Source organism: Kineococcus sp. GCM10028916 (assembly GCF_042674865.1).
Classification (GTDB): domain Bacteria; phylum Actinomycetota; class Actinomycetes; order Actinomycetales; family Kineococcaceae; genus Kineococcus.
Genome location: NZ_JBHTFM010000003.1, coordinates 1 through 56,458, shown reverse-complemented (window position 1 = coordinate 56,458; position 56,458 = coordinate 1). Strand labels below are relative to the sequence as shown.

The following is a 56,458-nucleotide window of genomic DNA, read 5'->3' as shown; positions in this document are numbered from 1 at the left end:
GAGACCTGCTCGAAGTCCTGGGTGCGGTAGTCGATCACGGTCTCGGCACCGAGGTCTCGGACGAAGTCGGCGTTGGAGCCGCTGGCGGTGGTGGCCACGTGGGCGCCGAGGTGCTTGGCGAGCTGGATCGCGATGCTCCCGACCCCGCCGGCTCCGGCGTGGACGAGGACCTTCTGCCCGGCCTGCAGGCCCCCCCCTCTCCACCAGCGCCTGCCAGGCGGTGAGGGCCACCAGGGGCAGGGAACCGGCCTCGGTCATGGTGATCGATCGCGGGCGCAGGGCGACGTCGGCCTCCGGGATCGCGATGCGCTCGCTGAAGGTCCCGATGCGGTCCTTGCCGGGACGGGCGTAGACCTCGTCCCCGGGACTGAAGGCGCGCACCCCGGCTCCGACCTGCAGGACGGTTCCGGCCACGTCGTGACCCAGGACGAGCGGGAGGTCGTAGGGGAGGATCGTCTTGAACTCCCCCGTCCTGATCTTCTCGTCCAGTGAGTTCAGACCGGCGGCCTCCACCCGCACCAGCACGTCGTGCTCACCCACGACGGGTTCGGGGATCTCGATGGCGTGCAGGGGGCCTCGGTACGCGTCGATGGCGAACGCCTTCATGACGGTTGCTCTCTCTCGTGCTCTGGTGGGCGGGGGACGGACGGATGGGCGTCAGCGGTGGAAGAACTCGTGGGTGTGCTCCACTCGAGGGCTCGACGCAACCGAACCAACTCAACTATGAGTACGCTCAGTATTGCTGTCAAGCAGTGGAGCCGGCCAGACGGGGCACCCAGGACGCACCTGGGGCGGTGGACCGAGGGAGGTGTTCGACGACCCCGACCGGGCGTCCTCGTCTTCCGGGGCGAGCAGGGGCACGTGCCGTGGATGGACGTGGAGGCGTCCCGCACCTTCCGCGAACGGCACGTCGTCGAGGTCTGTGAGCGCTGACCCGGCGCCGCTGAGACGTGGGGGCTCGGAGACGGCGTCTCGACCGACCGCGCGCACCGCGGGAGGAACGTCGACCCTTCAGCGGTGAACGCGTTCCGACCCTCGATCGGCGAGCAGGACCCCCGCCGACAGCACGGACCGATCACCTTCCACCAGGACGTCCGAGGTGGGCGCTAGCGTCTCCAACTCACCTGTTCGCAACCGGAGGCCGCAGCCGATGACCCCGCTGCTCGACGCGCTCACCGCCCGCGCCGTCCAGGCCTACGAGGGCGAGGACGCCTCGGTCCTGCCCGGACTCCGTTCGCTGGGGGCGGCGCTGGCCCTGCACGGCATCTCCGAGAACGGCGGCCTGGTCGGCGGAGGCATCGAGAACACCTTCTTCAGCGAGGACGTGCGTTCGGTCGACGACGCTGTCGCGGGCTTCCAGTGGCTCGGTCTGACTGACGTCGCCGCGCTCGTCGCCCGCGCCCGCGACGAGTACCTGCGCTTTCGGCCCACCGGCTGGGAGGAGCTCTCCGACGAGGACGAACGGGTGTGGAACCAGCTCGACGCGTCGTTCTTCGAGATCGCTCCCCAGGGTCGCCTGGAGGCGGCGGTGGCCGCCCGCCTGCACGAGATCGCCCCGGACCTGCTGCCGTCCTGACCGCGACGGTTCCGGCGGGGGTGGACCACCATGGTCGGGGGCGACCTGAGACAGCGGCGGTGCTGGGCCCGGTCCTGCGCGACTGGGACAGCAGCGGGATCAGCTACCAGGTGCAGGAGGACTGGTGCCGCCTCGTCACCACCCGCACACCCCGCCCCGGGCGGAGACGGTGGCGGTGGTGTGGACTCCGGACGGCTCCGGTACCGGCATCCCGATCGGGGCGCCCGGGGCGCCGGTGACGGCGGACGAACTGCTCGCCGCCGCGGACGCCCTGCAGGACGCTGTCGTCGAGGACCGCCTGCTGGGGAGGACGACCTGGCCGCCGCGCCCGCTGCACCCGGGCACTCATCCCCTCGTCGCGTTCCGCGGCGTGACCGCCTGATCGTTCGCGAGCGCCCGGGCGGCTCCGCCAGCGTCGTCTCGTGATCCGACGTGGAGACGGTGAGCCGAGGGTGTCGCCGCTGGTGACGTTGACGGTGATCCGCTGGGCGGCAGCGGTGGCGGGAGTCCTCCTCGTCGGGTTAGGCGCCGGCTCGTGCGTGCAGGGTGAGTGGGGGCAGGGGCTGCTCCCACCGGTGGTCGGGATCGTCCTGCTGTCCCTGCCGTTGAAGCGTCGTCGGGTGCTGGCTTCTCTGCAGGCCGCGCAGCAGTGGTCGCCGCAGCGGGTCTCCGAAGCCCTCGCTGCGGCCGGTGCGGGCAGCGCTCCGCGGGTGGAGCAGGTGCGCGCGCTGCGCCGGGCCGACCCGCGGTGGGGGCTGGCCGACGCCGTGGGTCTGGTCGAGCGGGGCGCGCAGGTGAACGGGGCGGAGCGGTGAGGGTCGCGGCGGGAACCAGCGACGTCCGCACTGAGCCGGGGAACGTCGGGGCGAGCCCGGAACCTTCAGCGCCGCTCCCGCACCCCGGTGGGAGCCGCGTCGGGCGGGTCGAGGTACCTGAGCTCCCGCGCCACCTTCGTCTGCTCGGCCGGCCTGGTGCGCGCCGGACGCAGCGCCCGGACGAGCCGCGCGGCCCCGTCGGGCAACCACCGGGCGAACCCGCTCACCGCCACCACCGTCCGTCCACGAGCGACACGGTGCTCTCCTCAGCGGCGCGCCGCACGCCCCGACCTCGCCGCCGGCGTCGGTGTGGATCATCCTGGGGGTTCACCGTTCGTCCCCTCGGCTCACAGGAGAGTCCTTCGTGAAGATCGCTGTCATCGGCACCGGCCAGTTCGCCCGGAGCTTCATCGCTCTGTGGCAGCTGCACCCCGACGTCGAAGAGGTGTGGGTCACCGACGTCGTGCCCGAGCGTGCGCAGCAGCACGTCGAGACCCACGGCCTCGCCGGGTCCTTCGAGAGCTTCGAGGACGCCCTGGCCTCCGACGTGGACGCCGTCGCCATCATGACGCAGCGCTGGTCGCACGGTCCCCTGGTCCGCCAGGCGCTGGCCGCCGGCAAGCACGTCTACTCCGCGGTGCCGATGGCGACGACCGTCGACGACGTCGAGGCCATCGTGGCCGCGGTCCGCGAGACGGGGCTCGTCTACATGATGGGCGAGACCAGCTACTACAACCCCGCCACCGTCTGGGCCCGCGAGCACATCGCGGCCGGTGAGTTCGGCCGGGTGTTCTACGGCGAGGGCGACTACGTCCACGACATGGACAACGGCTTCTACGCCGCCTACCAGTACAGCGGCGGGGAGGACTGGAAGGAGACGGCCAGCTACCCGCCCATGCTCTACCCGACCCACGCCATCGGCGGCGTGCTGGGCGCCTGGCCGACCCACGCCGTCAGCGTCAGCTGCACCGGCATCAGCGACACCCGCGACGACGGCGTCTTCGACAAGGCGGTCTCGCGCTGGGACAACGACTTCTCCAACATGTCGGCGCTCTTCACCCTCGCCGACGGCGGGGTCATGCGGACCAACGAGTTCCGCCGCGTCGGGTACTGGAACGGTCCGGAGTCGCGGTTCCGCTTCTACGGCACCGAACAGGTCATGGAGCAGTCCGTCACCAGCACCGTCGTCACCGTGAAGTCCGACGGCGAGGACTACCACAAGGGCAGCACCATCGACATCAGCGACGAGCTGCGGGCCGGTGAGCACTCCGACGTCCCCGAGGACATGAGCGACATCGACCCGGCGCTGCTCAGCAGCTTCCGGTCCGGCACGGCGAAGGTACACGACCGCAGCCGGCTGCCGAAGGAGTTCGAAGGGGCCCCCAACGGGCACGAGGGAGCCCACCACTTCCTGGCCGACGACTTCGTCGTGGCCGTCCGCGACCGCGTCCACCCGCCGGTCAACGCGTGGGTCGCGGCCCGGTTCACCCTCCCGGGGATCGTCGCCAACGAGTCGGCGAAGCAGGACGGCGCGCGCCTGCCCGTCCCGGACTTCGGCGACCCGGTCTGAGCGGTGCCACCTCCCACCCGGGCGCGTGCGTCCGGGTGGGAGGTGGCCGCTCGACGCGTCAGGACGTCCCGAGCGCCTGTTCCAGCGCTCGCCGCGGGTCCCCGCTGTCCCCGGCGTCCACGGTGAGGGCGTTGAGGGTGAGGGTGAAGCGGGCGCCACCCCCGGCGGCGGGCTGGTAGGTGAGGTTCCCGCCGTTGGCGTTGGCCAGGGCGCGGGCGATGTAGAGGCCCAGCCCCGTGCCCTTCTTGTCCACCGCGGCCCCGGTCGTGGCGCGGGCGAAGCGGTCGAAGAGGTGCGGCACGAAGGACTCGGGCACCCCCGGACCGGCGTCGACGACGTCGAGGGCGACGAGCTCGCCGCGGCGGCGGGCGACCAGGCGCACCGGCGTCGCGCCGTACTTGACGGCGTTGGAGACCAGGTTGGTCAGCACCTGCTCGAGGTGACCGCGGTCGGCGAGGACGGTGAGGTCCTGGACGCCGGTGCTGTCCACCGTCGACCCGTCGTGGCCCGAGCGGTCGAGGACGTCGGCGACGAGGGTCGGGACGTGGACGCGGGTGGTGCGGGGGGTGGGTGCCCCGGCGTCCAGCTGCGCCATCGTGAGGATGTCCTCGAGCAGGTCGTTGGCCCACCGTCCGGCCTTCTGGATGCGGGTGAGGTAGTGCCGCTTGTCGGCCTCGGGCAGCTCCTGCCAGTCGTCCAGCAGCAGTTCCGCGAACCCGATGGTCGTCGACAGCGGCTGGCGGAGGTCGTGGCTGAGGGTCGCCACGAGGTCGTCCTTGAGGCGGTTGGCCTCCTGCAGCTGCTCGTTGGAGGCGGCCAGGGCGCTCTGGGCGCGCAGGCGCTCGGAGAGGTCGCGCACCAGGGTCAGGGTGGCGTGCCCGCCCGCGTCGGGCAGCGGCACGGTCGTGACCTCCACGGGCACGACGGTCCCGTCGCCGCGGCGCAGGGCGGTGACCAGCGGCGTGGACGGACCGAGCTGCCCGAGGGTGGAGGCGCGGCGCGCGGTCCACGCGTCCTGCTCCGCCTCCGGCACCAGCAGCAGGGACGTCGGCAGGGCCAGCAGACCCGGGGTGCGGCGACCGGTCAGGCGGGCCATGGCGTCGTTGACGTAGGTGATCTGCTCGCCGTGCTCGACCAGGACGCCTTCACCGAGGTCGCTCAGCGCCCGCAGCAGACGGGTGGAGACGTCGCGCTGACGACGCACGCTCTCCTCGGCCGCCGCCCGGTCGCTGACGTCGAGGAGCTGGCTGGCCAGGTACGCCGGCTGCCCCGCGGCGTCGCGCACCACGACGGTCGAGGCCTGGGTGTGGACGGTGCGCCCGTCGCGGTGCAGGTAGCGGACCTCACCGTCGACGGTGGCGGCGGGGATCGACGCGACGTCGCCACCCCCGGCCGCGGTGTCGGCGGCGCGGCGGGCGGTGTCGGCGATGAGGTCGCGCACGACCCCCCGGCGCACCTCGCGGTCCTCGGGGTGCAGGTGGGGACTCCAGTCCTGCCCCACCAGCTCCGCGGGGGTGCGACCGACCAGGGCGGCGGCGGCGGGGTTGACGCGCAGCACGGTGCCGTCGAGGGCGAGGTGGAGGTTGCCCACCATCGACGCTTCGAAGGCGGCCTGCAGCAGCGTGGCCTGCTCGTCGGCCTGGCGGTGGGCGGCTTCCAGCTCGCGGCGCAGGGCGCGGTCGGCGCTGACGTCGGTCATGGCCACCACCGCCCCCAGGGCGCTGCCGTCGGCGCGGTGCATGCGCCGCCCCGAGCAGGTCACGGTGATCGCCGGGCGGTCGGTGGGCGCGATGACGATCTCGGCCGCCCGCACGCCGCCGGTGCGCAGGACCTCGGCGAGGGGGACGTCCTCCGTCGCCAGGGGCGTGGTGCCGTCGCCGGTGAAGAGGTCGTAGCGCCCGGCGTGCTCGGCGGGGTCCAGGCCGGCGTCGGCGTCCAGGCCGTGCCAGGTCTGCGCGGCGCGGTTGAGCATCGTGAGGTGCCCGTCGGCGTCGGCGACGACGATGCCCACCTCGACGGACTCCAGGACGGCCTGGGCCAGTTCCCCGCGGGCCTCGGCCTCGGCGGTGGCGCGCTCCGCCTCACGGCGGGCCTCCTCGGCCAGGGCACGCGCCTCCTCGGCCAGCGCGCGCTGGGCGGCGGCCTCGGCGGCCAGCTCCCGGCTGGCGGCGGTGGAGAGGGTCATCCGTGCGAGCAGGACGTCCCGCTCGTCGCGGCCCATGGCCAGCGACAACCCCAGGACGGCCAGCATCACCACGTAGAGCTGCACCACGACGGCCCGGGTGGCGTCGTCGGCGATCATGGCGAACGGGCCGTTGCCGGCCAGGGTGAGGACGACCGCCACCACCCCCATGGCCAGGTCGTGGACCACGACGATGGTGGTGTCGAAGCGCAAGGCCACCCAGGCCGAGAGGGCCACCAGCGGGAAGGCGATGGGCAGGCCGTCGTAGCGGCCGAAGATCAGCGCGTAGGCCACCGCCGAGCACACCAGGGCGGCGCTCAGCTCCACCAGCTGCCACCCCCGCGGCCAGCGCACCTCGACCACGACGCGCGGGGCGTCGTCCCGGGCGTCCCGGGCGTCGCGGCGGGCGGTGAGCACGCAGCCGACGCGGAAGGCGACGGCCGTGACGAGCAGGACGCTGGCGGTGTTGCGGGTCATCCAGACCAGGGCCGTCAGCCACGACCAGTTCCCCGTCAGCAGCCACACCGACGTGGGGCCCAGCAGGGCTCCGGCCCCGGTGGCCAGCACCGCGGCGGCGAGCATGCGCATCAGCTGCGCGACGCCGGTGAGCGGCTCACGGCCCCCCGCGCCCCAGGCCTGCGGGCACCAGCGGGTGAACAGGCCGCCGAAGGTGAGGACCTGGGCGAGGTTCGCGGCGACGAAGCACGCCGCGAGCACCGGCGGGGCGCCGGTGAGGGTGTTCAGCACGAACGTCGCCACGGACAGCAGCGCGACGTCCAGCCCGCGGGTCCCGGCGTGCCGTTGGGCGCAGAACCACACCGCGGCCACGCCCGCGGCGGGCCACACCAGGCTCAGGCTGGTGCCGTCCATGAGGGTGAGGCGCCCCAGGAACACCGAGAGGCTGAACGCGACCGCGAACGCGACGCTGCGCAGGACCGTCCCCGTCGTCAGCGGGACCCCGCTCGCGGCAGCTGCGCCCGAGCGGCGCGGTGCGGTGCGAGGGGTGGACACGGGGCCTCCTGGGCTGAGCACGCCACGCGGCCGGGATGCCGGTGGCCCTCACCAGATCGACGCCGCCGCCACTGGGCTGAAGGGGTGTCGGCCGTCCGGTTCGGTGTGGACGGAGAGCGGTCCCGCTCCGGCCCCTACGACGTCGCGACGGCTCCCGCGGTGTGCACGACGGTGACGTTCCGCCCGTCCTGCTTGCCCCGGTAGAGCGCCTCGTCGGCGTGGGCGATGACGTCCTCGGCCAGCAGCCCGGGCTGCCACTGCGCGACGCCGACGGTGCAGGTCTGGCGTCGCGGGACCGCGGCGCGGATGCGGTCGGCCACCACCACCGCGGCCTCCGCCGTGCAGCCGGGCAGGGCGACGACGAACTCCTCCCCGCCCCACCGGGCCAGCGTGTCGACCTCGCGCAGGCAGTCGCCGGCGGCGGCGGCGAACTCGCGCAGCAGGGCGTCCCCGCCGAGGTGGCCGTGGGTGTCGTTGTAGTCCTTGAAGTGGTCCAGGTCGATCAGCACCAGGCTCAACGGTTCACCGCTGCGGGCCGCGCGGGCGACCTCGGCGGTGATCGCCTCGTCCCAGCGGCGGCGGTTGGCCAGCCCCGTGAGGCTGTCGCGTTCCGCGGCCGAGGCCAGGCGCTGCACGAGGTCCGCGCGCTCCAGCGCGTGGGCCAGCTCCCCGGACAGGGTCTGCAGCACCGGCAGCTCGTGCTCGGGCAGGTCCGCCAGCGGGGTCCGCCAGAACACCCCGAGGACACCCACGGTCCGCTGCCCGGACAGCACCACCGGGTACCAGAGCCCGGACACGACCCCGGTGGAGGCGACGACGCGCAGGGAGGTCCGGGGGTCGTCCACGACGTCGGCGACGAAGACCTGGGTGGCGGTGGCGAAGCAGGTCGCGGCCAGGGAGGACTCGGTGTCGCGGTAGAAGACACCGCCGGCGCCCACCCCCGCGCCGAGGGGCGAGCTGAGGTCGGAGGCGAAGCCCGAGGTGACGACGGCACGCAACCCCGCGATCCCGTCCCGGGTGTCCGGGCGCAGCAGGTAGGCCGCGTCGGCGCCGGTGAGTTCCTGCAGCGACCGGCAGACGGACTCCTGCGGGTCCGCGGCGACGGCCAGGGCGCGGGAGGCGTCCGCGAGGGCCTGCACCCGTCGGCTGTGCCGGGCCAGCGCGGCGTGGGCCTCCTCGATGGTCGTGTGCGCGGCCGCCATGTCCGCGTGGGCCGCGGCCAGGGCCTGCTCCCGTTCCCGGGCGAGGGTGACGTCGTTGACGGCGACCACCGCTCCCAGCAGGGTCCCGTCCATGCGGCGCATCGCCCGTCCCGAGCACACCAGGGTGCGGCGCGGCTGCCCCGGCGCGGTCAGGACGATCTCGGCGCCCTCGACCGCACCCTCGTGCAGGGCCCGCAGCCACGGCAGCTCCTGCGCGTTCAGGGGGGTGGTCCCGTCGGTGGCGAGGAAGGTCGCAGGAGCTTCGGAGGGGGTCGCGGGCCTGCCCTGCCACTGGCGCATGGCCCGGTTCAGGAAGCTGACCTGCCCGTCGGCGTCGACGACGACGAGGCCGACCTCGATGGTCTCGGCGACGACCTCGCTGAGTTCCCAGCGCGCCTCGGACTCGTTCATCGCCAGCATCGCCAGCTCGCGGGCCTCGGCGGCCTGCTCGCGCTGCTCGAAGGCCTGCCGGCGTTCCTCCACGGCGCGCCGGGCCTGGCGGCGACGCTCGAAGAGGGCGACGAGGACCCCGGCGAGGTCGCGCAGGACGCCGAGCTGCTGCTCGCTGAGCCGGCCGGTGACGGTGTCGAAGACGCAGAGCGAGCCCAGGGCGTGACCGGTGGGGCTGACCAGCGGGGCGGAGGCGTAGAGGCGCACGTGCGCCATCCGCCCGTCCACCCACGGGTTGCGCGCGAACCGGGGGTCGCGGGAGGCGTCGGGGACGTGGACGACCTTGCCGGCCTCGAAGTGCAGCGCGCACATGGAGTCCGCGCGGGCGGAGTCCGTGCCGTCGAAGCCGACGGTGGTCAGCTGGCACTGGCGGTTCTCGTCGATGAGGTTGAGCGTGGCGTGCGGGACCCCGGCCACCATCGCCGCCGCCCGGACCACGGCGGAGAGTTCGTCGTCGGCGGGGGCGTCGAGCAGGCCGTACTCGTGCAGGGCCGCCAGCCGCGCCGCCTCCGGCGCCGGGAGCGGACCCGTCGAAGCGGTCGTGAGGACGGGTCGGGGCAGGGCCGGGACGGCGTCGGAGCGGGCGACGTCCTCCTGCACGCTCGCCTGCGCCAGGGCCAGCCAGTCTTCCCGGTTCACCCCCGACTCATCGGCCCCGGGCGGTCCCACCTTGATCCCGCCCGGCGGGAGCCGGTCAGGCCGTGGGGTGCCGAGCCAGGACGACCACGGGTCCACCGCACGGGCCGCAGTCGTGGTCAACGCCAGGAGACCCGCGGACCCAGTATGGATAGTGCTACTATCCGATAGTGCGAATATCTGTTCTGGCCGACCGAGCCGGTGTCCCGCTCTCCGCCGTCAAGTACTACCAACGCGAAGGGCTGCTGCCCGCGGGCGTCCGGACCGCGCCGAACCAGGTGTCCTACGACGACTCCCACGTGCAGCGCGTCCGACTGATCCGCGCGCTGCTCGAGACCGGCAACCTCTCCGTCGCCGCCACGAAGGACGTCATCACCGCCCTGGACACCGACTCCGCCCCCCTCGCCGAGACCTTCGGCGTCGCGCAGCACGCCATGAGCGGCCCCCGCACCCAGGACTCCGCCCCCAGCGACGACGCCCGGCGCACCGTCGAAGCCGTCGTCGCCGCCCGCGGCTGGGCCGTCAGCGCCGACAACCCCGGCTACGACGCGGCCGCGCGCGCCCTCGACGGACTGCGCGCCATCGACTTCGACGCGCCCGACACCTACCTGCACGCCTACGCCGACGCCGCGGCCACCGCGGCCGAGGCCGACCTGCGGGCCCTGGCGCACCGCGAGGGCCGCGACGCCGTCGCCGAGCTCATGGTCGTCGGGACCGTCCTCGGCGACCCGCTCCTCGCCGGCCTGCGCCGGCTCGCGCAGGAGAACGCCACCCACCACCTCTTCCCGGTCGCCGCACCAGGACCGGTCTCCTCCGAGCCCGACCCCCTCACGGAACGAGCCACGCCATGACCGCAGCAACCCACGTCGTCCTCGGCGGCAACGGCGTCGTCGGCCGCGAGACCCTCCGGGCCCTCGTCGCCGCCGGCCACACCCCGACGTCCGTCGGCCGGCACCCCACCCGCGTGGACGGGGTCGTCCCGCTCGTCGCGGACCTCCTCGACCACGACGACGTCCACCGGGCCCTGCGCGGCGCCGACGTCGCCTACCTCGTCGCGGGACTGCCCTACTCCTCCCGGGTCTGGGCCCGGCAGTGGCCCGTGATCCTGGACAACGTCGCCGCCGTCGCCGCCGAGCAGGGCACCCACCTCGTCTACCTCGACAACGTCTACGCCTACGGCCCCGTCGACGGCCCCATGACCGAGGACACCCCCGTCCGACCCGGCAGCAGGAAGGGCCGGGTGCGCGCCGCCGCGCTGGACCTGCTCGCCCGGGCCGCCGCCCGCGGCGTCGACGTCACCATCGGCCGCAGCGCCGACTTCTACGGCCCCGGCGCCACGACGAGCGTCTTCAACGGCTTCGTCCTCGACAAGGTCGCCGCCGGCCGCAGGAGCACCTGGCTCTACGACGCCGACCAGCCCCACTCCCTGACCTACACCCCCGACATCGGCCGGGCCCTCACCGTCCTCGGCACCGACGACCGGGCCCGGGGACGCACCTGGCACCTGCCCACCGCCCCCGCCCTCACCGGCCGGCAGTACGTCCGGACGGCCGTCGACGTCGCAGCGGGCACGACCGCGCCGGCCGACGTCCCCCTGGGGGTCATGAGCTCGACCACGATGCGGATCGGGGCCCTCTTCAGCACCGCCGCCCGGGAGACCCTGGAGCTCAGCTACCAGTACCGCGCCCCCTACGTCTTCGACTCGACCGCCTACGAGACGACGTTCGGCGTCTCCCCCACCCCCGTCGTGGACGGCATCACCGCGAGCCTCACCGCCGCCCGCCCCCGGACGGCGTCGCTGTCGTGACCGTCGGTGTCGTGAGCCTCGCCGCCTGGCGCCGCGCCCACGCGTGGCATCCCCCGTTGATGACCGTCGCCGCCCTCATGGGCGTCTGCGCGCTCGTCAGCGCGGTCGGACTCGTCGTCGACCCGCGCGAGATCCTCGGCGCCCCGGCCTGGGCGAAACCGTTGAAGTTCTCGCTCTCGATCCTGCTCTACACGGTCACCTGGGCCTGGCTCATCGCCCACCTGCCCCGGTGGCGCTCACTGACCCGTGCCCTCGGCACGGTCATCGCCGTCACCCTCGTCGTCGAGCAGGTGCTGATCGTCTGGGCCGCCGCGACCGGCACCACCAGCCACTTCAACGTCAGCAACGGCCTGCACGCCACCGTCTGGGCGGTGATGGCCGTCTCGATCACCGTCATGTACCTCGCCACGTTCGTGACCTCCGCGGCCGTCTTCCTCGTCCGCTTCGAGGACCCGGCCCTGACCCTCGCGCTGCGGGCCGGGGTGCTCGTCGCGCTCGTCGGCATCGGGGTCGCCTTCCTCATGACCGCCCCGACGTCGGCGCAGCTCAGCGCCCCGACCGGGATCATCGGGGCGCACGCCGTCGGTGTGCCTGACGGCGGACCCGGCCTCCCGCTGCTGGGGTGGAGCACGAACGGCGGCGACTTCCGGGTCGCCCACTTCGTCGGGATCCACGCCCTGCAGGTCCTCCCACTGCTCGCCCTCCTGACCCGCGCCGCGGGCCGGCGCCTGACCGGGCCGGACTCGCCCACCACGCGGTGGCACCTGAGCCTCACCGCTGCCGTGGTCCACGCCGCCACCACGGTCCTCCTCACCGTCCAGGCGTGGCGGGGGCAGTCCGTCGTCCACCCCGCGGGGGTGGTCCTGGTCCTCGGGTGCGGACTCGCCCTGGCCGCGGTCGTCACCACGACCGTCCTCGTGGTCCGCCGGCCCCACCCCGCCCTCCTCCCCGCGACCCGGCCCGCGCGGCCTGCGGCCACCCCGGGGCCGACGTGATCGCGCCGGGGACCGGAACCCCTGCGGGATCGGTCCCCGGCGACACCGCACCGACCCGTCCGTGCCGCCCCGGCGTCACGTTCGTGGAGTGCACGGTCGTCCCGCGGTGCGCGGAGAGTCAGGTGGCCAACGCCTCGGTCACGGGATGAACTGATGGCCGGCCCGCGCCTCGCCCCCCTCGGGTGTGGGCCAGGGGCTGGTCGTGACGTGTCGACCCCGACACGACCAGCCCTCCCTGACGCCGGTGTTCGCCGGTCCCAGACGTTGCGCCGCCCCGCACCTGCGGCCGGGGCACCACGCGCGACCGACAGCCGCAACGCCCGGACAGTTCCGCGGCGACCCATCGAAACGCGCGGACCGAGGGTTCCGCGCAGCCCCGGATTCTCTGGCGGCGTGCTAACTTAATTTTGTTAGCGCCAATGAACTCGCGATCCACCCGGAGAACAGGACTGACGTGGCTTCCACGACGATCTCGAACGTTCGCGTCTTCGACGGCGAACACACCCTCGAGAACCAGACGGTGACGATCGAAGGGACCAGGATCGCCTCGATCCGTCCCTCGTCCACGGACGACGAGGCGCACACCGCGACCGGTGTGCCGATCGACGGGACCGGCAAGACCCTGCTGCCGGGACTCATCGATGCCCACACGCACTCGTCCCGGGACGCGCTCCGCCTCGCCCTGCAGTTCGGTGTCACCACCGAACTGGAGATGGGTGGCGTCCTCACGGCTCCGGGACGAGCCGACATCGAAACCGACGACGAACTCGCTGACGTCCGGTCCTCGGGTTTCGGGCTCACCCCTCCCGGCGGACACCCGTTCGAGATCATCCCGGAAGGTGCGTTCCCCGGCGAGGGGGAACCAGGGTTCGGCGACGTCGTGATGCCGCTCTCCACCACGCCCGAGCAGGCCGTGTCCTTCATCCCAAAACTGATCGCGTCCGGATCGGACTACATCAAGTTCCTCATCGAGGACGGGTCCACGGCGAACGCTCCCGGGCTTCCGATGCTCGACCAGGCCACGCTGAACGCCGGCGCCGCCGAAGCTCGGCGCCTCGGCATGATGACGCTGGCCCACACGCTCACCGTCGGCGCGACGCGGATGGCCCTCGAGGCGGGGATCGACGGTCTGGCGCACCTGTTCGTCGACGAGGCGCCGACGCCGGAGATCATCGATCTCATCGCGGCCGCAGGGGTCTTCGTCGTTCCGTGCATCGTCCTGAACTCCTCGATCACCGGTACCACCGGAGGCGACTTCGCCACCGACACCCGCGTCAGCTCACGACTCGACCCGCAGTGGCTCACGACCCTCCGGAGCTCGTTCAACCACTACCCCGCCGGCAGGATCGATGACGTCCTGGCGACGGTTCGAGCCCTCCACGACGCCGGTGTGCCGATCCTCGTGGGCACCGACGCATCCGCGCCGGACCCCTCGCTCGGCGGGCTCGCCCACGGCGCCAGCGTCCACCACGAACTGCAGATGCTCGTGCGTGCCGGCCTCAGCCCTGCGGACGCGCTGGCCGCCGCGACGTCGGTGCCCGCCGAGCACTTCGGTCTCACCGACCGAGGCCGGATCGCCCAGGGCCTCCGCGCGGACCTGCTGCTGGTCGACGGCGACCCGACGTCCACCATCTCGGACACCCTGAACATCGCGGCGGTCTGGCGCCGAGGCGCCGAGGTTCGCGTGTGAGCGAGGCGTGCTCCAGCGCCGAACTCACCGGTTCTCCCCCGAACTCCGACGCAACGACGACGGGAACGGTTCGACGCCCGTCGAGGCGAACAGCACCGAGGGGTTTCCCACGGATCGAACTGCTCCGGCGGCGGACCTCCGAGGCACGGCGACGACCGCCGCCGGGTGCGTCTCGAGACGTCCTTCGCGCGACGTGGGACGAGGCGCGACCACGGTTCGGACGGGCAGCAGGCGCAACCTGCGCCCGCTGCCTACTCTGCGAGGCGGTCGAGCCAATCACCCAGGAGCGCGCGCTCGTTCGCGGTCAGGGCTGTCGTCTCGGCGATCTGGTGCCTGAGCTGCATGGCGGCTCCTGAGCGGTCGTCGTTCGCGTCAGGAGCAATGAGGATCGTGCGGAGGGCCGACTCGCGGCCGCGCACCGACAGACGCAGGTCGCGGTGTTCTTCCGGCATGGCGAGAAGGGTGAACACCACCCCCACGCCCACGGCCCGCAACATGTGCACGGCATCGTCGACGGGGACGGCGAGCAGGCCCTCCTTGGCCGCCTCCCGGATCTGCACCCGCAGGATCTCGTCGATCGCGGACGCGGCCGACGTCGACGTGCCCGGGTGCGGTTCGCCGTAGGCGATCGAGTAGACGTGCGGGTTCAGCAGTCCCCACTCGATGTGCATGTCCCAGCCCTGACGGATCGACTCGACCGGGTCGGAACCCGGTTTCCACCCGGTCCAGCTGGCGAGGTGGTTGGAGAACCCGTGCAGGGCCACCGCATCGAGCAGACCCTGCTTGTCCCCGAAGATCCGGTAGATCGTCGGGGCTTGGATGTGCAGCGCCGAGGTGATGGCGCGCGTCGTGACCGCGTCACGACCGCCGTCGGTGAGGAGCGCGAACGCGGTGTCGAGGATGCGGACTCGCATCTCGTCAGAACGGGTCAACGCGCTTCCTCTTCCGCCGGTGACGACATGACAGCCGGTGAGACGACGGCCTCCACCATCATCCCACCGCTGACGTCCAGCCGGCGCAGCCGCTCCTCGATCACGAGCGAACGCGCCGGAGCACCGGAAGGGCTCAGTTCTGCTCGATCGCCCGACCGACGCGGAACAGCACGGCCTCGTCGAAGTGGCGTCCGATGATCTGGAGGCCCACCGGGAGTCCGTCCAGCGTGCCGCACGGCACGCTGAGGGCAGGGTGGTGGGTGATGTTGAACGGGGTGGTGTTCGCCGACATCTCGATCGACGCCCCGATGGCCGCGCCGGCACCGTGCGCCGGGTCCGGCAGCGGGCGTGCGGTCTGAGGGGTGGTAGGGGTGATCAGGACGTCGAAGCGCTCCAGCGCCTGGTCGTACGCCGCGCGGAGGGTCCGGGCCCGGTTGACGGCCTTGGCGTAGTTCAGGCGACCCTGCTGCTGGTCGACGTAGCGGCCGACGAGGGTGAACAACTGCACGTTCGCGGGGTGCTCCGCGGCGGCCGCACGGTGGTCGAAGAGGTGCTGCATCATGTCGACGGGGTAGTGGTCGGGACGACCGAACCCGAAACCCTGGTTGCGCAGGACCGTCTCGGCCATGCCCTCGATGGCGATGGCCGTCCAGAGCGCGGGGGCCAGCGCGTGCAGCGGCACCGACACCTCGTCCACGATCGCACCGCGCTCGCGCAACGCTTCCGCCGCTGCGACGACGATCTCGTCGACGCCGGCTTCGGCGTGGTCGCCGCCGAACCCTTCCGTGAGGATGCCGATCCGGAGTCCTCGGACTCCTGCGTCGAGGGCGGTGAGGTAGTCACCGACGGAGATGTCGCGCTGGCGCGGGTCGATGCCGTCGGAGCCGGCCAGGACGGTGAGGAAGCGTGCGTTGTCCTCGACCGTGCGGGTCATGGGGCCGACGTGGTCGAAGTAGCCGTCGAGCGTCGCGATGCCGGTGTAGGGGACGAGTCCGTAGGTCGGTTTCAGGCCGACGACACCGGACCAGGACGCCGGCATCCGGATGGAACCGGCCTGGTCGGCGCCGAGGGTCATGTCGGCGTCGCCGGTGACGAGCGCGACGGCGCTGCCGCTGGAGGAGCCACCCGAGGAGAAACCCCTCCGGTGCGGGTTGTGCACCACGCCGGTTGCTGCGGTGTGGCTGCCCCCGGACATGCAGAAGTACTCGTTGGTGGTCTTCCCCACCACCTCCGCGCCGGCGGCGAGGGCTCGGGTGACGACCGTGGCGTCGGCGTTCGGGACGAAACCCTCGAGTTCCTTCGAACCGTTCCGCATCGGGAGACCAGCCACGAGGATGCTGTCCTTGACCCCCAGGCGAACTCCGGCGAGGAGACCCCCCGCGGCTCCGCGGATCGACGCACGGACCTCCCACGCGTGGTGGGGGTCCTCCTCCGCGGAGGGGACCGTGTGCTCGACCGCGTCGCGGCCGGCCAGCACCTGCGGATCCGGGAACGCGTCGAGGGCGTCGTACACCCCGAGCATGCCCGAGATCATCCCGGTGTACTCCTCCGGTGCTGCGGCGATCGAGGAGTAGCCGATCTCGGCGGCGAGGGCGGCGATCTGCGCGGGCGAGGGCTTCTGGATCGGCACGGGTGCTCCTGGGGTCGTGGATGAACGTCTGACTTGAACGCTAACAGAAAAATGTTAACGAGTGAGGTCAGGCGGTCGAGGCCGAGCCGAACGGGTGGTCACGGCGTCGCACGGGTTCGGACCCGAACCACCACCACCACTCCGGTCGTCGTCGTCGTCGAGAACCGGGCACGGTGGCTGCACCGCAACGTGAGGGTTTCGCCGCCAGCGCTGAACGTGGCTGAACCCCGTCAGCGTGCAGGTTTCGAACTGTCACCGGCCTCTCGCTCGCAGCGCGTCGGTCGCGGCCAGGTGGTGGCTGCCTCCGCCTGACGTCCGGCCGTTCCGTCGTCCCGGGACCAGCACGGTCGAAGCCGCCCAGAACTCCCGCTGGCGGGCCTTCGCCGTCACCTCGACAGTCGTGACATGGACCAGACGGCATCAGACCTTCCCGGTGCGGCAGACCGCCCCGACGAACCCGAACACGAGGTGGAAGACGCGTTCGACCGCCTCGTCGAAGAAGGCGAGGACCGTCTGCGCCGCCCGCTGCTGCCGCTGCTCAGCGTCGGCCTCCTCGGAGGCATCGACATCGGAACGGGTCTGCTGGCCTACCTCGTCGTCAAGCACGAGACCGGCAACGACCTGCTCGCCGGCCTCGCCTTCTCGGTGGGCTTCGTCGCACTCCTGCTGGCCCGCAGCGAACTGTTCACCGAGAACTTCCTCGTACCGGTGATCGCCGTCGTCGCCCGCCGGGGCACCCTCGCCCAGCTCGCCCGGCTGTGGGGCACGACCCTGCTGACGAACCTCCTCGCCGGATGGGTCATCACCTGGATCATCATGACCGCCCTCCCCGAGCTCGCGAGCACGGCGGTGGACTCCGCCCGCCACTTCATCGACCTCGGCGTCGGCAAGGAGTCCTTCGCCCTGGCCGTCCTGGCCGGTGCCGTCATCACCCTCATGACCCGCATGCAGCACGCCACCGAGGCCGTCGGCGTGAAACTCGTCCCCGCCATCCTCTTCGGTGCACTCCTGGCGGGGACGCAACTGCTCCACAGCGTCCTGGACTCCCTGCTGATGTTCGCCGCCCTCCACGTCGGAGCACCGTTCGGCTACGCGGACTGGGCCAGGACAGCCGCGTGGGCGGTGCTGGGCAACGTCGTCGGCGGCCTCGTCCTCGTCACCGCCGTCCGCCTGCTCCGTGTTCCCCACCGCGTCGCGGAAGAACGAGACAAGGCGAAGTAGGAGCCGAGCACTGGCGAGACGGCGTCAGTGTCGAGCGGCGACCGACGTGCCTGACGGGGCGCTCACAGGCCAGGGGATCTGTCCCGGTTCGATCGTTCCCGACGATCGGCGTCGATGAGGAGGATCGGTTCGACGGCCCTCGACGGGTCGACATCGGACGTCTACGTCAACGGTGAGCTGTACGGGCAGGCCAGCAGCGAAGGGCCGAGCACCCTGGACGAGGAGGGAAACCTCGAAGGGGGCACCTACCTCAGCGGTCCCGGATGCCCTCGAGAGTCACCCTTCGACTGAACCCTCCGCGGTCCACGACGACGAACTGGCCCCTGAACTGCGATCTCGCGATCCGGGCGGTCTCGACTGCACTCGCAACGTCGCGGTCTTGACGAAGACCGCACTGTCGCGCTCATGTCCGGGCGTTCAGCCCTGGCCGTCGCACCCACCGCTGTCACCACATGAGGTCACCCGTGGGTGAACCGAAACGGTCACCCGGGCGACCAGATCGGCGCACCCACGTCTTCCCCCACGACGGGGGTCGCCCCGCCGCACCGACGTCACGGTCATCCCGCGGTGAGGGTCGATCTCCGCACCGCTCAGAGGGCCAGGTGCAGCCGCAAGGCGTCGTCCAGGGCGTCCAACGCCGCGAACGGCAACCGCCCCAGAGCCGACCCCAGACGATCCACCGACACGGCGCGGACCTGCTCGGCCTCAGCCTCGGAGTCGACGTGCAGTCCAGTGTCCTGGGCGGCGAGCAGGACCTGGAAGGGAAACACCCTGGCCGTGTTGCTGGTCACCGGGACCAGGGTGACCACACCCCGGCCGAGGCGCTCCGCGACCGCGTTGGCCTGGTCGTTGCCGACCACGACCGCGGGCCGACGCTCGTTCGCCTCACTGCCCTGGACCGGATCGAAGTCGACGAGGCGGACTTCTCCCCGTCGCATCAGCGCAGGCCGTCGGCCGTGACGCCTTCCCACACCTCGCGGTCCCCGGAGTCGTCCCAGTCCTTCCAGGCGGCGGCGTAGTCCTGCTCCAACTGCTGGTGGGTCAGTGCCCGGACGGCTTGTTGGACCGCTGCGGAGCGAGACGGCAGACCGGCCGCGCGGACGTGTTCGTCGAGGGCGGCGACGTCGGCTTCGGAGAGACTGATGCTGGTGCGCGGCGCGGCCGGGGAGCTGCTGCCCCAGTTCATCCCTGCGGGGACCTCCCTGCTGACCTTCGGGGTCCTCGTGGCCTGCGAGCACATCGCGCTCGGCGTGGTGCGGGGTCCGAGCGTTCGACGGGTGGTGGATCGGGTGATCGCCGGGACCGGGGTCGAGCTCGCCGTGAGCAGCCGCTGACCTCGCTGGGACCGTGGTGAGGTCTCGCGTTCGGTGCGCGGTCTGAGCTGCAGGCGGCGCGTGGACAGGTCGAGGAGCTGCTCGCGGGTGCTGACCGTCGGCGTCGGCACCACGAGCTCGTCGAACGCAGCCGGGATGCGGAGCCTGCGACGGTGTGTTTTCCTGCTGGCCCGGGTGCAGCAGTCGCCCGTCGTACCAGTCCCGAAAGCTGCCCCCTTGAGCGACCTCACGTGAACATCGTCGAAGACTTCCGCGCCGCCTGGATCTTCGAAGCCGCTCACCACGACCTGGACCTGCTGCCCACCGTCCTGGCCCGAGCCATCACCCAGGTCCTCCCCGTGGACGCCGCCGGCATCAGCTTCTTCGGGAAGGAACAGCGCGTCCCCCTCGGCGCCAGCGCTGCGGAGGCCGTCGCCGCCGAACGCTGGCAGTTCACCCTCGGAGAAGGACCCTGCTTCACCGCCTACGACACCGATCAGCTGGTGATCGCCGACGAAGCCACCCTGCGCCGACGCTGGCCCGCCCTGCACGACCTGCTGCGCGAGCACAGCCCCTTCCGCTCCATCGTCGTCCTCCCCCTGGGCCACGGCGCCCGCCTCAGCGGCGCCCTCGACCTGTACTCCACCCGGCCCCACCCCGACGCCGGGCTGGACCTGCAGTCCGCGCAGACGGTCGCCGCCCTCGCCCACCACGCGCTGACGTACCTCTGGTCAGCCTCCGACCTCGATCCCGGCTCCGCCCTCGATCTCGGCTCCGCCGTCGAGGTCGAACCGGGCCAGGTGGCGTCGTCCACCGCCCGTGCGAGCCGGTTCGTGGACCCGGTCCACCCGCGGGCGTGGCTGAACAGCGCCACCGTCCGCGCCCGCCAGGAAGTGTGGATCGCCGTCGGCATCTGCAACGTCGTCCTGCACCTGGACACCTCCGACGCCTTCGCCCTGCTGCGCGCTCACGCCTACACCCAGGACAAGACGCTGGAGGAGGCCGCCGCCGACGTCGTCAGCGGCCGTACCCCGGTGCAGTCCCTGACCGGGACGGACGACAGCTGACCCCGCTCGTTCGACCCGTTCCGCCCGTGTTGGGCGGTACGCTCCCCGCCTGCGTCATCGAGACCTCTCGGGTGTCTCGTCACTGGTCGAAGCCACAGCCGGTGCAGGACGGAAGGCACCACCATGACCCACGGCTCTCCCACCGCACCCGGCGACCGACCCGACCCGCCCGAGACCACCTCACCGAGCCTGAGCTCGTCGCCGTCGGTCCCTCCGGCCTCGAGGCCGCTGATGCAGCCCGGTGAGGCGTTCACCGAACTGGGTCAGCTCGTCATCGGCTCCCAGCCCCTGACCCAGGTCCTGAGCCGCGTCGCCGAACTGGCCAAGGCCTGCGTCCCCGGCGCCGAGGAAGTCTCGGTGACCCTCCTGGAAGGCGACAGCGGAGCCCGCAGCGCCGCGTTCACCGGCGACCTCGCCGTCCACCTGGACGAACGGCAGTACGAGAGCGGTTTCGGTCCCTGCCTCGACGCCGCCGAAACCGGGCAGACCGTCCGCATCGACGACACCGCCCACGAGAGCGTCTACCCCGACTTCGCCGCCGTCGCCGCCCGCCGAGGCGTGCGCAGCACCGTCTCCGTCGGCATGCCCGTGCCGCAGCGGATCCTGGGCGGGTTGAACGTCTACCGCTTCGACGGCCAGGTCATGGACTCCGACTCGGTCCACCTGCTGGAGGTGTTCGCCGGCTACGCCGCCGTCGCGGTCGCCAACCACTCCCTCCACGCCTCCTCCGTCGCCCTCAGCGCGCACCTGCAGACCGCGATGCAGTCCCGGGCGGTCATCGAGCAGGCCAAGGGCGTCGTGATGGCCGAACTGCACTGCACCGCCGAGGAAGCCTTCCAGCACATGGCCCTGCGCTCTCAGCGCACCCATCGCAAGCTCCGCGACATAGCCCAGGACGTCGTCGACCAGCTCTGAACTCCCGCAGCCGACCTGCGCCCGCAGGGTGACCGGCGGTGCGGCGCTGGTTCGCAATCCGTGACGCTCCGGAGGTCCCTGGGAAGAACCCGACGGTTCCCTGGAACCTTCGTGCGTGGTTCCGGTGGCCCCCGAACGGGACCGGTGAGGAAACTCCCGACCACACCCCGCGAACGCCGGCGGATCACTAGTGTGTGCCTGGACGAACGGAGTGGGGGAACCGGTGGATCGCGACGTGGTGGGTCGACAGGGACGGGTCACCGTCCGCATCCGCGGCGCCGGCCGGCCGGGAGAGGTGACCGTCGAGGTCCGCGGCGCCAGTGAGAGTTTCATCGCCTACTGCGACGGCGAGGTCCGGCTCGGTGAGGCCGTCCTGGTGGCCGCCAGCCGGGGCGACCGCGCCGTCGAGGTCTACCCCGTCAACCACCTACGAGTGCCGCCGCGCAACCCGCCGGCCGAGGAGATCTGAACGATGTTCGGGTACCGCATCCCGCAGCCGGACGAGGCGCTGCTGATCTCCGGCCGCCGCGCCCGCGACGGTGGAGAAACCCCCTTCCGGATCGTCACCGGCCACGGTGTCTTCGTGGTTCCCGTCCTGCGTCGGGCCAGCACGCTGACCCTGGCGATGCAGGAGGCGGAGGTCGACGAGGACTGCTACACGACCCAGGGTCTGGCCGTCCACGTCCGCGCGGTGATCGCGTTCAAGGTCGGCGACGACCCGGAGAGCATCACCAAGTCCGCGCGGCGTTTCCGCCGCGACCAGCGGCAGATGCCGGCCCTGGTCGGGCGGATCTTCTCCGGGCACCTGCGTTCCATCGTCGGGAGCATGACGGTGGAGAGCATCATCCGCGACCAGCAGGCGCTGGCGGAGAACATCATGAGCGCCTCCAAACCCGAACTGGCCCGGATCGGCCTGATCGTCGACTCGCTGCAGATCAGCCAGATCGACGACAAGGACGCCGGGTACATCGCCGCGCTGGCGAAACCCCACCAGGCGGAGGTCAACAAGGCCGCGGCCGTCGCCGCGGCCCGGGCCGCGCAAGAAGCGGCTGCGGCGGAGCAGGAGAGCGCGCGCAACCAGGCCGAGTACGCCCGCCAGACCGCGATCGTGCGCGCCCAGTACCAGGCCGAGGTCGACGCCGAGCAGCGGAAGGCCGCCGCCGCCGGTCCGCTCGCCGACGCCACGGCCCAGCAGGCGGTCATCGAGGCCCAGCAGGAGGTCGCCCGCCGCAACGGTGAACTCCGGCGGGAACAGTTGACGGCCGAGGTCGTCCGGCCCGCCGAGGCGGAGGCCGCCCGGGTCCGAATCGCCGCGGAGGCGGACGCCGACGCGATCCGCCGCCGCGCCGAGGCCGCGGCCAGCAGCGACCGGATCGCCCTGGAACAACGGCTCATCGAGTTGCTGCCCGAGATGGTCCGCGCGGCCGGCGCCGGTCTGGGCGGTGCGAACGTCACCGTCCTCAACGGCGCGACCGGGCTGAACGAGGTCGTCGCGCAACTGGCCGGCCAGGGTTCCGCGGTGTTGCGGTCGGTGCTCGAAGGTTTCGAGTTCAGCGGTCGCGCGAAGGACGGTTCCCGCGAGGAGGCCGAATCCCGCACCCGGGCCCAGCTCGAGCCGTGAGGACCGCGGGGGCGTGCCCGGGTCCTAGCGGGTCGTCCCCCGGGGCACGAACGTGTGGTGCACGAACTGCTGCCGATCCTCCGCACCGACGGCCGCACCCGTCGAGCACCGCAGGGCCGCGTCCACGCTGACCCGCGCCACGACCTCCGGGTCCAGCACCACCGTCGACAGGGCGGGGGCGGTGAACTCCGCGACGGACAACCCGTCGACGCCGAGCACCTGGGTCTGGTCGGGAACGCCGATCCCCCGCTCCGCGAGGGCGGCGAGGGCGCCGATGGCGATCGGGTCGTTCCAGCCCACGACCACGTCGGGAACGCCGCGCCGCAGGACCTCGTGGGTGGCGCGGTGTCCGTCGCGGTACCCCGGGCCACCGGCGGGGTGCGTCACGGCGTGCAGGCCCGCGCGGGCCAGGGCGTCCAGGACGATCTCGGTGCGGCGGTCGGGTCCGGCCCAGGCGTCGAGGACCACCGCGTGCACCGACCCGCTCGCGCGCAGGTGCGCGGCCGCGGCGGCCCGCGCCGCCGTGGGGTCCGGGGTGATCCGCACCCCGGTGGTGGGCACGGGGTCGCCGGGCGCACCGACCCAGACGGTGGGGACGTCGGAGAGGACGTCGGTCCAGCTTTCGTGGCGTCCGAGGTAGGCGATGACGGCGTCGACCTGTCGCGTCAGACCGGTCAGCAGCCGGACGGGGTTCTGCGACGACGCGACGTCGACGAGGACGACGTCGTGACCCGCCTGACCGGCCCGGCGCATCGTCGCCGCGGCCAGGGGTGCGTAGAAGGGGTCGGTCAGGTCGCTGACGGCGACGCCCAGGGCGTCGTGACGGCCGCGGGCCATCGCCCGTCCCGACCGGGACGGGCGGTAGTCCAGCTCGGCGGCCGCGCGCAGCACGCGCTCCTTGGTGACGGCGCTGATGCCGGTCATGTCGTTCACGGCGCGGGTGACCGTCTGCCGGGACACGCCCGCCGCCCGCGCGACGTCGTCGATGGTCGTGGCGCTCAGGCGTGGGCGTGGTCGTCGTGCTCTCGAGGTGCCGGCGCCGTCCACGTCGTGATCATCGTCCCGACCGGGCTGACGGGAGCGCCGGGGTCGGTGGATCGACGGTCACCACGCGACGAAGCCGGTCAGGCACGCGCCGGCGACGACCGCCCACGCGGGCGCCTTCCAGCTCGACAGCGCGACGAAGGCGAGCGCCGCGACGGCGAGGGTCCCCGGTGAGGTGACGCCGTGGGTGAAGACCGGGTCGTAGAGGGCCGCACCCAGCAGCCCCACAACCGCCGCGCTCGCGCCGGCGAGGGCGCGCCGCACGTGGGGTGCCCGGCGCAGCCGCTCCCAGAACGGCAACGCGCCGGCGACCAGCAGCACCGAGGGCGCGAAGATCGCGACCAGGCTCAGGGCAGCGCCGGCCAGGCCGGTGGGGGCGGCGGTGCGCACCGCGCCGAGGTAGGCGGCGAAGGTGAACAACGGGCCGGGAACGGCCTGGGCCGCCCCGTACCCGACGAGGAAGTCGCCTCGGTCGACCAGGCCGCGCTGGACGGTCTCGGCGTCCAGCAGCGGCAGGACGACGTGGCCGCCGCCGAAGACCAGCGCCCCGGCGCGGTAGGACCCGTCGACGAGGCCGACGGCCGCGTTCCCGGTGGCCGCGGCGGCCACCGGCAGGAGCACCAGCAGCGCCGCGAAGACGGCCAGCAGGACGGCGCCGGTGCGCCGGCGCAGCGGGACGGTGAACGCGTCCGGGTCCGAGGCGTCCGGCGGGTCGGAACGGAGGAGGAGCAGGGCCAGCACGATCCCGGCGCCGATGGCCGCGACCAGCCCGGCCGCGGTGGGAACCAGGACGGCGATGACCAGGGCGAGGACGGCGATGGTGGCGCGGAGCCGGTCCGGGGCCAGGGTGCGGGCCATGCCGAGGACGGCGTGGGCCACCACCGCGACCGCCGCGGCGGACAGCCCCCGCAGCCAGCCCGCGCCGGGGTCGACCCCGCCGGCGCCGACGCCGAGGGCGAAGGCGGTCAGCAGCAGCGCCGAGGGCAGCGTGAACGCCGTCCACGCCGCGAGCATCCCCAGCGGCCCGGCGCGGCGCAGCCCCAGGGCCATGCCGACCTGGCTGGACGCCGGTCCGGGCAGGAGCTGGCACAGCGCGACAAGGTCTGCGTAGGCGCGGTCGCCCAGCCAGCGCCGCCGCACCACGAAGGCCTCGCGGAAGTAGCCCAGGTGCGCGACCGGCCCGCCGAAGGAGGTCAGGCCGAGGAGGAGGAAGGAGGTGAAGACCTCCCGGACCGAACCCTCCGGCGCGGAGGGGGGTTCGGGGGTGGTGGACGTCGCGCGCTCCCCGGACGCGCTCACGCGGGTGCGGTGGGTCGGCGAGCGAGCTCGTCGACGAGGTCGGCGGCGCGCACCAGGCCCGCGGCCTTCTGCGACGTCCCGCCGTTCTCGACGCACACGAACAGGACGTGGGGGGCGGTCATGACGGGAGGGCTCCGGGGGGGGCGGGGTTCACCAGCAGGCCTGCTGCGGACCAGGGTGCCAGGTGCACGCCCCGGCAGGCGTCGGGTGTGCCAGGGTGGAGGTTCGTCGACGCAGAGGAGCAACTCGTGGTCCTGGCTACGGTCATCGCTGTCGGTGTCGTCCTCGTGGCTCTCGTCGTCCTGCTGGTCCTGCGTGATCGTGGCCGGGACCGGTCGGCCCGCCGGCAGCCGGAGCGCGGTGACTTCGACCGCGCCACCTCCGAAGGGGTCGCGACCTACCGCCACGAGCAGTTCCCCAGCTCCTGACCCCTCACCGGCGCTGATCGGCGAGGCCACCGGACGGCGCCCGTGAACGAGTCGGGGAACGCGCAGCCACGGTCACTGCGGGAGTGCCGCGGGTACGGGCGGCTGTGGTCCGCCGGGGTGACCTCGGCGTTCGGCTCCTACGTCACGGCGCTGGCGAGCCAGGTCCTTGTCGTGGAGACCCTCCACGGCAACGGCGCCGCGGTCGGCCTGGTCAACGCCGCCCGGTGGCTGCCCTACCTGGTCGTCGGTCTGCTCGTCGGGGTCCTGGTGGACCGGGTGCGGCGGCGCCCGCTGATGGTCGCCACCGACCTGGCCTGCGCGCTGGTCCTGACGTCGATCCCCGTGCTCGCGGTGACCGGGCACCTCGACCTGGGCCGTCTCGTCGCGGCGATGGTGGTGTTCGGAACGGCGACCCTGGTCGGCGACGCCGCGTCCCAGTCCTTCCTGCCCCGGGTCGTCCCCCGCCCGCTGCTGGGCGCGGCCCACGCGCGCATCGACCAGGCCGACGCGGTCGCGCAAGGGAGCGGCCCCGCCGTGGCCGGCGTCGTGGTCTCCCTGCTCGGGGCGGCGTCGGCCGTCCTCGTCGACGCGGTGAGCTACCTCGGCTCGGCGGTCCTGGTGGCGACCGTCCGGGTCACCGGACCGGTCGCCCCGGAAGCGGCACCGCGGCAGGGCGACGGCCTGCGGGGCGGGGCCCGCGGTGTCGTGACCGACGTCGCGGAGGGCCTGCGGTGGGTCTACCGGCACCCGACGCTGCGGCCGTTCGCGATCTCGACGCACCTGTGGTTCGCGGGCTCGGCCGTGGCCGGTGCGGTGCTCGCGCCGATGGCCCTGCGGGACCTGGGCCTGAGTGCGGCCACGTTCGGGCTGGCGACGACGGCCGCGGGCCTGGGGGCGCTGGCGGGGGCGACGGTCGCGGTCCGCCTGGGCCGACGCTGGGGGGCGGGGCGGGTGATCATCGCGACCCAGGCGGGGACGGGACTGGCGTGGGCGGTCATGGCGCTCGCTCCCTCGGTGGCGCCCGCCGGTGGCGGCGACGGACCGTGGGCCGGCGGGGTCGCCTGGGGGGTGTTCGCGCTCGGCCAGCTGTTCCTGGGGTTGTGCATGGGCGCGTCGAACGCGAACGAGATGAGCTACCGCCAGGTCGTGACCCCGGACCGGTTGCAGGGCCGGATGAACACCACGATGCGTTCGTTCAACCGGGCCGCGGTGGTGGTGGCGGCGCCGTTGGGTGGTCTGCTCGGCGACGCGGCCGGCTACCCGGTCGCGCTCGCCGTCGCGGCTGCGGTGGTCGTCGGCACGGCTGCGGCCATGACGACCTCGGCGCTGCGCGGGGCCCGGCTGGACGACGAGCACGTGGTCGAGGGCGCCGCGTGATGCAGCGTGGTCGCTGTGGTCGCACTTCCGTGGCGGTGTCCCCGTTGGCACGGTGCGGGCCCTGGTGCGTCCCTCGCCGTGAGGGGTCCCGCTCCTCGCGATCGGATCGGGGGCCGGTGCGGGTGTCAGTGGACCGACGGCTGCCGCGCCTCTCGTCGCGGTGGCGGCGAGACCTCACGCAGATCGACGGGAGCGTGACCGGCCGGTCCTACCGCGCTCGCAGTCCGTCGAGCAGGACGGACAGCAACCGTGGGCCCCGCTCGTCGAGCTCGGTGTCGTCCAGGCGGGAGAGCCAGCCGATCAGCACGATGACGTCGCGAGCGTCCACGTCGGCGCGCAGACTCCCCCCGGCGCGGCCGGCGGCGAGCAGGAGTTCCACCGCCTCCCCGATCGGGCCCAGGCTGTGGGCGGCGAGGTCGCGCCACGTCGCCGCCTCCACGGCGGCGAAGACGTGGTTCTTCACCCGGGCGTAGGCCGCGACCCGCTCGAACCAGCCCGCCAACGCCTCGACGGGGCTCCTGGTCGAGAGGAGGTCCGAGGCGGCCGCGACGAGCTCGGCGACGTCGTGGCGGTAGACCTCGGCCAGGAGGTCCTCGCGGGTGGGGAAGTGCCGGTACAGCGTCCCCTGCCCCACGCCGCAGGCCTTGGCGACGGCGTTGAGCTTCAGCTCCCCGGGTTCGCGCAGCTGCCGGCGCGCCGCGGCAAGGATCCGTTCGCGGTTGCGGCGGGCGTCGGCACGACGGGGATCGTCACCTTCGACAGAAACGGACACTTGTCCGCTATGGTTCTCGGCGTAACCGGACACGTGTCCACTGTACTCGGCGGAGGAGCCCTCGTGACCGTCCAGGACAAGGTCATCGCCATCACCGGCGCCAGCAGCGGGATCGGTGAGGCCACCGCCCGCCACCTCGCCTCCCACGGCGCCGCCGTGGTGCTCGGTGCCCGCCGCACCGACCGGCTGGACCAGCTGGTCCAGGAGATCACCGCCGCCGGCGGGCGAGCCGCGGCCGTGCGCGTGGACGTCACCGACCCCGACGACCTCCGCTCGCTCGTGGACCTGGCTCTGGCCCGGTTCGGCCGTCTCGACGTCCTGGTCGCCAACGCCGGGATCAGCAGGATCAGCCCGATCACCGACTTCGACGTCGAGGGCTGGTCGGCCATGGTCGACGTCAACGTCAAGGGCGTCCTGCACGGCATCGCCGCCGCGCTGCCGGTGTTCCGCGCTCAGGGCAGCGGCCACCTGGTCACCGTGGTCTCCACCTCGGGTCTGAAGATCGTCCCCACCCAGGCGGTGTACGCCGGGACGAAGAACGCGGTGCGGACCCTGCTGGAAGCCCTGCGGCAGGAGAGCACCGACGGGGTCCTGCGCACGACGTCGATCTCCCCGGGTTACGTCCGCACCGAGCTCATCGACTCCGCCGTCGACGACCCGCAGCTGCGCGCGCAGGCGAAGCAGAACATGTCCGATCTCGGCATCGACCCGACGGCCGTGGCGCGGGCGATCGCCTTCGCGATCGACCAGCCCGACGACGTCGAGATCGGGGACCTCACGATCCGACCCACGCGACAAGGCTGACCGCACCGAGGCGCCGGCGCGCACATCACGGGACGACCGCGACGTCGACAGCCACCGGGAAAAGCGTCAGCGTCGACTGACGTCAGTCAAAGCTGTAGCGTCGATGGGTGGAGACGCTCACGCACACCAGCACTCAGATCGAGGTCCTGGCCCGCTTCGGACATGCCCTGTCCGACCCCACCCGCGCCCGGGTCCTGGTCGCCCTGCGCACCGGTGGTGCCTACCCCACCGAGCTGGCCGAGCGTCTGGGCGTGACCCGCACCAGCCTGTCCAACCACCTCGCCTGCCTGCGCGGCTGCGGGCTGGTCGTGGCCGTCCCAGAAGGCAAGCGGATGCGCTACGAACTGGCCGACGGTGGACTGCGCAAGGCACTGGAGGACCTGCTGGGCACCGTCCTGGCCGTCGACGCGACCGCCTGCGCTGCCGCCTGCGCCGCGGCTGAGGCCGGGGAGGACTGCTGCTGATGGACCGCCCGCTGCTCTCGATCACGCCCACCTCCAGCACCCCTGCGCCGGCTCCTCCGCTTCGCGACCAGGGGCAGGCGGAGGCGCTGCAGCGCCAGGCGCGGCGGGAGACGCTGACGCGCCGGGTCCGCTTCCTGGTGGGCGCGACGATCACCTACAACGTCCTCGAGGCCGTCGTGGCCCTCACCGCCGGCCACCGTGCGGGCTCCACCGCCCTCATCGGCTTTGGGCTGGACTCGATCGTCGAAGTGTCCTCCGCCGCCGCGGTCGCCTGGCAGTTCTCCGCGCGCGACCACGCCCTGCGCGAGGCCCGGGAACACCGCGCGTTGCGGATCATCGCGGTGTCCTTCTTCGCCCTGGCCCTCTACGTCAGCGTGGAGTCCCTGCGCGCTCTGCTCGGCTCCGGCGAGGCCCGACCTTCCAGCGTGGGGATCGGGTTGGCGGCGCTGAGCCTGCTGGTCATGCCGTTCCTGTCGGCGGCCCAGCGCCGGGCGGGACGTGAGCTGGGTTCGGCCACCGCGGTGGCCGACTCCCAGCAGACGCTGCTGTGCACCTACCTCTCCGCGGTGCTGCTGGTGGGGCTGGTGGTCAACGCCCTCCTGGGCTGGTCGTGGGCGGATCCGATCGCGGGGCTGGTCATCGCCGTCATCGCGGTGAAGGAGGGCTGGCAGGCCTGGCACGGGGAAGGGTGCTGCGCGCCCCACGCCGGCCTGCTGGGTGACGACGCCCCGAGCGAGAACGTGGTGGCGGGCAGGTGCGGGTGCGGAGACGACTGCTGCGGCTGACGACTGCTGCGGCTGACGACATCGCGGGTCGTCCGGGGTGTTCCTCGGACGCAGTGAGGTGGCTAGCAGGCCGGCTTCCAGGTGCTTCACCGTTGCCGGAGGTGGATGTCGCGCGGGCGCGGCTCGAACCGGGGCGTCGCCGGTCTCCGCGGGCGTTGACCGGTCGCCCCGGTTGCGTGCGTCGACGACGCTGGTGGCCGGCCCCACGGGGGCGGGAAAGACGATGATGGCCACCCAGTTCGTCGCCGAAGGCGTGCGGTCGGGGGAGAAGGTGCTGGTCATGGCCTACGAAGAATCTCGTGAACAGGTTCTGGCCAACGGCGCGGCCTTGGGATGCGACCTCGAGCACTACGAGTGGGTGGTCGACAGCTCGTCGACGGGTAGTTCTCCCGCAGCTAGTTCTCCTACGGCGGACCCGGAAGTCGGTCAGCGGGGCCAGGTGTCGATCCAGTCGTTCTACCCCGAGGTCGCCTCCCTCGACGATCACCTGGTGGAGCTCCAGGAACTCATCGAACGGTTGCATCCGACCCGACTGGTGCTGGATGGACTCTCATCGCTGGAACGGCTGGGTTCTCAGCCGTCCTACCGGGGGTTCCTGCTGGCGATCACGGCCCACGTGCGCAGCATCGGTCTCGCGACGTTCATCACCGCGACCCCGCCGGCGCTGCACCCGGGTTCCTCTTCCGCCGGCGGTGCCAGCACGGCGGACAACCTCACCGGTCTGGTGGACACGATCGTCGTGCTGCGCCTGCAGGAGTTCGGGGCCACCATTCGCCGCGGCATCCACGTCCAGCGGATGCGCGGTAGCCACCACGAGAACGTGGTGCGGGAACTCGTCGTGGACGAACGAGGCATCAGCGTGGGAGATCTCATGCCCACCGGGGCGACAGAGGTTCCGGGGACGTGATCGTGAGCGGTTCCGGTTCCACTCCGCCGGCAGCGCCCCCTGTCCTCGGTGTGCAGCCTTCGCGGTGATCGGCAGACGAACAGCTGCGACGAGCAGAGCGACTGCCGTCTGATCGACGGGCGGCTCGAGACGAGCGGGGTTCACGAGGACGACCACGTCGCCGAAACCGCTCTCTGGCGCACCGGTCACCGGACTCCCAGTTGGTCGGCCGGACCTGAGACGTCACCCGTCCCCGTCGACCATCCGCAGCAGGACCTCGTTGAGGGCGGCCACCTCGGCCGCGCTCATGTCCAACCGTTCGGGCCGGTTCGCCTCCTGGACCGACGGCCAGACCTCGGCGAGCAGGTCGCGGCCGGTGGGGGTGAGGGTCAGCGGGTTGCGCCGTCCCTTGGTCCGCTCGGAGTCCCGGGTGATGAGGTCGCGGGCCACCATCCCGTCCAGGACCCCGCTCAGCGACTGCGGTCGCACCAGCACCTTGCGGGCCAGTTCGGCCTGGGTGAACTCGGCTCCGGTGCCCAGGTGCGAGAGCACGCCGAACTGCACCGGCGACAACCCGTGGTGGGCGAACACGGCCGTGAGTTCGCGCTGGGCGCGGTGCGCGGCGCGGATCAGCGACCACGTCACGAGCGCGTCGATGTCGTCCTCGGTCACGTCCACGGTCGGCTTGCCACCTCCTCGAGAGGAGTGCAGTCTCTCACCAACAGGTTCCTGCTAGTGAAGAGGTCGACGTGACTCTCCCCACCCCGCCCCGTCCCGACGTCACCCCGGCCCGGTCGCTGGTCATCGGCGCCACCGGGGACGTCGGCACCCACCTCGTGGACGACCTCGCCGCCCGGGGCGTCCCGTTCCGGGTCCTGGCCCGACGGCCCGGACAGGTCCGCGCCTTCACCGAGCGCGGCCTCGACGCCGTCCTCGGCAGCTTCGAGGACACCGACAGCCTGCGCACCGCGATGCGGGGGTGCGACCAGGTCTTCCTGAACACTCCCCCGGGCCTGGAGCAGTTCCGGCAGAACCGCGACGCGATCGACGCCGCGGTCGCCGCGGGGGTCCGCCACGTCGTCAAGGTGTCCGCCTCCGACGCCAACCCCCGCTCGGCGATCCCCTGGGCCCGCGACCACGCCCTGGCCGACGAGCACCTGCGGCGCAGCGGTCTGGCGTGGACGCGCCTGCAGCCGGGTGCGTTCACGAAGAACCTGCTCGTGGAGGCGGCGGCCATCCGGCGCGGGTGGCTGCCGCAGACCAGCGGGCACGGGGCGACCGCCTGGATCGACGTGCTCGACGTCGCCGCCGTGGGCGCCCGGGTCCTCACCGACCCCACCGTCCAGGGCGGCGCCGGGGACGACGGACGGGTCTACCGGCTCACCGGCGACCGGCCGCTGTCCTACCCGGAGGTCGCCGGCGTGCTGACCGCGGCGCTCGGGCACCGCGTGCGCTACGTCCAGGTCCCCGCGCCGCTCTTCTACGGCGTGCTGCGCGCCACGGGTGCCCCCGCGTGGCAGGCCAAGGGCCTCGTCCACCAGTTCGTGGACGTGGTGCGCCGCGGTGCGGACGACGGCCGGCTGTGCACCACCGACGTCCCCGACCTGCTAGGACGCCCCGCCGTCACCGTCGCCGACTTCGCCGCGGCCCACCGCGCCGAACTCCGCACCGCCTGAGCCGCGGGGCGCCGACGGGTCACTGGCCGCGGTACAGCCCGTCGGCGTAGCTCGGACCGTAGTAGTCCTCGAGGTCCGAGAGCGTCGCGTCGGGTCGTTCCAGGGTCTGCGCCAGGACGGCCCGCGGGGGGACGGCCTGCGGCGCCCAGGTCTCCGGCTGCCACAGCTGCGAGCGCAGGAACGCCTTGGAGCAGTGGTGGAAGACCTGCTCGACCTCGACCACGATCGCCAGGACCGGGCGGTGGCCCTTGACCACCATGTCGTCGAAGAAGGGGGCGTCGCGCACGAGGCGGGCGCGACCGTTGATGCGCAGGGTGTCGCCCCGGCCGGGGATCAGGTGGATCGACCCCACGTGAGGGTTGGTCAGGATGTTGCGCAGGCTGTCCACGCGACGGTTCCCCGGGCGCTCGGGGATGGCGATGGTCCCCTCGTCGAGGACGAGGGTGAACCCCGCCGGGTCGCCCTTGGGCGAGACGTCGCAGGAGCCGTCGGCGCCGGCGGTGGCCAGCAAGCAGAACGGGGACGCCGCCAGCCAGGCCCGGTCCAGCTCGTGCAGGGACGTGCGTTCCTTCTCCCACGCCCGCGGCAGCGGTTCGCCGATGAGCTCGCGCAGTTCGGTTTCGTCGGTGATCTCCTGCATGCCCGCAGTCTTGCCGACTCCCGCCGTCCGCGGGCGGTTCAGCCCCGGTGGGCGCGGGCCGCGAGGCGGGTCGCGACGAGCTGGATGACGACGGCGACGGTCAGCCCCGACGCCATGACCGCCCCCATGGCGACGGCGGTCCCGCCCAGGGCCCCGGCCAGCGGTGTCCCCAGACCCCCGACGCCGAAGGCCAGGCCGCCCTGCAACGCCGCGGCCGTCCCGGGGAGGGCCTGCCCGAGGGCCTGGGTCCGCGTCGCGGACCCGGTGATCACGAAACCCCAGGCTCCGGTGACCACGGCCAGGCAGGCCCAGACCGGTCCGGGTCCCGCGCCGAGCAGGGCTGCGGTCAGGACGCCCAGCGACCCCACGGCGGCGACGCTCAGCCCGATCGAGAGCAGGACGTCCTCGTCGTGGCGCCGCACGAGACGACGGAAGACCAGCGTGCTCGCGATCATGCACGACGCGTTGGTGGCGAAGACGAGCGTGTACGCCGGTTCCGAGAAGCCGAACTCGCTCTGGAAGACGAACGAGCTCGTGGCGATGTAGGCGAAGAACCCCGCGGTGGCGCAGCACGAGGTCACCAGGTAGGCGCTGAAGCGCGGGATCCGCAGCAGGGTCCCCATGCGGGCCGCCGAGGCGCGCAACCCGACCCCGGAGGCCCGGCGGTGCGGGGGGAGCGTCTCGCGGAAGGTGAGCTTCACGCTCGCGGCGAGGACGAGGCCGAGGCACGCCAGCGCGACGAACATCAACCGCCACTCCCCCACCAGCAGCAGTGCCGCCCCCAACAGCGGGGCCAGGACGGGGCCGAGGGCGTTGATCGCGGCGAGCGAGCTGATCGTCCGGGCGCGGGCCGCGCCCTGCAGGACGTCGGTCACCACCGCCCGCCCGACGACGGACCCGGCCGCGCCGGCCAGACCCTGCAGCAACCGCGCCGCGACCAGGGTCACCGGGTCCGGAGCCAGCGCGCAGACGACGGAGGCCACGGCGAACGCCGTCGTCCCGGCCAGCAGCAGCGGTCGGCGGCCCACCGCGTCGGAGATCGGTCCGATGAGCAGCTGCCCGACGGCGAAGGCCACGAGGAAGGCGGTCAGGGACAGCTGGACGGCGGACGTGCTGGTGCCCAGGTCCGCGGCGATCGCGGGCAGCGCCGGGATGTACATGTCCGTGGCCAGCGGCGCGATCCCCACCACCACCGCCAGCGGCAGCAGCGGTGGCAGCCCGACCGCGGTGTCCCGTCCGACGGGTGGGGAGGACGTCTCGGCGGTTCCTGCGGTGTCAGCCATCCGGACCAGCTTCACACCCCGGCGGCTGCACCACCCGCCGGCGCGGCCGCGGGCCCCGATGGCCAGGAGGCGCAACCCTCCTGACCGGAGCGAAGCCGCACGGTGGCGGTCGCTGCTGCGGCACGGTGAGTTCGTGACGCAACTGCTCCACGGCACCGGCCCGTCCCGCCGGTCCGCACCGGTCGTCGTCGGCGGGCTGGTGCTGCTCGTCGTGGTGAGCGCCCTGGTCCTCTGGCGCTCCACCGGTCCCTGCGGTGCCGGGGCGGGTGACCCCCGGGAGGCGGTGCGGGGTGTGCTGGCGGCGCTGCACGACGACGACGAGCGGGGACTGTGCCGTCGGGTCAGCTCGGACTACCGGCTGCGGGCGGGGTGGAGGCGGTGTCGGTGGCCGAGGTGGGCGATGAGCACCCCCGGCGCGTCACCGGATGCGCGTTCGACACCGGCCCCGGGGAACTCCGTCGGGACGGCCCGTTGGCGCAGCGGCACGAAGCTCGAAGACGGCTCGTCGAAACTCGGTCGGCGTGCGTCGTGTCCAGGACGTCGTTCGTCGGCCGCGCTGAGACTCCCCCTCAGACCGCTGCGGCCGGCCGCGTCGCGCGGCGGGTTCTCGACCTGGTCCGGAGTCGCGACGGGTCGGGCGTCGAGCCGCGTGCTGGGACGTAGCGGCGTCGGTGGTGTTCCGGTGCGTGTCGCCGCCGTGGCTGGCGGTCCTCGTGCGGCCGGTACAAGGTGACCTCGTGCCATGGGTGATCACGAGTTCGGACGCTGACCGGCGCGGACGAGGGCCGGTCCTCGCCGCGGCCGCGGGCCGTGGCCTGCTGGGTGGGCTGGCCGGGGCGGCGGCCATGACCGCCAGTCAGCGTCTCGAGCGGGCCGTCACCGGCCGTCGCGCTTCCCACGTGCCGGGCCGGACGTTGCTGCTCCTGGCCGGACGTTCCCCGGGCGAGGACGACCAGCCCGGCGCAGCGACCCTGACGATGGTGGTGGCGACGAGTGCGGCACTGGGTGCCCTGCGTGGGGTGTGGCGGGCCAGTGGACTGGTGCGGGTCCGTGCCGACGTGGCACAGACGCTGGCGCGGATCATCGTGGACCAGACGTTGGAGAACGCCACCGGCGCCGGTGCACCGCCGCGGGCCTGGCGCGGTGGTGAGGGCGTCGTCGAGGTCCTGCACGCCGCGGTGGCCGCGGTGGCTACCGGTGCGGTGGTGGAACGCCTCGTCGAACCTGTGCTGGAGTCCCGGCGCGGCGCGGCCAGCCACTGAAGCGTCCGCCGTCGTCCAGGTGGAGGTCGGTCGGACCTCCGTCGATGACCGCACGGGTCCCGAGCACCCTCTCGACCCTCCACCGCCGGTCGTCTCCTGGCTCCTCGGCGCTCGCCTGCGCGGTGCTGTTCGCCAGTGGTGCCGCGTCGTGGCACGGGGGAACGGAACGGCTCCGACGTCGCCTCACCCGTCGGGGTGGCGGAAGGACTGCTCCGGCACGTCGATCCGCACGGCGAGGACGGCGATGTCGTCCAGGCCGGTGGGTCCCATCCGTCGCAGCAGTTCTCGGGGCAGGTCCTGCAGCGGGGTGTCGGTGAGGTCCTCGCCGGCCGCCAGCAACCGCTGGAAGCTGACGGTCAGGGACTCGTCCGGGTGTTCCACCAGACCGTCGCTGTACAGGACCAGCGTGTGCGCCTTCGATCCCGGCGAGCGCCCGCCGGTCCCCGGGGCGGGGGGACCGTCTCCGGCGGGGTTCGGCGGTTCCGGGGTGAAGCGCAGTCGTCCCGTCGTGAGCAGGTGTCGGGCGTCGGTCCGCTCCTCGTTCTCGTCGACGCCGAGCGGGAGGTCCACGACCTCGTCGAGCAGCCGCGCGGGTTCGCCGGCCCGGAGCAGGAGCGGCGGCGGGTGCCCCGCGTTGGCCCACTGCAACGTCGTCCCGGCTGCGTCGCTGTGCAGGCGCGCGTAGACGAGGGTCGCGAGGTCGTCGGGGGCGAAGCGGTGCAGGATCCGGTCCAGACGCGCGATGACCTCGGACGGTGGTGCGATGCGGTCCCCGGCCAGGGCACGGAGCTTGTGCCGGATGGCCCCCATGCGGGTGGCGGCGTGCAGGTCGTGGCCCGCGACGTCGCCGATGACCAGGGCGACGCTGTCGTCGGGCAGGGCGAAGGCGTCGTACCAGTCGCCTCCGACCTGGGCGAAGTCGTTGGCGGGCTGGTACAGCCCGGCCAGGTCCAGTGACCCGATCCGCGGCGCGAGTTCGGGCAGCAACGCCCGCTGCATCTGTTCGGCGCGCCGGGCCTGGCGCTGCAGGACGCGGGTGGTGTCCAGCAGCGCACCCGCGCGGACGGCCAGGTCGGCGGCGAAGTCGGAGTCCTGCTGCCGGTAGGGACGGGAGGGATCGGTGCGGACCAGGGTGATCGCTCCCAGGGTGCGCCCCCGGGCCCGCAACGGAGCGGTGACCCACTCCGACGCGCCGAGCTGCCGGGCCAGTTCGAGACGGTTGCCGGCCAGGGCGTCCACGTCCAGCGTCCACGCCTGGTCCGGCGCCGGCATGCGTTGGTGCTGTATCCCCGCACCGTGCAGGACCTGCGCCAACCGGCTGGTCATCGCCGGTTCCAGCGACGGCAGAGGGCCGAGGTTCGCGGCAGCCGTGGCACGGAGGTCGGGGTTGCGGTGGGCCAGGGCCACCCGCCGCAGGCTGGTCCCGTCCTCGGCCAGGACGTCGACGGTGACCCAGTCGGCGAGCGCCGGGACGAGCAGTTCGGCCAGGGCGGTCAACCCGTCCTCGACGTCGTCGGCCCCGCCCAGGACCCGGGAGGCCTCGGCCAGGAGGGCCAGGCGGACGTTGGCCTCCTCCAGCGCGTCGAGCCGTTGTCGCTGACGGGTGGCCTCGGCGTGCTGGGCCGTGGTGTCGGACAGGGTGAGGACACCACCGACGAGGGTCCGGGCCAGGACGGTGGGGGCGAAGGCCCAGGCCAGGACCAGGGCGGAGCCGTCCCGGCGGAGGAACACCCCCTCCCCGGCGGCAGGACGCGCTCCCCGGAGGGCGAGCAGGATGGGGCTCTCCGCGGCCGCGACCGTCCGTCCGTCGAGGTGCTGGTGGTGCAGGTGCTCGTGCAACGGGTGGGTGATGAGTTCGGCCTCGCCGTAGCCCAGGAGACGTTCGGCCGTGGGGGTGACGGCCGTGACCGCGCCGTCCTGGTCGAGGGCGAGGACCGCCACCGGGGCGCTGCTGAACATCGACGGCAGGAGGACGGCGTCGACGGCGACCCGGGTGTCACGTTGTCCCGATCGTGCCGGTCCGGGCTCCCGGGGGCGTTCACCGTTCAGCGGGGTCCCCGCGGGCAGGGGTTCACCGTGACCCAGCCCGCCGGTGTCCATGTCTCTCCCTCGCACGTGTGTTCCCGGACCGCGACCCCCGGTCCGTGCGCGGGTGCGCCGGGTCAGCCGGGACCTGGGGTGGATCGTTGCAGCGGGACCACTCCTCCTCGAGCTCGTCGCACGGCAGGGGGCGCACCAGGTTGCGTCTCTCCGACGGTCGTCACTGACGCTACAAGGACGCACACGTTCCGTGCCACGTGAGGGAACGCGTGGCGGCGGTCACGGCGCCGGCGGACCGCGATCCCCCACGGGTCCGGGGACGCGCACGCGCTTCGACGGCGTCGAGAGCCGGAGCGACAGGTCACTCGTGAGCGAGGTGAGCACCAGCAGGGTCACGTCGCTGTCCGGACCGCGGAACGAACCGGCCCGGACCAGACCCCACCGCTCGTACATCGCCACCGCGTCCTCCGCACTCTCGTAGACCCCGATGAGCACCCGCGCCTCGTCGCGGTCCCGCAGGGCCTCCCGCAGGAGGGTGCGCGCGACTCCCCGGCCGCGGAACCCCTCGTGGACCGCCACCTCGTGGACGACGAGGGCGTCCTCGGGTCGTTCGAGGGCGTCGACGGCGGCCGGGTGTGCGGCCAGGGTGGCCAGGATCGCCTGCCACGGCTGGTCCTCGACCAGACCGTGGACCAGGGCGAAGCCGGCGCACTGCTCACCCTGCCGGGCCACGGTCAGTCGTCCGCCCGGGTGGGACAGCTGCGTCGGCCCCCAGGTCCGGATGCGCGCCAGCTCCTGCGGGTCCTCCCCGTAGGGGGCCGCCGCGAACGCGGCCACGAACAGGGCCGTGACCTCGGCCCACGTCCCAGGAGGCGCACTCCCCTCGTAGGTCGCGCAGGTCGTGGACGGGGCAGCGCTGGGCACGGGCGCAGTCTCGGGCCCGGCGCGTCGTCGTGCGACCGGTCTGCCCCGACGCGACCAAGGCGTGGCGTGCGGACGGAGCGGCCCGCCAGACTGCCTCGGTGATCACCGACGGCCCGCCCGCGGTCCTGCGACCCCGTGCCCTCGTACGGGGGGACCTCGTCGTCATCGCGTCGCTGTCGGGGCCGCTGCACGCGCAGTACGAACCCGACCTCCGGGAGGCCGAAGCGGTCCTGGAACGGATGGGGTTCCGGGTGCGGCGCGCCCCGTTGCTGCGGGTCGGGCTGCAGCACTGGTGGAGCGCGGCCACACCGGCGGAGATCGCCGCGGAGCTCAACGGGTTGCTGCGCGACCCCGAGGTCCGCGCGATCGTCGCCCACGACGGTGGCCAGACGGCCTTCGGCTACCTCGACCTCCTCGACGTCGACGCGGTCCTCAGCGACCCGAAACCGATCCTCGGCTACAGCGACGTCTCGCTGCTGCACCTGGTCCTGCACCAGCGGACGGGCCTGGTCGGCTTCCACGCCGACCTGGCCACCCCGGGACTCGGCGGCGCGTGGCGACGCTCCCCGGCAGGACGTCGGGCCGAGCTCGAGGACCTCTACCTCAGGCTGCTGACCGGGACCGAGGCGATCGGTGCCCTGCCCACCACCCCGTCCTGGGAGTGTTGGCGCCCCGGGCGGGCGGAGGGACCCCTCCTCGGCGGGGTCGTCAACCGCATCGCCCTCGTCCAGGCCACGCGGTACGCCCTGCCGGTGGAGCGCTTCACCGGCGCGGTGCTGTTCTGGGAGGAGATGGACGGGCACGCCTCGCACGTGTGGAGCTACCTGCACGTGCTGCGCCACGCCGGTGTCCTCGACCGCATCGGCGGGATGGTCGTGGGTGTCCCGCACCTCGTCGACGGGCTCGAGGGACCCGATCCGTCACCGTCCCTGCGCGAGATCGTGCTGGACGTCCTCGGGGACCGGGACGTCCCCGTCCTGGGTGGGGTGGAGTTCGGCCACGCCGGCCCGAACCTGCCGATGCCGGTGGGGATCCGGGTCGCACTCGACGCGGGCCGGCGCGGGCTGTCGCTGCTGGAGCCGGCCGTCGTCCGCTGACCTCGGCGTCCCCGCCGATCGGGCCGCCTCGTTCCCCCACGGGCGCGGGCGGGGCGTGCCAGGCTGGGTGCCCGTCCTTCGAGGAGGCTCCCGTGATCGTGGTCGTGCTCATCACCGCAGCTGTGGTCGTCGCCGGGCTCGCCGTGGTCCTGGCCGTGCGTGACCGGGGGCGTGACCGGTCCGCGCGCGACGTCCCGCACCGCGAGGCGTGGGACGTCGCCGGGTCCCACGGCGCCACGAGCTACCCGCGCCACACCCCCGGTCCGGGCGCCTGAGCGACGGGGACCTCAGGCGCAGATGTCGTCGGAGGCGACGCGGCCGGTGACGGCGGCGCTCGGGGTCGCGGTGGGCACGGTGCCGGTGACCCGGGCCCGGACGTCGGTCACGGTCACCGCCGCCGTCGAGACCTCGACGACGATGGTCTTGCCGAGGCTCGCGTCGAGCTGGGTCTTCGCCCCGCCGAGCGCGGCCGCGACGGTGTTCGCGGAGTCGCCCCGGCCGGTGCCGTAGCGGACGAGGACGTCGGCACCCGGGTCGGTCGCGGGTCCGTCGCTGGTGGAGGCGCTCGCGAACCCGACCCCGGTCAGCTGGTCGGCGACGTTGGCGGCCGTCCCGGCCGGGGCGCCGACGTTGAGGACCTGGACGGAGATGCCGGACGGCGCGACGAGCAGTTCGGAGCTGTCGGCGGGGTCCCCGGTGGCCGTCGCGGTCGGGGTCGCCGACGTGGGTCCGGCGGTGTCGGTGGCGATCTGCTGCCACAGCCCGGCGGCGGCGGCGGTCCACTGCACGCGGTTGTGGTCGGCGGGGTACTCCTCGGTGGGCACCGTGACGAACTGGACGCCGTTCGCGGGCATCTTCTGCAGGCTCTGCGCGAGGGACGCGATCTCGCTGAGGCTGGCGAAGCCGGTGTCGGTGGTGACCGACTTCGTCGCCGCGTCGAGGAAGGAGAAGAGCTTGGTCGGGGACAGCAGGATCTGCGAGCTCGTGACCTTCTGGACCACCGAGCTCATGAGGGCCTGCTGGCGGGAGATGCGGGAGAGGTCCGAGCCGTCGCCGATGTGACGGACGCGGGCGTAGGCGAGGGCGGTCTGACCGTTGACGTCGTCGTGGGTCCCCGCCGTCAGGTGCAGGTTGGAGGCCTTGTCGTCGATGGCGTCGGGCGTGCAGATCGTCACCCCGCCCAGGGCGTCGATCATCGACTGGAACCCGGAGAAGTCGACGACGACGTAGTGGTCGACCTTCACGTGGGTCAGCGACTCGACGGTGCTGATCGTGCAGGCCGCGCCGCCGAGGGAGAAGGCGGCGTTGAAGATGCCCTTCCGGGCCCTCGTCGTGGAGCCGTCGGCGAGCTTGCAGGCCGGGATCTGGACGACGGAGTCGCGGGGGATGCTGACCATCGTCGCGCTCTGGCGGTCCGCGGCCAGGTGCACGAGGACGGTGGTGTCGGACCGTGCACCCGGGTCGGCGGACTCGCCGCCGTACTCGTCGCCGGTCCCGTCGGAGAGGTCACGGGTGTCGCTGCCCATCACGAGGATGTTGACGGCGGACTGCCCGGTCGTCGGGTCCACGGTGGACTGGTCGGTCGGACGGTTGCTGAGCAGGCCGTCGATGTTCTGGGCGTTGATGTTGCCCTGGAGCCTGTAGTACGCGTACACCCCGCCACCGGCGCCGAGCACGGCGAGGACGACGACGGCGACGAGGAGGCCGCGCAGCACCCGGAACGCCGCACCGTGGGCGTGGCTGGAGTGCTGACCGCGCGCGCGGCGACCGGCGCCGGGGACCTCGTGCTGCGAGCCGGGGTCGGTGGAGGTGGGCACGTCGTCACGGTACGGCGCGTCGCACCCGTTCCTTGAGCCCCACCGGCACAGTTCCGCAGCGTGTGCGCGAGGCCTTCACACGTGGTGCGGCGGTGCTCAGCGGTCGAGGTCGAGGCGGTACGTGTCCGCGCAGGCCTGGACGGCGGCCTGGTCGCCGTTGGTGTCCAGGAAGCAGTTGACGGCGTCACCGCCGCCGTTGGACCAGATGGCGCCGAGGGCCACCGCGTAGACGGTGGTCAGAACGGCCGCGATGAGCAGCGCGAGGACGTTGACCACCAGCCCGGTGATCGCGACCCCGCGGTTGGTCGCTCGCCGCTTGCCGATGCGGCGGAAGCCGATGATCGAGAGGACGAGCCCGACGATCGCGAGGGGCAGTCCGATCACGATCCAGGACAGCAGCAGGGCGACGATGCCGAGGACCAGCCCTGCGACACCTGCACCGTTCTTCGCGACGGTGCCGGACTCGCCGTAGGAGCCGTAGCTCCCGGGTGCGTACTCGCTGGACATCGTGTCCTCCCTGGTCGTGGGCTGCGATCCTCCCAGACCCGGCGCTAGCGCCCCTCCACCGTGCCGTCGTTGATGGCCAGGTGGTCGGCGATCGCCGGGAACACCCAGACGAAGCACACCAGGACGACACCGGCCGCCACGACGAGGCTGATCAGCAGCCGCAGCCACCACGGACCCGGCAGGGTGCGCCACCAGAACGCGTACACGGGCTACTCCTGTCCCACGGCGGCGAGCGACGCCGGCGGCCCGGCGCTGCGGTCCTGCACCGACTCCAGCAACGCGTGGACGACGTAGCGCTGCCTGGCCGAGTGCATCGGGTGGCAGGCCGTCATGGTCAGCCAGGCCTGCGTCGGCGTGGCCCCCGGCTGGTCGGGGACGGGGGCGATGACGGACACCCGCTTCGGGCTGACGATCTCGTGCGACTGGACCCGGTAGGTGAACCACTGGGTCGCGGTCGCGACGACGACGGCGTCGCCGTCCTGCAGGTCGGCGATGAGGTTGAACGGCTTGCCGTAGGTCACGCGGTGACCGGCGATGGCGAAGTTGCCGACCTGGCCGGGGAGCGCGGCGTCGGCGTAGTGCCCGATGCCCTCCTGGAGCTCCGCGGTGCCGGTGCCCTCGACGACGGGGACGGCGTAGTCGCTGCCGAAGCGGGGGACGTGGACGATCGCGAACGCGTCGCCCGTGGGCGGGGTCTGGTCGACGTCCACCGTCGGGGCGGCAGCCGGGGCGGACGCGGTGGGCGCGGTGGGCGCCGGGGTCGCGTCCCACTGCTGCTCCAGGGACGTGACGGTCGCGGCCTGCACGCGTCCGGAGGTCAGGTCGGTCCAGTACAGCTGCCAGACGACGAAGAGGAGCGTGAGCACCCCGGCGGTGACGAGCAGTTCCCCGATCACCGAGGTGATCCGGCGCATCACCCGGCACCGGCCTTCGCGTAGGTCGTGCTCGTGGTCCCGTCGAAGGCGGGCAGCTGCAGGTCCTTCCCGGTGGAGACCTGGTAACCCAGACCGTAGGCGCTGACGTACTCCTGGTAGATCGAGATCGCGCTCGAGCGCGCGAGGCCGGAGCGCAGGGCGTCGACGTCGCCGATGGCGCTGATCCGGTACGGCGGGGAGTAGGTGCGGCCCTGCAGGACGAGGACGTTGCCGACGCAGCGCACGGCCGAGGTCGACACGATCCGCTGGTCCATGATCATCATCGCCTCGGCACCACCGGCCCACAGCGCGTTGACGACGGCCTCGACGTCCTGCTGGTGCACGACGAGGTCGTCGGGGGCCGCGCCGGCCGGTCGCGGTTCGCTCGTCGGGGCGTCGTCGAGGGTGACGGTGACCCCTGGCCCGGTGACCGCGAGCGCCCCGGAGGTGGTGCCCAGTCCGGTGTCCTGCAGCGGGTCACCGCCGGTGCCGGCGCTGCTGCCGGCGTCGCGGGTGAGGGTGTCGACCTCGCCGCGCAGCGCGGAGACCTGGGCGGAGCGCTGTTCGTTCTCGCGGGAGCGCTGGGCGACGAGGGAGCCGAGGTCGGCGTTCTCGGAACGCAGGTCGGTCCCGCGCGAGGTCTGGGCGCTGGTGGCGAAGAGCAGCCCGGCCAGCGCGAAGACGCCGGCGACGGCCAGCCGCCGGGCGGTCGGTCGTCGAGCGGACCGTCGCCAGGGTGGACCACCCACCACGTGCACCCCCTGTGGACCGACCGCACACCGATCGTCGCACTACGCTAACCAGAGGGGCGCACCACGTGTCCCGGCCCCACCCCCTACTGGAGGTCGACGTGCCCCGCCGCAAGGAGTCCGACGACACGGAGTCGAGTGTCGACGCCGTGAACGACACGCCGGCCAAGGGTCGCAGGGGCCGGAGGGGCCAGGTCGACGCGGTCGCCGACGCCGACCGGGCCGTGAAGCGCAAGAACCAGCTCACGCCGCGCTGGTGGATCTGGACGATGGTCGGCCTGATGGTCGTCGGCCTGCTCTGGATCGTCGTGTTCTACCTGTCGGGCGCGCTGCTGCCCGTGCCGGGCTGGAACAACTGGAACCTGGTGATGGGCTTCGGGCTCGTCCTCGTCGGGTTCGCGATGACGACACGCTGGCGATAGCACTCGCCACATCGGGTGACCCCCCTGCACGAGCGGTGAACCCTGACGGCGCGTGACGGTTACGATCGCGGTCCGATCGTGACCGAGCAGGGGGACCAGTGCTGCACGTCGTCTACCGATCCCACGGCGGGGAGAACGCCAAGGGGCGACCGGCCTGGTACTCCAAGCAGGTCGCCCTGCTGTCGTTCCTGCGCACCGCTGAGAGCGTCGAGCGCGCCGACCTGGTGTTCCTCAACGACGGTCCGATCCCGCAGGAGCGCCTCACGCTCATGCGCGAGCACGGCCGGGTCTCCGCGATCACCGGCGGCAGCAACCGGGCGAGCTACCTCGCCGCCCTGCGCCTCGCCGTCCGCTCCGACTGGGCCGACGACGACGTCGTCCTGTTCGCCGAGGACGACTACCTGTGGCGCCCGGACGCGCTGACCTCGCTGGTCGCGACGGCCGCTACGGCGCGCGCGGAGTACTTCGCGCCCTACGGCGTCGGCACGCACGACGACATCGAGGGCCGGGTGCCGCAGTGGCGCCGTCCGCGCACCTCCCGCGGGGAGGACAGCCTGCCGGCCGACGTCGTGCGCTGGGTGCCGCACGAGTCGACGACGAGCACCTTCGCCGTCCGCGTGGGGGCGTTGCGCCAGGACCACCGGTTGCTGGTCCTGTGCTGCTTCTCCGGAGGCGACTTCGACCACACCAGCCTGCTCGCCGTCCAGGGCATCCCCCGCTTCCGGCTGCGCGACCTCGTCTCGCACCACCGCGGTTCGTCGTCCAACCCGGCGGTGCGGTTGGCCCGTGCCGTCTACCTCACGGCCTTCCGCGGGGCGGTCGACGTCGCGTCGTTGCGCACGCCGGCGCGTCGTCGTCGCCTCGCCGCCGCGGACCCCGCGGTGTGCACGCACATGGAGGACGGCTGGCTCGCGCCCGCCCCCGCCGGACGCCCCCGCTACTGGGAGGACCTCGCCGCGCAGACGCTGCGCTGGGCCGCCGGACGGGAACCGTCGGCGCTCGCCTGACGGACCGGGCGGTGGATCGTTGTCCACTGCCTGGGGATGACGTGTGGACAACCGGGGGATGACGCCTCGGTTGTCCACAGAGTTTGTCCACCGCTTCATCCACACCCTGTGGATAGATGTGGGAAACGGACCGTTCCATCCACAGGGGTACCCACACACGGTGGATGAAGGCCGTGCTGTTCGCACACCTGTGCGAAGGACCTGTGGACGACGGTGGGCGTCCTCAGAACTGCGAACCCGTTGCGGCGTAGGCCAGCAGGCCCAGCACCGCGACGGCGACAGCACCCGTGCCGGCCCACTGCAGAACCGGCTTGCCCTTGCGCCCACGGGCCATCGCCCACGCGACGAGCGCCCCGGCGAGCAGTCCACCGAGGTGCCCCTGCCAGGAGATCCCGGCCACGAAGACGCCGATCAGGAAGTTGATCACGATCAGGACAGCGATCTGGCTGGTCTGACGACCGAGGTGGCGGTTGACGACGAACATGGCGGCGAAGAGGCCGAAGATGCCCCCGGACGCCCCCACGGTGACGGTCAGCGGCGCGGCGAGCAGCAACGCCCCGGCGGCGCCCCCGAGCACGGAGACCAGGTAGAGCGCGGAGAAGCGCAACCGGCCCAGCAGGGGTTCCAGGTACTGCCCCGTGATCCAGAGCGCGTACATGTTGAAGAGCAGGTGCACGGTGCTGCCGTGCAGGAAGGCCGCCGTGACCGGCTGCCACCACTCCCCCGAGGCGAACGAGCCGCCGTACCCGTCACCCACGAGGGCGAACTGGTAGTAGAAGGAGTCGGGCACGACCTTGCCGCCGAGGAAGGCGAGCACGCAGAGCGCGATGAGCACCTTGGTGACCACGGTGTCACCGCTGCGCAGGGCACCACCGAAGCTCGTCCGGGCGGTACGGACGTCGCGGTTGCCCGCCGCCACGCAGTCCACGCACTGGACGCCGACGGCGGCGGGGCGCTGGCACTCCGGGCACGCGGGCCGGTTGCAGCGCTGACAGCGCACCCACGACTCGCGGTCGGGGTGACGGGGACAGACGGGGACGTCGCTCACGTGGGGTCCAACGTGCGGGACGCCCCCGTCGTTCGTGCTCAGAGCTGTGGTCTCAGTCGCGTTCGACGTCGACGCTGGTGATGACGACCGGTTCGCGCGGGGCGTCGCCGGGGCCGGTGGGGACGTTCTCGATCGCGTCGACGACGGCCTTGCTGGCCTCGTCGGCGACCTCACCGAAGATGGTGTGCTTGCCGTTGAGGTGCGGCGTGGTCGTCACGGTGATGAAGAACTGCGAGCCGTTGGTGCCGTGACCGGCGATCTTGCCGGCGTTGGCCATGGCGAGCAGGTACTTCTTGTCGAAGCGCAGGTCCGGGTGGATCTCGTCGTCGAACTGGAACCCGGGGCCGCCGCGGCCGTCGCCGCGCGGGCACCCGCCCTGGATCATGAAGCCGTCGATGATGCGGTGGAAGGTGAGCCCGTCGTAGAAGGGCTCGGACTTCTTCTCACCGGTGGCGGGGTCCTGCCACTCCTTCGTGCCCTCGGCGAGGCCGACGAAGTTCGCCACCGTCTTCGGGGCGTGGTTCTCGAACAGTTCCAGGCGGATGTCGCCGTGGTTGGTGTGCAGGGTGGCGTACATGGCGGCCATCCTTCCACGACCCCTGCACGCCTTCCTGCGGGCGTCTACTGGCGGTCTGCCTCCACCTGCGGTGGGATGAGCGGTGGTGATCGTCGCTCTCCGTGGTCCGGGCACCTGCCCGGGACGCCGGACGTTGGCGACGACAGAGCACGACGACGCAGGAGGAGGATCGGATGTCGCTGAGCAAGACTCGTACCGAGAAGTTGCAGGCCCAGGGTGCGGCGCTGGCGGAGAAGGTCGGACCGGCCGTCGGGAGTGCCCGCGACTGGGCCACGCCCAAGGTCGAGGCCGCTGTCGACTGGGCACAGCCCCGCCTCGAGAAGAGCTGGAACAGTTCCCTCGAGGCCGCCGCGCCGCACGTGGAGGCCGCCGCCCAGCGGGTCTCGCCCGCGGTCGACAGCGCCCGCGACAAGATCGTCGACGACCTGCTGCCCAAGCTGATCGAAGCCGTCCAGGACGCCGCCGGCACCGCGCGGGACTCCGCGCAGCACGCGGCGGCCCCCGTCGTCGCCGCCGCGACGGCGGCCGCCGTGTCGACGTCGGAGACGGTGAAGGACGCCGTGAAGGACGCCGTGAAGGACGCCGTCGGCAACGCCAAGGACGCGCAGAAGTCGGCCCAGAAGCCCCTCAGCAAGTCCGCGCAGAAGTCGGCGAAGAAGACCGCAGCTCGGGCGGCGGCGGCCGCGGCCGCCGCCAAGGGCGCGAAGAAGGTCGCCCGCAAGACCACGAAGACCGCGAAGAAGCACCCCGCCGCGACCCTGGCCGCGGTGACGGGGGCTGCGGCGAAGAAGAAGCAGCAGAAGAAGGGCGGCGCGGGGAAGAAGTTCCTGGTCCTCACCATCCTCGCCGCCGGTGGCACCGCCGTGTGGGCGGCGACCCGGGGCAAGAAGGAGGACCCGTGGGCGGCGCCGGGCGCGGCCTGGACCCCCGCTCCCGCGGCGACCACCCCCGTGACCCCGAAGACCGAGGCCGCGACGGAGAACCTCGAGAAGGCGACCGCTCCGGACACCACGCCGGAGACGACCCCGGAGACCACGCCGGAGATCGTCACCCCCGGGACCGTCACGGACGCGACCCCGGACGAGCTCAAGGGCGACTGAGCCGTTCCGACGGAGCGCCCGGCGTCCCGGGGGGCGACCCCCCGGTGACGCCGGGCGCTTCGTCGTGAGGCTCACCACCACGTGCGGTGCCCCGCTTCGGACGGGCCCCCTCCGTGCCGATGGGGGAAGGTCGCGCGACGGGTGCGGCGGCAGGTGCAGCATCGACGGATCGGGGACGCGCGGGCCGTGCGGAGGAGATGGTGGTGAGACCGCGGGGCCCCGGTGCGGAACGAGGGCTCGACGACGCGGCGACGTCCCTGCGGGCCAGCCAGGTGTTCATCGCCCTGTGCGCACCCGCCCTGCTGCTGCTGGCGGTCGCGGTCGTGGTCCTCGTCCCGCAGATCCTGCACCCGGGCACGGTGCCCGTGGTCCTGGGAGCGGGCGTCCTCGCCCAGCCGGTGGCCGCCCTGGCCGTCCTGCAGCACCGCCGGACCCTCAGGCCCCAGAGCTGGTGGTCGGTGTGGGCGACCCTGGTGATCGCCGTCCTCACCCTGTGCGTCCGCGATCCCGCGTTCCGGCAGGAGGCGGTGATGGCCCTGGTGGTCGGTCCGCTCTACGCCGCCATGTTCACGAGCATCCGCTCGATGCTCCTCCACCTGGCCCTGGCCGGCGGGACCGCCTCCAGCCTCGTCCTGGCGATCGCCGGGGACCCCCTGGTCCGGACGGTGCGGGTGCTGGCCGTCGACATGGTGCTCGTCGTCACCGTCAGCGGGTTCTTCATCCTGCGCCGACGTCTCGACGCCGCGCTGCACCGGGCGGTCACCGCGCTCGAACGGGCCGACCACCTCGCCGCGCACGACCCGTTGACGGGCTTGCTGAACCGCCGGGGTCTGAGCGCGGCCCTCGAGGCCGCTCCGGGCGGCGCGCCGGGCCCCGACCCGTCGACGACCGGCGCGGTGCTGCTCGACATCGACCACTTCAAACGCATCAACGACACCCTGGGGCACCAGACCGGCGACGAGGTGCTCTGCCGGGTCGCCGCCGTGCTGGCGAGGACGGTGCGACCGGGTGACCTGGTCGCGCGCGTCGGCGGCGAGGAGTTCTTCGTCGTCGTGCCCGGCGCCGACCTCGCCGACGTGGCGGCGCTGGCGGAGCGGCTGCGCACCGCCGTCAGCGCGGACGTGGACAGCCCGGCGGTGACCGTCAGCGCAGGCGTCGCGGCCACGGCGGCGCACGCGTCCGGCTCGCTGGACGACCTGTACGGCCGCGCCGACCGCCTGCTCTACCGGGCCAAGGTCGAGGGCCGCGACCGGGTCTGCGTCGACGCCGCCTGACCCGCCGGCCCCCCGCGGAGGTCAGGGGTCGGGCCGGTGGTGTCGTGCACGGTCACCGGCTCCCGGCCGGGTCGGGGGGGACGACGAAGGCCGGTCACGCTCTGGCGTGACCGGCCTCGACGGGTTCCGGTGGAGGCAAGGGGACTCGAACCCCTAACCCCCTGCTTGCAAAGCAGGTGCGCTACCAATTGCGCCATGCCCCCGGAGGGTGGACCTCAGCGGACCGAGTCGGTCGCCTCGGCCCAGAGGTCGCGTTCGGCCTTCTCCGACGCCTTGCGGCGCCACACGACGGCGGCACCCGCGAGCACCGCCACCAACAGCAGCTTCTTCACCGGGGAACCTCCAGGACGTGGTCGAGACGACGGCAAAAAGCTAGCACGCGCGACCCCGGGTGATCGCCCGGGACTCAGGTCTGCGGGCCGGGTGCCGACCGGGGGGTGTCATGCCGACGCCCCCGAGGTCCCGCAGCCACCCGCGCACCGCGCTGGTGCACGAGTGGATCGCGGCGCGCGCCGGGGCGGAACAGGTCTTCGAGGTCCTCGCGGGGCAGTTCCCCGACGCCGACCTGCACGCCCTCAGCGCCGAACCGGGCGTCGCCCTCGACCTCGGCGGGCGACGCGTGCGGACGACGGCCCTCGACGCCCTCCGGGGACAGCGGGCGCTGGCCCTGCCGCTGATGGCCCCGGCCTGGTGGGCGCACGCGCGCGACGTCCAGGGCAGCTACGACCTCGTACTCACCTCCCACCACGCCTTCGCGACGTCGAACCGGCTCGTCGCCCCGGACGGGGTGCACCTCGCCTACGTCCACACCCCCGCCCGCTACGTGTGGAGCCCCGAACTCGACGGTCGCGGCACGTCACCGCTGCTGGCCCCGGCCCGTCGGGCGTTGTCCGCGCTGGACCGCCGGGCCGCCGCCGGGCTGACCGCGATCGCCGCGAACAGCGCCGAGGTCGCCGCCCGCGTCGAACGGTTCTGGCACCGCGAGGCCGTCGTCATCCACCCACCCGTCGACGTGGGTTCCTTCGCCGACGAGGCGCCGGACACCCTCGACCTGCCCCCGGGGTTCCTCCTCGCCCTGGGCCGGTTCGTGCCCTACAAGAACCACCTCGCGGCGATCGACGTCGGTGAACGCCTCGGGCGGGCCGTCGTCGTCGCCGGCCGGGGGCCGCTGCTCGCGCAGCTGCGCGAGCGCGCGGCGTCGAGCCGGGTGCCCGTGCTCGTGCTCGACTCCCCCACCCGGACGCAGGTCCGCGAACTGCTGCGCCGGGCGAGCGTGCTGCTGTTCCCGACGGTGGAGGACTTCGGCATCGTGCCCGTCGAGGCGATGGCCTCGGGGACCCCCGTCGTCGCACCCGCCCGCGGAGGTTCCGGCGAGACCGTGCTCGACGGGGTGAGCGGGGCCCTCGTGGAGGACCTGCACGTCGAGACGCTCGCGGCCGCCGTGGCGCGCGCCGAGCACTGCCTGCCCTCGGCCTGCCGCGACCGGGCGAAGGTCTTCGACGTCACCCGCTTCCGCGACGAGGTCGCCGCCTTCGTCGACCACCACGCCGGGGGGCGCGGGTGATCCTGGAACTGGGACTCGCGGCCGCCGGGGCCTTCACCGGCCTGCTGTTCTGCGTCACCGCCTCCGACCGGACCCGCCTGTCGGTGGCGGCGTTCCTCGCCGTGCCGCAGTTGTTCGTCGGGCCGCTGGGCAAGCTGTCGCTGCCGCTGAGCCAGTGCTGGGTCATCCTCATCGCCGTCTGCTGGCTGCTGGAACGCAAGGAACTCCCCGTGCGCGACCCGGTGTTCCGCGTGGTGCTGCTGCTGGCGCTGGCCGAGGGCCTCGCCATCGCCTGGTCGCCCGTGCCCATGTACGGGATCCTCGAGGTCGCCCGGGTCGTGTCGTTCCTCTTCCTGATCCTCTACGCGACGCGGGTCGAGCGGTCGAGACCCGGGGCGCTGACCGGGCCGTTCACCATCGTGCTGCTCTGGGCCCTGCTCAACGCCGTCCTGGTCTGGACGTTCCGGCTGCTGCCGGCGGTCGAGTCGACGTTCCTGCACTCCCCGCTCGCGACGCTCGTCGTGGGTCCCGACGCGATCACCGCGTTCTTCAACGGGTCGGCCAACAACGTCACCGACCCCGACAAGGCCGGCGGGTTCTTCATCAACGCCAACGTGTCGTCGATGTTCCTCGGCGTCGCGACGTTCTCCTTCCTGGCCCTCGGGGTCGGTCAGCGCGGGCTCCGCCGCCGGTTCTACGCCGCGGGGGCCCTCGTCTGCTGGTCGGCCACGTTCGCCACCGGGTCCAAGACCGCGGCCGCGCTGGCGCTGCTGCTGCCCGTCGGTGTCCGCGGCGTCCAGGTCCTCGGCCGGCCCAACGCGAAGTGGTTCCTCCCGCAGGCCGCCGGGGCGATCGGGCTCGGCGCGTGGGTCCTCCCGGGCATCCTCGAGAAGTTCGTGCCCGGTTACGCCGAGGCGTCCACCGAGAGCCTCGAGAGCCGGCAGCCCATGTGGGACTTCGCGCTGCAGATGTTCCGCGAACACCTCGTCCTCGGCCTCGGCCACGGCGGCTGGGACCTCACGATCGCGCAGTTCGCGTCCCTGGGCATCACGACCCTGCCCCCGCACAACCTCTTCATCGCCGCCTGGTCCGCCGCCGGACTGCCCGGCGTCGCGGCCCTGCTGGCGATGGCGGTCACGATCCTCGTCGTGCTCACCCGCACCGTCGTCGTCACCGTGGGAACCCCCGTCGCCCGCACAGCGGCGTTCGCCCTCGGGGCGTGGTGGTGGGTGCTCATCCACGGCATGGGCGACAACACCGCGATCTACGGCGAGTCGAAGTCGATGATCCTGCTGGCCATGCTGCTGGCCCTCGTCGCCACCCGGGTCCAGGCCGCCCGGGCCGCGGAACCCCAGGAGGCGACGTGCCCCGCGTAGCCGTCCTGCGGCACACGTTCGGGATCGCCTCCGAGACGTTCGTGCTGGAACAGGCCCGGGCGTTCACGCGCTGGGAACCCGTCCTGCTCTCCCGCGACGCCCTGCCCGCCGGACTGGACGGACGGTTCCTCGAGCGCGGGGCGGCCGCCCACACCGCCGGTCTCGGGTCCGCGCCGATGACCCGGCTGCTGCGGGAACTCCGGGTCGACGCCGTCCTCGCCCACTTCGGGGTCGAGGGTTCCTGCGTCCTGCCCGCCACGCGTCGGGCGGGCGTCCCGCTGGCCACCGTGTTCCACGGTTTCGACGCGACGACCACCACGGCCGCGCTGCTGCGCGCCCGGACGCCGTCCTGGGTGACGTACGCCCGCCGCCGGGCGCGGCTGGCCCGCCAGGGTGAGCTGTTCCTGCCCGTCTCCGAACACCTGCGCACCCGGTTGCTGGACCGGGGTTTCCCCGCGGACCGCACCGTGACCCACCACCTCGGACTGGACCTGCGGAAGCTCCCCGACGCCGGGGAACCCGAACCCCGCACGATCGTCCACGTCGGGCGACTCGTCCCGAAGAAGGGCCACGTCCACCTGCTGCGGGCGCTCGCGGAACTCCCCGGCGTCCGGTTGACGTGCGTGGGCGACGGACCGCTGCTCGGGGACCTGCGGGCCCTCACCACTTCCCTCGGTCTCACCGACCGCGTGCGGTTCGCGGGACGCCTCGACAACGCCTCGACGCTGGGGCTCGTCGCCCGTTCCGCCGTGCTGTGCCTGCCCTCGACGACGGCGCCCAGCGGTGACCAGGAAGGACTCGGTCAGGTGCTGCTGGAGGCCGGGGCGCTGGGGCGGCCCGTCGTCGCCAGCCGGCACGGCGGGATCCCCTCCGCCGTCCTCGACGGGGTCACCGGGTTGCTCGTCGCGGAGGCGGATCCCGTCGCGCTGGCGGCTGCGCTGCGCCGGGTCCTCGACGACCCGGGGTTCGCCGCACGGCTGGGTTCCGCGGCCCGCGGGCACGTCACCCGCGAGTTCGACGTCCGGACCCGGACCGCGCGGCTCGAAGGGCTCCTCGACGGGCTGGTGCGGCGGTGAAGCGCGTCGTCGTCGTGACCCGCGGCCTGCCCGTGCACCACGTGGGCGGGATGGAGTCGGTGGCCTGGGACCTGTGCCGGGAACTCGCCCGGACCACGGCGGTCACGGTGCTGACCACCTGCGTTCCCGGACGTCCCGCCGACTTCGTGCTCGACGGGGTGCGGCTGCGGGCGTTGCCGGGAACTCCGAGCGGGCGCTACTCCGCGGCGTGGTGGCGGGCCTCCCGCGCAGCGCTCGCGCAGGAACTCTGCGACGGTGACGTGGGCGGGGTCCTCTCGATCAGCGCGGGGGCGTTCTCCGGCGTGGACCTGGTCGCCGGTTCCGGCGCCCGCGCGGTCATGCAGGCGCACGGCACCTCCGTCATGGAACTCGCCTCGAAGCTCGGCAGCCACCGGTTGCGGCCGACTGCGTCCGCGGTCCGCAACGTCCGCGGACTCCTGCGCGACGTCGCGACGTACCGGAAGTTCGACGACGTCGTGGCCGTCGGCCCCAGCGTGGAACGCTCGCTCTCCCGGGCACCGCTGGGCAGCCTCGTCGGGATGCCGCCGATCCACCTGCTGCCCAACGGGGTCGACGGTGCGGTGTTCCGTCCCGACCCCGTCGCGGCTGCGGGGCTGCGGGCGGAGCTGTCGATCCCCGCCGGTCCTCCCCTGCTGCTGGTGGCCGGCCGGTTGCACCCGCAGAAGCGCGCCGACCGCTCGGTGCGGTTGCTGTCCGGGCTCGACGGTTTCCTCGTCCTCGCCGGTGACGGCCCCGACCGCGCCGCGCTGGAACACCTCGCCCGGGAACTCGGGGTCTCCGCACGGGTCCGGTTCCTGGGTTCCGTGGCCCGGGAACGCGTGCCCGCCCTCTACGCGGCCGCCGACGTCTCGCTGCTCACCTCGCAGTGGCGGGAGGGGTTGCCGATGGCCGTCCTGGAGTCCCTGGCCTGCGGGACCCCGGCCGTGACGGCCCTGACCACGGCGGAGGTCGCCGGCGCCGGCGACGCCGTGACCCGGGTCGACGCGAGCGACCCGACGGCGCTGCTGGACGGGGTCTCGACCGTCCTCGCGCGGGGGCGGTCGGCGACTTCGCTGTTGCCCGCGGGGTACGACCTCGCCGGGGTCGCGGCGCGCTACGCGGACCTGCTGGGCGTCGGCTGATGCGGGCCGCCGTCCAGCGTCTCGTGCTCGGCGGTCTGGCGGGGAAACTGCTGGGGATGGTGCGCGAGGTGCTGCTGGCCGCGGCCTACGGCACGGGGGTCCCGGCGACCGCCACCCGTGTCGCGCAGACCGGGACCCTCGTGCCGGTCGACTTCTTCACCGCCGACGTGCTCACCGCGGGGTTCCTGCCGCTGCACAAGGAACTCCTGGGCACCGATCCGGCCCGGGCGGCGACGCTGTTCCACGGACTGCGCACGGCCCTCTGGGTGCTGTCCGGGATCCTCACCGTCGGGTTGCTCGTGCTCGCCCGGCCGGCGGTGGACCTGCTCGCGCCGGGCCTCGACGCCGGGGCGGCGACGGCGTCCGCGGAGTTCCTGCGGGTGATGGCCGTCGGCATCCCCAGCTACCTGCAGTTCTCGCTGCTGAGCTACCTGGAGATCTCCCACGACGGGTTCCGGCTCTCCAGCGCCCGGGCGACGGCGCAGAACCTCGGCATGCTCGCGTCGCTGGGACTGGCCTGGGTGCTGCACCAGCCGGTCGTCCTGGCCGGGGGTTTCGCCGCGGCCTACGTCGTCCTGCACGCCTGGGGGTACGCGTCGGTGCGCCGCCGCGGGTTCCTGCCTGCGGTCTCGACCGAGGGCGGGCGGGAACTGCTCGGACGGTTGTGGCGACGGTTGCGCCCGTTGCTGCTGCTGCCCCTCGTGCTGCAGGGTTCCGTCGTCACCGAGCGGATCGTCGCCTCGCTGCTCGGGGACCAGGTCGTCGCCGCCGTCGACTACGCCCGGTTCGTCGCGAGCACGGGCGTGAACCTGCTGGCCGTCCCGCTGGGCCTGGCCGGGCTGGCGGCGTTGTCCGGTCTGGACACGACCGTCGCCCGCGAGCGCCTGGCCGGGATCCTGCCGGGGTTGCTGCTCGTCGTCGCGCCGGTCTCGGTGGTGCTGGCGGTGGGGAGTTCGCAGGTGGTGGAGGTCCTCTACGCCCGCGGTGCGTTCGACGCGCGGGCGGTGGCGACGTCGGCGTCGGTGCTGACGGGTTTCGGGCTGGGTTTCTGGGCGCAGTCGTGCGCGTACGTGCTGGTGAAGGCGCTGAACGCGGCGAACAAGAACACGGTGGCGGCGGGGTCGCTGCTGGCGGGACTGGTCGTGACGTTGGCGGTGAACGTGTCGTTGCACGCGCTGCTGGGCCCGGTGACCCTGGGGCTGGCCGCGTCGGCGGGGGCCGTGGTGACGGCCGCCGTCGCCGCGCACCTGCTCGGGGTCTCGCGGACGTTGTGGCGCTGGGTCGGTGCGTGCGTTCCGGTGGCGCTGGTGGCGTGGGGCGCGTGCGCGTGGGCCCCCGCCCGGGGGTGGCTGGGGCTCGTCGCCGTCGGCGGGTGCGTGCTGGCGGTGTTCGCGGTCGCGGTGCTGGTGCTGGCGTCGTGGCGCCGGGTCGTCCTCGCGCTGGTGCGCTGAGTCAGAGCGGCCAGCGCAGTGCGGCGGCGCGGTTGGGGTCCTGGGCCTCGGCGGGGTCGGGCGTCGGGGGGAACGGGTCGTGGGTCTCGACGGTGTCCTCGAGGCGCACCGTGTCGGGCAGGGTCCGGAACCGGGCCCGCGGGTCCTTCGCGTCGGTCATGGGACCAGCATGCGCCTCGGCGTCTTCGTCGGCCTTCTCCAGTGCGCGGGCTACGGAGGACTTGCCCACGCCGAGGACCTTGGCGATGTAGGCAAGGCTACTGCCGCCGGCGCGCATCTGCGCCGCAGCGATGATCCGCTCAGGGGTCATCACGGTGGGGCGGCCGCCGACCCGGCCCTGGGCCCGGGCGTGAGCGAGACCGCGCAGGGTGTTGTCCCGGATGGTGTCCACGCGCAGCTGGGCGAAGACGGCGACGATGCCGAATAGCGCCCGACCCATCGGGGTCGTCGTATCGATGTCAGGCTCGGTCAAGCTCTTGATGTTCACGCCGCGCTCGTGCAGCTCGTTGATGGTCTCAATCGCCATCTTCTCGGTGCCGGCGATGCGGTCGAGGCGGCGCACTACGAGGGTGTCCCCGGCGCGCAGGTAGTCCAGGCAGGCCCGCCACTGTGGGCGGTCTGCTCGGCGGCTGGACTCCCCGTGGTCGACGAAGACGCGCACGGCTCCGACGGCGCTGAGCTCGGCCTGCTGAGCTGCGGGGTCCTGCTCGGCGCGGGAGACGCGGGCGTAGCCCACAACAGCGCCGCCCGCTCGACCCGCACCGACCTCCTTCGGCTGAGTGGGCTCCCTGCTCGGCGTGATCATGGCGCCCCGCCCATCCTCAACGTCCGTCGATGCTGTCTGCACCGTCGAATCGTCCCAGAAACGCTTGAAGCTTGGTTCCGGAACGGGGAGGTTTCGGGATGGACTTTCGGTCCATCTTGGGTCGGCGTGTCGCGCACCGGGCCCGTCCCGGCCAGGCGTCCCGAAAACGAATGTTTTCGGGACGGATGCTACGGCCGAGTGCGGTGATCATGAAAAGGGAAGGATCGCCGTATCGG

56 protein-coding genes, 1 tRNA gene and 2 pseudogenes (1 of these 59 cut by a window edge) are annotated in these 56,458 nt (G+C 73.0%); 32 read left to right on the top strand and 27 right to left on the bottom strand.

The window, feature by feature from the left end; all coding sequences use genetic code 11:
- Positions 1-606, bottom strand: a pseudogene (locus tag ACFQ46_RS02640) (NADP-dependent oxidoreductase) (it extends 400 nt beyond the left edge of the window).
- Positions 607-1,150: 544 nt separating this feature from the next.
- Here ACFQ46_RS02640 and ACFQ46_RS02635 point away from each other — a divergent pair.
- The 3 genes from ACFQ46_RS02635 (at position 1,151) to ACFQ46_RS02625 (ending at position 2,391) form a co-directional block, all read left to right on the top strand.
- Positions 1,151-1,576, top strand: coding sequence for a hypothetical protein (locus tag ACFQ46_RS02635; RefSeq protein ID WP_380256926.1), 426 nt, complete (start codon positions 1,151-1,153; stop codon positions 1,574-1,576).
- A 124-nt stretch (positions 1,577-1,700) separates the two neighbouring features.
- On the top strand, positions 1,701-1,958 hold the full coding sequence (locus ACFQ46_RS02630; RefSeq protein WP_380256924.1) for a hypothetical protein: 258 nt from the start codon (positions 1,701-1,703) through the stop codon (positions 1,956-1,958).
- 40 nt (positions 1,959-1,998) lie between these two features.
- Positions 1,999-2,391, top strand: coding sequence for a hypothetical protein (locus ACFQ46_RS02625; protein WP_380256922.1), 393 nt, complete (start codon positions 1,999-2,001; stop codon positions 2,389-2,391).
- Positions 2,392-2,456: 65 nt separating this feature from the next.
- Here the strand turns inward: ACFQ46_RS02625 and ACFQ46_RS02620 are convergent, their stop codons facing one another.
- A complete protein-coding gene (locus ACFQ46_RS02620; protein WP_380256920.1) occupies positions 2,457-2,618 on the bottom strand; it encodes a hypothetical protein in 162 nt (53 codons plus the stop codon).
- Between the two features lie 137 nt (positions 2,619-2,755).
- Between ACFQ46_RS02620 and ACFQ46_RS02615 the strand changes: the two genes are divergently transcribed.
- On the top strand, positions 2,756-3,961 hold the full coding sequence (locus tag ACFQ46_RS02615) for a Gfo/Idh/MocA family protein (protein WP_380256918.1): 1,206 nt from the start codon (positions 2,756-2,758) through the stop codon (positions 3,959-3,961).
- A 58-nt stretch (positions 3,962-4,019) separates the two neighbouring features.
- On the opposite strand, the gene ACFQ46_RS02610 is transcribed toward ACFQ46_RS02615, so the two are convergent.
- Together ACFQ46_RS02610 and ACFQ46_RS02605 are read right to left on the bottom strand one after the other, a co-directional pair.
- Complete coding sequence (locus ACFQ46_RS02610; protein WP_380256916.1) at positions 4,020-7,154, bottom strand: PAS domain S-box protein; 3,135 nt, start codon at positions 7,152-7,154, stop codon at positions 4,020-4,022.
- A 134-nt stretch (positions 7,155-7,288) separates the two neighbouring features.
- Positions 7,289-9,445 (bottom strand): diguanylate cyclase domain-containing protein, encoded by a 2,157-nt coding sequence (locus ACFQ46_RS02605; RefSeq protein ID WP_380256914.1) that lies wholly within the window; start codon positions 9,443-9,445, stop codon positions 7,289-7,291.
- A gap of 167 nt (positions 9,446-9,612) precedes the next feature.
- Here ACFQ46_RS02605 and ACFQ46_RS02600 point away from each other — a divergent pair, with 167 nt between their 5' ends.
- The 4 genes from ACFQ46_RS02600 to ACFQ46_RS02585 all read left to right on the top strand — a co-directional run bounded on the left by ACFQ46_RS02600 (position 9,613) and on the right by ACFQ46_RS02585 (position 13,934).
- Complete coding sequence (locus tag ACFQ46_RS02600) at positions 9,613-10,293, top strand: MerR family transcriptional regulator (protein WP_380256912.1); 681 nt, start codon at positions 9,613-9,615, stop codon at positions 10,291-10,293.
- Positions 10,290-11,249: an NAD-dependent epimerase/dehydratase family protein gene (locus tag ACFQ46_RS02595; RefSeq protein ID WP_380256910.1), complete on the top strand. Its 960-nt coding sequence runs from the start codon at positions 10,290-10,292 to the stop codon at positions 11,247-11,249. The genes ACFQ46_RS02600 and ACFQ46_RS02595 overlap by 4 nt, the downstream gene beginning before the upstream one ends.
- Before the next feature lie 11 nt (positions 11,250-11,260).
- Positions 11,261-12,244 (top strand): hypothetical protein, encoded by a 984-nt coding sequence (locus ACFQ46_RS02590; RefSeq protein WP_380256908.1) that lies wholly within the window; start codon positions 11,261-11,263, stop codon positions 12,242-12,244.
- Positions 12,245-12,698: 454 nt separating this feature from the next.
- Positions 12,699-13,934 carry an amidohydrolase family protein gene (locus tag ACFQ46_RS02585; protein ID WP_380256906.1) on the top strand — a complete coding sequence of 412 codons (1,236 nt, stop codon included), beginning with the start codon at positions 12,699-12,701 and terminating at the stop codon, positions 13,932-13,934.
- 251 nt (positions 13,935-14,185) lie between these two features.
- On the opposite strand, the gene ACFQ46_RS02580 is transcribed toward ACFQ46_RS02585, so the two are convergent.
- Both ACFQ46_RS02580 and ACFQ46_RS02575 read right to left on the bottom strand, forming a co-directional pair.
- Positions 14,186-14,848 carry a TetR/AcrR family transcriptional regulator gene (locus ACFQ46_RS02580; protein ID WP_380256904.1) on the bottom strand — a complete coding sequence of 221 codons (663 nt, stop codon included), beginning with the start codon at positions 14,846-14,848 and terminating at the stop codon, positions 14,186-14,188.
- Positions 14,849-14,999: 151 nt separating this feature from the next.
- Positions 15,000-16,496: an amidase gene (locus tag ACFQ46_RS02575; protein WP_380256902.1), complete on the bottom strand. Its 1,497-nt coding sequence runs from the start codon at positions 16,494-16,496 to the stop codon at positions 15,000-15,002.
- Between the two features lie 468 nt (positions 16,497-16,964).
- On the opposite strand from ACFQ46_RS02575, the gene ACFQ46_RS02570 reads away from it, so the two are divergent.
- A complete protein-coding gene (locus ACFQ46_RS02570; RefSeq protein WP_380256900.1) occupies positions 16,965-17,717 on the top strand; it encodes a formate/nitrite transporter family protein in 753 nt (250 codons plus the stop codon).
- Positions 17,718-18,307: 590 nt separating this feature from the next.
- Here ACFQ46_RS02570 and ACFQ46_RS02565 read toward each other — a convergent pair.
- Positions 18,308-18,655, bottom strand: a complete 348-nt coding sequence (locus tag ACFQ46_RS02565) for a type II toxin-antitoxin system PemK/MazF family toxin (RefSeq protein ID WP_380256898.1) — start codon at positions 18,653-18,655, stop codon at positions 18,308-18,310.
- Positions 18,655-19,161 (bottom strand): ribbon-helix-helix domain-containing protein, encoded by a 507-nt coding sequence (locus ACFQ46_RS02560; protein WP_380256896.1) that lies wholly within the window; start codon positions 19,159-19,161, stop codon positions 18,655-18,657. The genes ACFQ46_RS02565 and ACFQ46_RS02560 overlap by 1 nt, the downstream gene beginning before the upstream one ends.
- A 120-nt stretch (positions 19,162-19,281) precedes the next feature.
- Here ACFQ46_RS02560 and ACFQ46_RS02555 point away from each other — a divergent pair, with 120 nt between their 5' ends.
- From ACFQ46_RS02555 to ACFQ46_RS02540, 4 genes are all read left to right on the top strand, one after another.
- Positions 19,282-20,097, top strand: coding sequence for a GAF domain-containing protein (locus ACFQ46_RS02555; protein WP_380256894.1), 816 nt, complete (start codon positions 19,282-19,284; stop codon positions 20,095-20,097).
- Positions 20,098-20,328: 231 nt separating this feature from the next.
- Entirely contained in the window at positions 20,329-21,012 is a 684-nt protein-coding gene (locus ACFQ46_RS02550) for an ANTAR domain-containing protein (RefSeq protein WP_380256892.1), read from the top strand.
- A 235-nt stretch (positions 21,013-21,247) separates the two neighbouring features.
- Positions 21,248-21,481 carry a hypothetical protein gene (locus ACFQ46_RS02545; protein WP_380256890.1) on the top strand — a complete coding sequence of 78 codons (234 nt, stop codon included), beginning with the start codon at positions 21,248-21,250 and terminating at the stop codon, positions 21,479-21,481.
- Between the two features lie 3 nt (positions 21,482-21,484).
- Positions 21,485-22,633 (top strand): flotillin family protein, encoded by a 1,149-nt coding sequence (locus ACFQ46_RS02540; protein ID WP_380256888.1) that lies wholly within the window; start codon positions 21,485-21,487, stop codon positions 22,631-22,633.
- Positions 22,634-22,657: 24 nt separating this feature from the next.
- Here the strand turns inward: ACFQ46_RS02540 and ACFQ46_RS02535 are convergent, their stop codons facing one another.
- From ACFQ46_RS02535 to ACFQ46_RS02525, 3 genes are read right to left on the bottom strand one after another with little or no spacing between them, the layout of a single operon-like run.
- Entirely contained in the window at positions 22,658-23,680 is a 1,023-nt protein-coding gene (locus ACFQ46_RS02535; protein WP_380256886.1) for a LacI family DNA-binding transcriptional regulator, read from the bottom strand.
- Between the two features lie 57 nt (positions 23,681-23,737).
- Entirely contained in the window at positions 23,738-24,976 is a 1,239-nt protein-coding gene (gene chrA, locus ACFQ46_RS02530; protein ID WP_380256884.1) for a chromate efflux transporter, read from the bottom strand.
- The gene (locus ACFQ46_RS02525; RefSeq protein WP_380256882.1) at positions 24,973-25,098 is read right to left on the bottom strand and encodes a hypothetical protein; all 126 of its coding nucleotides are present in this window, start codon (positions 25,096-25,098) and stop codon (positions 24,973-24,975) included. The genes chrA and ACFQ46_RS02525 overlap by 4 nt, the downstream gene beginning before the upstream one ends.
- 126 nt (positions 25,099-25,224) lie before the next feature.
- Here ACFQ46_RS02525 and ACFQ46_RS02520 point away from each other — a divergent pair, with 126 nt between their 5' ends.
- Both ACFQ46_RS02520 and ACFQ46_RS02515 read left to right on the top strand, forming a co-directional pair.
- Positions 25,225-25,404, top strand: coding sequence for a hypothetical protein (locus ACFQ46_RS02520; RefSeq protein WP_380159746.1), 180 nt, complete (start codon positions 25,225-25,227; stop codon positions 25,402-25,404).
- Between the two features lie 42 nt (positions 25,405-25,446).
- A complete protein-coding gene (locus ACFQ46_RS02515) occupies positions 25,447-26,781 on the top strand; it encodes an MFS transporter (protein WP_380256880.1) in 1,335 nt (444 codons plus the stop codon).
- 208 nt (positions 26,782-26,989) lie between these two features.
- On the opposite strand, the gene ACFQ46_RS02510 is transcribed toward ACFQ46_RS02515, so the two are convergent.
- Complete coding sequence (locus tag ACFQ46_RS02510; protein WP_380256878.1) at positions 26,990-27,553, bottom strand: TetR/AcrR family transcriptional regulator; 564 nt, start codon at positions 27,551-27,553, stop codon at positions 26,990-26,992.
- Positions 27,554-27,616: 63 nt separating this feature from the next.
- Here ACFQ46_RS02510 and ACFQ46_RS02505 point away from each other — a divergent pair, with 63 nt between their 5' ends.
- From ACFQ46_RS02505 to ACFQ46_RS02490, 4 genes are all read left to right on the top strand, one after another.
- A complete protein-coding gene (locus tag ACFQ46_RS02505; protein ID WP_380256876.1) occupies positions 27,617-28,357 on the top strand; it encodes an SDR family oxidoreductase in 741 nt (246 codons plus the stop codon).
- A gap of 107 nt (positions 28,358-28,464) precedes the next feature.
- Entirely contained in the window at positions 28,465-28,821 is a 357-nt protein-coding gene (locus tag ACFQ46_RS02500; RefSeq protein ID WP_380256874.1) for an ArsR/SmtB family transcription factor, read from the top strand.
- Positions 28,821-29,606: a cation diffusion facilitator family transporter gene (locus ACFQ46_RS02495; RefSeq protein WP_380256872.1), complete on the top strand. Its 786-nt coding sequence runs from the start codon at positions 28,821-28,823 to the stop codon at positions 29,604-29,606. Before ACFQ46_RS02500 ends, ACFQ46_RS02495 begins: the two co-directional genes overlap by 1 nt.
- Positions 29,607-29,643: 37 nt before the next feature.
- A complete protein-coding gene (locus tag ACFQ46_RS02490; RefSeq protein WP_380256870.1) occupies positions 29,644-30,513 on the top strand; it encodes an ATPase domain-containing protein in 870 nt (289 codons plus the stop codon).
- A gap of 222 nt (positions 30,514-30,735) precedes the next feature.
- On the opposite strand, the gene ACFQ46_RS02485 is transcribed toward ACFQ46_RS02490, so the two are convergent.
- Positions 30,736-31,170, bottom strand: coding sequence for a MarR family winged helix-turn-helix transcriptional regulator (locus tag ACFQ46_RS02485; RefSeq protein WP_380256868.1), 435 nt, complete (start codon positions 31,168-31,170; stop codon positions 30,736-30,738).
- Between the two features lie 71 nt (positions 31,171-31,241).
- Between ACFQ46_RS02485 and ACFQ46_RS02480 the strand changes: the two genes are divergently transcribed.
- Positions 31,242-32,168, top strand: coding sequence for an NAD(P)H-binding protein (locus tag ACFQ46_RS02480; protein WP_380256866.1), 927 nt, complete (start codon positions 31,242-31,244; stop codon positions 32,166-32,168).
- 19 nt (positions 32,169-32,187) lie between these two features.
- On the opposite strand, the gene ACFQ46_RS02475 is transcribed toward ACFQ46_RS02480, so the two are convergent.
- On the bottom strand, positions 32,188-32,808 hold the full coding sequence (locus ACFQ46_RS02475) for a pyridoxamine 5'-phosphate oxidase family protein (protein WP_380256864.1): 621 nt from the start codon (positions 32,806-32,808) through the stop codon (positions 32,188-32,190).
- A 38-nt stretch (positions 32,809-32,846) separates the two neighbouring features.
- A complete protein-coding gene (locus tag ACFQ46_RS02470; protein WP_380256862.1) occupies positions 32,847-34,091 on the bottom strand; it encodes a multidrug effflux MFS transporter in 1,245 nt (414 codons plus the stop codon).
- 737 nt (positions 34,092-34,828) lie between these two features.
- Here ACFQ46_RS02470 and ACFQ46_RS02465 point away from each other — a divergent pair.
- Positions 34,829-35,353, top strand: coding sequence for a hypothetical protein (locus ACFQ46_RS02465; RefSeq protein WP_380256860.1), 525 nt, complete (start codon positions 34,829-34,831; stop codon positions 35,351-35,353).
- 183 nt (positions 35,354-35,536) lie between these two features.
- Here ACFQ46_RS02465 and ACFQ46_RS02460 read toward each other — a convergent pair whose 3' ends face one another.
- Both ACFQ46_RS02460 and ACFQ46_RS02455 read right to left on the bottom strand, forming a co-directional pair.
- Entirely contained in the window at positions 35,537-37,453 is a 1,917-nt protein-coding gene (locus ACFQ46_RS02460; protein ID WP_380256858.1) for a SpoIIE family protein phosphatase, read from the bottom strand.
- A gap of 219 nt (positions 37,454-37,672) precedes the next feature.
- Positions 37,673-38,317 (bottom strand): GNAT family N-acetyltransferase, encoded by a 645-nt coding sequence (locus ACFQ46_RS02455; RefSeq protein ID WP_380256856.1) that lies wholly within the window; start codon positions 38,315-38,317, stop codon positions 37,673-37,675.
- A gap of 98 nt (positions 38,318-38,415) precedes the next feature.
- Here ACFQ46_RS02455 and ACFQ46_RS02450 point away from each other — a divergent pair, with 98 nt between their 5' ends.
- Positions 38,416-39,414, top strand: coding sequence for an LD-carboxypeptidase (locus ACFQ46_RS02450; protein ID WP_380256854.1), 999 nt, complete (start codon positions 38,416-38,418; stop codon positions 39,412-39,414).
- A 92-nt stretch (positions 39,415-39,506) separates the two neighbouring features.
- A complete protein-coding gene (locus ACFQ46_RS02445; RefSeq protein ID WP_380256852.1) occupies positions 39,507-39,689 on the top strand; it encodes a hypothetical protein in 183 nt (60 codons plus the stop codon).
- Between the two features lie 12 nt (positions 39,690-39,701).
- Here ACFQ46_RS02445 and ACFQ46_RS02440 read toward each other — a convergent pair whose 3' ends face one another.
- The 5 genes from ACFQ46_RS02440 to ACFQ46_RS02420 form a co-directional block, all read right to left on the bottom strand.
- On the bottom strand, positions 39,702-41,231 hold the full coding sequence (locus ACFQ46_RS02440; RefSeq protein ID WP_380256850.1) for an LCP family protein: 1,530 nt from the start codon (positions 41,229-41,231) through the stop codon (positions 39,702-39,704).
- A 96-nt stretch (positions 41,232-41,327) separates the two neighbouring features.
- Entirely contained in the window at positions 41,328-41,738 is a 411-nt protein-coding gene (locus ACFQ46_RS02435) for a DUF4190 domain-containing protein (protein WP_380256848.1), read from the bottom strand.
- Between the two features lie 44 nt (positions 41,739-41,782).
- Entirely contained in the window at positions 41,783-41,944 is a 162-nt protein-coding gene (locus ACFQ46_RS02430; protein WP_380256846.1) for a hypothetical protein, read from the bottom strand.
- A 3-nt stretch (positions 41,945-41,947) separates the two neighbouring features.
- Positions 41,948-42,652, bottom strand: coding sequence for a class E sortase (locus ACFQ46_RS02425; protein WP_380256844.1), 705 nt, complete (start codon positions 42,650-42,652; stop codon positions 41,948-41,950).
- On the bottom strand, positions 42,652-43,401 hold the full coding sequence (locus tag ACFQ46_RS02420; RefSeq protein WP_380256842.1) for a DUF881 domain-containing protein: 750 nt from the start codon (positions 43,399-43,401) through the stop codon (positions 42,652-42,654). The genes ACFQ46_RS02425 and ACFQ46_RS02420 overlap by 1 nt, the downstream gene beginning before the upstream one ends.
- A gap of 149 nt (positions 43,402-43,550) precedes the next feature.
- On the opposite strand from ACFQ46_RS02420, the gene ACFQ46_RS02415 reads away from it, so the two are divergent.
- Positions 43,551-43,823: a cell division protein CrgA gene (locus tag ACFQ46_RS02415; RefSeq protein ID WP_380256840.1), complete on the top strand. Its 273-nt coding sequence runs from the start codon at positions 43,551-43,553 to the stop codon at positions 43,821-43,823.
- A 98-nt stretch (positions 43,824-43,921) separates the two neighbouring features.
- The gene (locus tag ACFQ46_RS02410; RefSeq protein ID WP_380256838.1) at positions 43,922-44,830 is read left to right on the top strand and encodes a hypothetical protein; all 909 of its coding nucleotides are present in this window, start codon (positions 43,922-43,924) and stop codon (positions 44,828-44,830) included.
- Positions 44,831-45,053: 223 nt separating this feature from the next.
- Here the strand turns inward: ACFQ46_RS02410 and ACFQ46_RS02405 are convergent, their stop codons facing one another.
- Positions 45,054-45,878: a rhomboid family intramembrane serine protease gene (locus tag ACFQ46_RS02405; RefSeq protein WP_380256836.1), complete on the bottom strand. Its 825-nt coding sequence runs from the start codon at positions 45,876-45,878 to the stop codon at positions 45,054-45,056.
- Between the two features lie 52 nt (positions 45,879-45,930).
- The gene (locus ACFQ46_RS02400; RefSeq protein ID WP_328293718.1) at positions 45,931-46,455 is read right to left on the bottom strand and encodes a peptidylprolyl isomerase; all 525 of its coding nucleotides are present in this window, start codon (positions 46,453-46,455) and stop codon (positions 45,931-45,933) included.
- Between the two features lie 173 nt (positions 46,456-46,628).
- Here ACFQ46_RS02400 and ACFQ46_RS02395 point away from each other — a divergent pair, with 173 nt between their 5' ends.
- A complete protein-coding gene (locus ACFQ46_RS02395; RefSeq protein ID WP_380256834.1) occupies positions 46,629-47,555 on the top strand; it encodes a hypothetical protein in 927 nt (308 codons plus the stop codon).
- Positions 47,556-47,758: 203 nt separating this feature from the next.
- Positions 47,759-48,829, top strand: a complete 1,071-nt coding sequence (locus ACFQ46_RS02390) for a GGDEF domain-containing protein (protein ID WP_380256832.1) — start codon at positions 47,759-47,761, stop codon at positions 48,827-48,829.
- 130 nt (positions 48,830-48,959) lie between these two features.
- On the opposite strand, the gene ACFQ46_RS02385 is transcribed toward ACFQ46_RS02390, so the two are convergent.
- Together ACFQ46_RS02385 and ACFQ46_RS02380 are read right to left on the bottom strand one after the other, a co-directional pair.
- Positions 48,960-49,032, bottom strand: a tRNA-Ala gene (locus tag ACFQ46_RS02385).
- Positions 49,033-49,044: 12 nt separating this feature from the next.
- Positions 49,045-49,161: a DLW-39 family protein gene (locus ACFQ46_RS02380; RefSeq protein WP_328293714.1), complete on the bottom strand. Its 117-nt coding sequence runs from the start codon at positions 49,159-49,161 to the stop codon at positions 49,045-49,047.
- A 110-nt stretch (positions 49,162-49,271) separates the two neighbouring features.
- Here ACFQ46_RS02380 and ACFQ46_RS02375 point away from each other — a divergent pair, with 110 nt between their 5' ends.
- From ACFQ46_RS02375 to ACFQ46_RS02355, 5 genes are read left to right on the top strand one after another with little or no spacing between them, the layout of a single operon-like run.
- Positions 49,272-50,393, top strand: coding sequence for a glycosyltransferase (locus ACFQ46_RS02375; RefSeq protein ID WP_380256830.1), 1,122 nt, complete (start codon positions 49,272-49,274; stop codon positions 50,391-50,393).
- Positions 50,390-51,748 (top strand): O-antigen ligase family protein, encoded by a 1,359-nt coding sequence (locus ACFQ46_RS02370; RefSeq protein WP_380256828.1) that lies wholly within the window; start codon positions 50,390-50,392, stop codon positions 51,746-51,748. The genes ACFQ46_RS02375 and ACFQ46_RS02370 overlap by 4 nt, the downstream gene beginning before the upstream one ends.
- Positions 51,736-52,824: a glycosyltransferase gene (locus ACFQ46_RS02365; protein ID WP_380256826.1), complete on the top strand. Its 1,089-nt coding sequence runs from the start codon at positions 51,736-51,738 to the stop codon at positions 52,822-52,824. Before ACFQ46_RS02370 ends, ACFQ46_RS02365 begins: the two co-directional genes overlap by 13 nt.
- Positions 52,821-53,966, top strand: a complete 1,146-nt coding sequence (locus ACFQ46_RS02360; protein WP_380256824.1) for a glycosyltransferase family 4 protein — start codon at positions 52,821-52,823, stop codon at positions 53,964-53,966. The genes ACFQ46_RS02365 and ACFQ46_RS02360 overlap by 4 nt, the downstream gene beginning before the upstream one ends.
- Complete coding sequence (locus ACFQ46_RS02355; protein WP_380256822.1) at positions 53,966-55,417, top strand: lipid II flippase MurJ; 1,452 nt, start codon at positions 53,966-53,968, stop codon at positions 55,415-55,417. The genes ACFQ46_RS02360 and ACFQ46_RS02355 overlap by 1 nt, the downstream gene beginning before the upstream one ends.
- Before the next feature lie 172 nt (positions 55,418-55,589).
- Here the strand turns inward: ACFQ46_RS02355 and ACFQ46_RS02350 are convergent.
- A pseudogene (locus tag ACFQ46_RS02350) lies at positions 55,590-56,153 on the bottom strand (recombinase family protein); the annotation flags it as partial.
- Positions 56,154-56,458: the final 305 nt, after the last annotated feature.

Bases quoted from the DNA above. Each gene is read 5' to 3' on its own strand.
- ACFQ46_RS02635 (WP_380256926.1), top strand. From the start codon at position 1,151: ATGACCCCGCTGCTCGACGCGCTCACCGCCCGCGCCGTCCAGGCCTAC.
- ACFQ46_RS02595 (WP_380256910.1), top strand. From the start codon at position 10,290: ATGACCGCAGCAACCCACGTCGTCCTCGGCGGCAACGGCGTCGTCGGC.
- ACFQ46_RS02580 (WP_380256904.1), bottom strand. From the start codon at position 14,848: ATGCGAGTCCGCATCCTCGACACCGCGTTCGCGCTCCTCACCGACGGC.
- ACFQ46_RS02565 (WP_380256898.1), bottom strand. From the start codon at position 18,655: ATGCGACGGGGAGAAGTCCGCCTCGTCGACTTCGATCCGGTCCAGGGC.
- ACFQ46_RS02550 (WP_380256892.1), top strand. From the start codon at position 20,329: ATGCAGCCCGGTGAGGCGTTCACCGAACTGGGTCAGCTCGTCATCGGC.
- ACFQ46_RS02540 (WP_380256888.1), top strand. From the start codon at position 21,485: ATGTTCGGGTACCGCATCCCGCAGCCGGACGAGGCGCTGCTGATCTCC.
- ACFQ46_RS02525 (WP_380256882.1), bottom strand. From the start codon at position 25,098: ATGACCGCCCCCCACGTCCTGTTCGTGTGCGTCGAGAACGGCGGGACG.
- ACFQ46_RS02495 (WP_380256872.1), top strand. From the start codon at position 28,821: ATGGACCGCCCGCTGCTCTCGATCACGCCCACCTCCAGCACCCCTGCG.
- ACFQ46_RS02475 (WP_380256864.1), bottom strand. From the start codon at position 32,808: ATGCAGGAGATCACCGACGAAACCGAACTGCGCGAGCTCATCGGCGAA.
- ACFQ46_RS02470 (WP_380256862.1), bottom strand. From the start codon at position 34,091: ATGGCTGACACCGCAGGAACCGCCGAGACGTCCTCCCCACCCGTCGGA.
- ACFQ46_RS02460 (WP_380256858.1), bottom strand. From the start codon at position 37,453: ATGGACACCGGCGGGCTGGGTCACGGTGAACCCCTGCCCGCGGGGACC.
- ACFQ46_RS02435 (WP_380256848.1), bottom strand. From the start codon at position 41,738: ATGTCCAGCGAGTACGCACCCGGGAGCTACGGCTCCTACGGCGAGTCC.
- ACFQ46_RS02425 (WP_380256844.1), bottom strand. From the start codon at position 42,652: ATGCGCCGGATCACCTCGGTGATCGGGGAACTGCTCGTCACCGCCGGG.
- ACFQ46_RS02400 (WP_328293718.1), bottom strand. From the start codon at position 46,455: ATGTACGCCACCCTGCACACCAACCACGGCGACATCCGCCTGGAACTG.
- ACFQ46_RS02395 (WP_380256834.1), top strand. From the start codon at position 46,629: ATGTCGCTGAGCAAGACTCGTACCGAGAAGTTGCAGGCCCAGGGTGCG.
- ACFQ46_RS02375 (WP_380256830.1), top strand. From the start codon at position 49,272: ATGCCGACGCCCCCGAGGTCCCGCAGCCACCCGCGCACCGCGCTGGTG.
- ACFQ46_RS02355 (WP_380256822.1), top strand. From the start codon at position 53,966: ATGCGGGCCGCCGTCCAGCGTCTCGTGCTCGGCGGTCTGGCGGGGAAA.